Genomic DNA, 56878 nt, shown 5'->3' with positions numbered 1-56878 from the left:
ACTCGAGATGTTCCAAGTGGGAAGCACGTCTCTCACGAATGTGGCCATGCTGTACATGAAGAATATTGCAAATCCACGCGTCGTAGATGAAGTTCGTAAACGGGTAGAAAGCATCAATATAGACGCTATATTTGAGTCCGGCATGGTTGAGGAGATGATACAAGAAAATCATTTCACACCCTTCCCAACGATCTTTAACACGGAAAGACCCGATACCATCAGCAGCAATATTATGGAAGGCCGAGTGGCGCTCATTATAGACGGAACTCCGTTTGTACTGGTGATGCCTACGGTATTTGCCCAATTTTTTCAGAGTTCTTCAGATTATGAAGAACGTTACGATATGGCGACTGTTGTTCGGCTCATTAGATATATCAGCTTCATTATTCTTATTTTGGGGCCTTCTCTCTACATTGCGTTAACAACATACCATTATGAAATGATACCGACTCCCCTGCTGATCAGTATATTGGCCCAGCGGGAATCCGTCCCTTTTCCGGCATTTCTAGAGGCGTTTATTTTGGAAATTACCTTTGAGATTTTGCGAGAGGCGGGTATTCGAATGCCGCGTGCGGGGGGGCAAACGGTATCCGTTATAGGTGCGCTTGTGTTGGGTCAAGCGGCCGTGGAAGCCGGGATTGTCACTCCGCTGCTCACGATTGTAGTAGCCCTGACAGGTATAGCCAGCTTCGCAATTCCGGCCTATAACATGGCAGTGGCCGGGAGATTGTGCCGGTTTATTTTCATGATACTGTCTGCGTTCATGGGACTATACGGCATTACATTGGGATTGATTGCGCTGATCGCTCATATGAACAGTCTGAGCTCCTTCGGGGTGCCCTACATGGCGCCTTTCAGTCCTTTTGTGCTAGAGAGTCAAAAGGATACCGTATTGCGACTCCCGTTCTGGATGATGAAGAAACGCCCTGAAAGCATTACGTCTAAGAACCAGAAACGAATGAAGGATGGAAGCGGGGACTCCTCTTCTGATAAAACCACACCGATGCAGGAGGGGGGCAATCAGGGTGTATCAGGGGATGAGGAATGAACAAAGTGCAGTAACCTTGAGGGGGAGAATAGGGAGATTGTGCATGGTCCTGCTACTGTTTGTTCCATTATTATCCGGTTGCTGGGATTCTGTGGAGTTAAATCAGAGAGCAGTAGTAGCGGGGATAGGAATTGATATGGTTGGGGAGTCGGAATATGAGGTTTCCCTGCAGGTGATCGTAGCCGATGAAATCGCCGGGGCCAAAGCGAGAGGAGATACCCCTGTCGTTTTGTATCAGGAAAGGGGGAAAAGTCTGTTTCAAGCAATCCGCAAGGCTTCGCAAAAGGTTCCACGGATTATTTCCTTGGCGCATGCCAGATTGGTCGTCATCGGAGAAAAGCTGGCACGGCATGGAATTGGCGATACGCTGGATTTTCTGGAAAGGTATACAGAGACCCGTCTGACGATAAAAATGCTAATAGCGCGCGGTGAGACAGGAAAGGATGTACTAACAACCATGACTGCGATCGGCCGTATTCCTGCTAATGATATTTCAGGGAAGCTGGAAATATCTCAAAATTTGTACGCTGGGGATTACGCGGTGAGTGTCGACGATGTCATTCGCAGCATGTCCAATAAAGGGGGCGGTCCTGTCCTTACGGGTGTAGAAGTGAATGGGAATTTGGAACAGGCCTCACGGAAGAGCAATGTGGACAATGTTTTACCGGAAGCGGTTGTTCGCATTAACGGGATGGGAGTGTTCCAAAAAGACCGTCTTGTTCGCTGGTTGGACGATGACCAAGCAGTTGGTCTATCTTTGATCAACAACAAGGTGAAAAGTGCTGAAACAACATTAAATTGTAATAAGAAAGGGGAAACCATTAGTATAGAAACCTTATTCTCTAAAACCACTATAGACAGTAGGATGGAGCAAGGGGAGCCTGTTTTTGTAATTAATTTGAAGCAAACCGGGGCGGTTCAGGAAGCCGAATGTTCCATTGATTTGAAAAGTTCAGAGGTTATCAAACAATTGCAGATGCAATGGGCAGAGGAAACGAAAAGAATCGTTTTATCAACGGTCAAAGAGGTTCAGCGTACTGGAAGTGACGTGTTGGGGTTAGGTCTTGCGCTGGAGAGGAAGTACCCCAAACAGTGGGGAAAACTCTCTTCCGAATGGAGCCGTTACTTTGCAGAAAGCACTGTTCGTGTTCAGGTGACCTCGGTACTGAAGCATACACAGTCGCGAACCAACCCGTACTCAAGGGGAGAAGCCAATTAGTGAAATCAGGAAGGGGGGAAGGCGATGAAAAAGATACAGATAGGTATAAAAGAAATGATCTCTCTCATGGTGCTGTTTGAACTAGGCACATCCATGATGTCTATTCCCGGAAGAGATGCGGGTAAGGACGCATGGATCGCCATCCTCATTTCCACGATTTTCGGGGCATTGCTTTTTGTGTGCTATGGCAGCCTTCACCGACGCTTTCCCGATTTGCTCATGACACAATACTGCAGAGCCCTTTTGGGCAAGAAAGCAGGGGGATTTCTTGCCTTCTTATATATTGTATTTTTTCTTTATGGCGGAGCACGGGATCTCCGGGACACAGGGATCCTGATTGCTGACCGAACGCTTCAGCATACGCCGTTGACAGTCATTTGTGCCTTAATGATTGGACTGGTGATGTATGTAGTGCATCTGGGAATCGAGGTTGCGGGCCGGACGGCCATTATTATGTTGATTTTGCTGCTGCTGCTTGGTTTGGCCACGAATATATTGATTTTGTTCGCAGGCATTGTGGATATAGGTAATATATTGCCCATAGCCGAGCACGGCTGGCAGTCGATATGGCAAGTTGTTTATTCGCAAGCCGTAATGCTGCCGTACGGTGAGATGGTTACGTTTGCGATGATCCTTCCCACCCTAAAAAAAGGCTATCGTGCCAACGGGGTTGGGGTCTCTGCTATTTTGTTGGGGGGGCTACTCCTATCTTTTGTTACGCTGTCCAATGTGCTTGTTCTAGGAGAGGACGTGTTCAAACGGGCTACTTACCCCCTGCTCTCTATGATCAGCAAGGTCGAAATATCTGATTTTATCGACAGAGTCGATGTCATCGGCGTTATGAGCGTTATTATCTTTGATTTTTTCAAAATCTTCATTTTTTATTATGCCGCGGTTAAAGCCGCAGAGGATGTACTAAGAATGTCCTACCACAAATTGGTCTTGCCATTTGGGCTGATCATGTTGGTCTCTTGCGTATTGATGGCACTGGGCTATCAAGATCATCTCGAAACAGGCGAGTTTGTGCTGAAATGGCTGTTTCCGATATTCGCCGTAATTTTTCCTTTTTTGCTGCTTATCTTGTCATGGTTGAAAAGCGCATGGAATAAAAAGGGAGAGGGGAATGCGTCATGAGTCATCGTCTTGCCGATAAAACATACATCAGTACCGGACAAATGCTTATTCTCATGTTCCATTTCCTTCTAGGCAATGCGGTCATTATTAATATGGATAATGAATATGATCGGAATACATGGATTGTCCAGATCATCGCTATGGCTGTCGGGATGGTATTGTTCCGTATGTACACCTACACGGCAGAAACGTTTCCCGGTCAGACATTGACCTCGTATGCACGCCAATTGATCGGGAAGACAGGCGGAACAGCTATAGGAATACTCTATATTGTGTTTTTTTTGTATTTGACCAGCAGAAATTTACGTGATGAGACTGAACTGGTCCGTGTTTCTATTTTGGAGAAAACCCCAAGTTTGGTTGTCGCCTTTTTGATGGTTATATGTACAGTCTATGTCCTTTGGCTTGGTTTTGAAGTGTTGGCTCGTACAGGACAGGTATTTCTTGCAGTGGTCATACTCGTTATGGTTCTAGGGAATACGTTATTAGTCTTATCAGGCAGTGTTCATCTGGAAGAGCTGATGCCCATAATGAGCCAAGGGGTTAAGCCTGTTCTCATGTCAGTCATAAGGGATCGTTTGGCTTTTCCTTACGGTGAAATGATCTGCTTCATGATGTTTGTCCCTTGTGTAAAAAGACCTTCACAGCTCGTCAAGGCTGGATATGTGAGTATTCTGGCCGGAGGTATCGTGTTAGTTGAAGTTGCAATATTAAATACAACCGTGCTGGGTACAAATATAACGGAACGCTCCATCTTTCCATTATTAAGCACATTTGCGAATGTGCAGCTTTCGGAATATGTGCAGCGTCCAGATGTTATTGTATTGATGTCCATTATCATCGGAGATTTTTTTAAAGTGGCCTTGTTTTCTTATGCCGCAGTGGTAGGGATATCGGATGTATTTGGTTTGCCGTACCGAAAAGCGCTGATACCTTGCGGTATTATTGTTTTGCTATGGTCACAGATAGGGGCAATAAACCTGAGTGAGCACTTTGAATTTGGACGGTTGTCTCTCATCTATATTCATCCATTATTTGTTTACGTTTTCCCTTGCTTGTTCTTTCTGCTGGCCTTCTTGCGGAGAAGCAGAAGAGGAAGTAGAAACTTTGAGGAACCGTGACCACTGCGAGAAAAGGAATCGAAATGCGTTTCCTATTGGCTTTTTACCCACATTTATAAAGAACACTATAAGCATTCCTACCAGGACGATATATTCTGATGGCCGCATAGTGCGAAAAGCCAATGAAATAGGCTCCCAAGGATGATGAACACCAAAAATCCATTTTATTGACATACTTGTTCCGAGCATTAGCAGCATAAAAAGCATGAATACCCAAATTGTTTTCATCAAGCATCCCTCCGATATTTAGATAAGCCAAGCATGTACTCCATGTATACATTGTGTTGCAAAGAGGCTCAATTTATCCGATGCCATTGACTTGAAATGAATTAAGATTTATACTTATTCTAAATTAATTTTTAATATAACTATAAGTTTAGAATAAATATAATCTGTACTGATTAAGGGAGATGCGATATGAGAACTTTAAATTTAACCTCGCAGCGCCAAGCAGTGTATGATGTGGTCCGTGAAGCCCATGATCATCCTACTGCTGCCGATGTTATGAATCGGTTGATGGAGCGAGGATATAATCTGGCCTATGGAACGGTCTATAATTCATTGCGTTATTTAACGGATAAGGAATTAATCCGTGAGCTGAAACTAGGGGAAGCAGCTAGTCGTTATGACGGTCGTATGGACGATCACCAGCATATTATTTGTCAGGTATGCGGCCGAGTAGATGAAGTGATGAGTGAAGTCCCACACGATTGGATTGATACGGTTGCGCATGAAACGGGATATACGATTGCCCATGCCCATGTCGTATTCGGAGGAGTGTGTAAGGAATGTCAAAGCAAGCGAATCAAGTAACGAATCGTATTAAAGTGGCTGACATGCCTAGACGGGTGAAGGGCAGTTGGACATCAATGTTGTCTAACCCGTCTACACCTGCGGTGCAGACCGTTCCTTCTAATGAACCTTTGTATTGTCCGACCACACGTCGCATCATTCTGATCAGTTCTGTACCGGGTGTAGTCCACGGTGTGGTGCGTACGTTGTCAGATGCGTGTTTTGACGTAATGGTCTTCCATCGCTGGGAACCTGAAGTGCAACGTCATCTCGGGAGCGATCTTTTGATTTACGATTTGACCGCCACCGATCCACGCCGTGAACTGCTGAATATTCGCAATGACCTTGAGCATGAATATATGAAGGACACACCAGTCATGTATGTAGTTCAGGATCAGATGTCTGTACGTGCGCATGAACTGCTTCCATCGGAAGAGGTACTGGTATGGCCGCTTGCTTCCAATCAAATGGTGCATGATATCGAACGAATGATTGTACGCCATCCGGTGGTTTCCCGTCAGGTAGCGCAAGCCAGCCATCGTACAGTGTTCAAGGACATTTGGATTGACCGTGATAAAATGCTGGTATATAAAGAAGAAAACCCACTGAATCTGACCAAAACAGAATACGATTTGCTGTTGAAGCTGATAGATGCTCAAGGAAAAGTGATCTCTCGCGAGCAAATGATGCATGATATTTGGGAAACTGATTTTGTCGGTGGCAGCAATGTTGTAGATGTGCATGTCAAAAGTTTGCGCAAGAAGCTGGACGATCGACCTGCGGAGCCTGAGTATATAGCAACTGTAAGAGGTGTAGGGTACAGATTGGCAGATTAAGCGGAAGGTTATAATTATTGATGACAAACCGCCGGATGGAAATCATTCGGCGATTTGTGTATAGTTCCTTTAATCTAACACCAGGTGTGACAGTTGACTTTAACAGGATACATACACTACAATCGGTAGTGTGAGGTGCTTCTTATGAAACGACTGAATTTTAAAGCTGGCGAAACCGGGCTTAACCGATTTTTCGGACCGCTGGAAGCCAAAATTATGGATATTTTATGGTCCACTTCGGATCGAAGTATCAAAGAAGTGCAGACCGCATTGGAGGGGGATCGAGACTTTAACTTCAATACGGTAATGACCGTGATGAACCGTTTGGTGGAAAAGGGAATACTGAGTAAAAGTATACGCGGGAGAACGTCCTTATACCGTCCTGTTTTAAGCAGAGAAGAGTTTATGGAGGAGCAATCCAAAGAGCTGAGTCACGAGTTGGTGGATGAATTTGGTCCGCTTGCTGTCAATCATATGATTGATGCTTTGGAGGTAGCTGATCCGGTTTTGATTGAACGTTTGGAACAAAAAATTAAACAATGGAAAAAGGATATGTAGACGATGTGGAAAACACGTTCTAAATTACTGTTTACAGCAGGCGCCTTGATTTCGGGTTTTGCCCTTATACAGATGGGAATGTATGCCGGGCAGCATGTTTTCGGCTGGAAATTGAATTTTAACGTGTTTCAAATTTGCAGAAGTTTGTTGCAGCACTACGGAATCGGCTATATGGTGGATGCGCTCAGCGGACTGGTTTTCGTAACCTTCGGTATTGCCGGAGGAGAAGCAGTCAGACAGTGCATGGCTACCAGAGCGGCCTTCCGCAGACTGCACGGAATGCGTGACCTGCCGTTGACCGAAGCACTGGGTGAGCGATATCGTGAGCTCGGGACCGATCGGATTTGGGTCATTGATTATGCCAAGCCTGCTGCCTTCACCATGGGGTTATGGAAGCCGCGCATTGTATTGTCCTCTGCACTGTTGTCAGTACTGGACAAGCATGAGGAAGAAGCGGTTATATACCATGAAGCATATCATATGAAACATTATGATCCATTGAAGACCTGGTTGCTGCAAATGTGCGCTACACAGCTGTTTTACTTGCCGGTGCTACGTCATATTACCAACCATTACAAGACAGCCCGTGAAATCTTGGCGGATAACGAAGCGATTCATCGAACTGGTTCACCGGTAGGGATTGGGAGCGCATTGCTCAAGCTTCTGAGTATGACACCTGCTAATGCCCGTCTGGTAAACTCCGCCGCTTGTTCCTCTTTTGCTGAAACGTCCATTAACTATCGTATCTCACGCATTCTTGACCCTCAGAAAGAACCGATCATTCGGATGCCTTGGCGTTCGATTATGTTTTCAGGCTATGTGCTAATTATGTTGACGCTAATGTTTACACTGGCGTTAATCTAGTATGGCAAGATAGATCGGAAAGGTGGCGCCTTTTGTGCGCTACCAATTTTTGATGTACATAGCACTACGATGTGTAGTGTTATTATTTAATCCGTATACAACTTAAAGGAGATGAGCTTATGAATCAAATGCTTGCGAATATTGGATTATTATTGGTACGCATCTTTACAGGAGTTGTTTTTATCGTTCACGGTACACAAAAGTTTCAGGGACTAGCCGGGACCTCAGGTTTCTTCCAAAGTCTCGGACTCCCAGGCTGGATGGCTCCTGTGGTCGCTACGGTTGAGCTGGTTGGAGGAATAGCACTGGTTCTGGGTATTGGGACAAGACTGGCTGGAGCAGCATTGACCATTGTAATGATCGGTGTATTGCTCACTGCTAAAAAGGGACAGCCCTTTGGCTCGATTGAATTTGATCTGTTGATTCTGTTCACCAGTCTTCAACAAGCCCTTGTCGGTGGGCGTTTTCTGGCGGTGGATCAGTTGTTTGGCCGTAAAAAGGCTGAAAATAGTAACATGCAGGTCTAAATGTTCATATAACCGCGTCCTTAGTATCATAGGGCGCGGTTTTTGTTTTGCTCCTTTGTGAAAATTCCTTGTAAATGATTTGCTACTTTCTGCCGATATAACTTCCATGGAATGTAATGAAATAATATCGCTTTTTGAGCAAAGGGGAAGAAAGATACATGGCAATAACGCGAAAGAGAAAGACCATATGGACACTCAGGAACAAGTTAATTTTAGGTTTTTTACTTGTTTTGCTGATTCCGAGTTTAAGCATTTCCATTGCAACTTATAGATCATCGTATAATGCTATGGAGAAACAGCTGCACAGCAGTGCAAATCAGGGGGTAACGACAGCTAACTCTGTTATTGAATATGCAATCTCCAGTAAAATTAAAGATGTGCGATATCTGGCGGAACGTCTCGACGGTTCGATGATTGATGGGCCAAACAGTCCCTTAATTCAGCCCAAGCTGATCCAATACATAGGCTTACACGAAGACGCGAAGGATATTTTCGTGGGAACACCGAAGGGGCTGATGATTCGTGGCGTGCCTAAAAAGGATGAAGGGACATTTGACCCTCGCACACGACCATGGTACATCGAAGCGATGAAGCAACCGGGCAAGGTAGCGATCACCCCAGTTATCATCAATTCATCAGGTATTCCTGTAGTCATCGTATCCCAGACGCTTTCCGACCAGTCTGGCGTGATCGGGATCTCTCTGAATCTGGAAAGTGTACGTAAACTGGCCTCCATTAAAGTGGGTCAGGAGGGATATATCCTCATTCTGGATCACACGAAGAAATTCGTGGTCCATCCTACGGTTAAACCAGGCTCATCTCCTCAGGACAATTCACTTGATAGGCTGTATACTGCGCCGAGCGGAAACTTTAACTATATGCATGAAGGCCGCGAGAAATATTTGACCTATGTAACGAATAAGGATACCGGCTGGAAAATTGCAGGTACCTTCTATCAATCCGAGATCAGCGATGCCACCGCTGCCATGCGTTATGTAACCCTTTTTGTGCTGGCTGGCTCGTTGGTGATTGCGCTTATCGCGATTTTCCTGATTACCCGTTCTGTGCTGGTACCGATTCGTAAGCTGCAAAAATCAGCAGAACGAATCAGTGAAGGAGATTTGACGGGCAATTTGGAAACAGGAAAAACGGATGAGGTAGGCGAACTATCTGCTCACTTTCAAACCATGGTGGATAGTTTGCGCACGATGATCCGAAGCGTACGTGAAACGACAGATCGAGTAAGCTCTTCAGCAGAGGAACTGGCTGCGGGTGCAGATCAGACGACCCAAGCGATTGAGCATGTCACTATTGCTATTCAGGAAGTAGCTGTAGGCAGCGAACGTCAACTGCAAAGCGTCAAGCATGGCTCTGTAAGTATGGAGGGACTGGCACAGCAAGCAGCGGATGTATCTGAGCGCATGGTGGGGGTATCTGAACATGTGAAGATGAATGCCGAGTCGGCCCAGGAGGGCAGCAAGGCGGCTACACAGGCTGTACAGAAGATGCATGACATTGACGAGACGGTTCATGATCTCGGACAGGCTATGGACTCTCTAAATGAGCGCTCCGGTGAAATCGTGAATATTATCAGTGTTATATCCGGTATTGCCAAGCAGACCAATCTGTTGGCACTGAATGCATCCATTGAGGCTGCACGAGCCGGGGACCATGGTAAGGGTTTTGCCGTAGTTGCTACAGAGGTGCGCAAGCTGGCTGAGGAATCTGCCCAATCGGCTACCTCGATCTCGGAGCGCATTGAAGCGATGCAGCTGGATATGAACCACGCTTTGGGCGCGATGCAACAAGCGCGGGCACGGGTGACGGAAGGTATTGATTCGGTAACCACATCCGAGCATTCCTTTGCAGAAATCAGTCAGGCCGTAGAACGAGCGATGGGGCATATCCATGACATCACCGGAGTGACTCAGGAAATGGCACAGGGCACTGTAGGTGTCGTGGATATTATGAGCGACATTTCCCACATCTCAGACGAGGCAGCGAGCAACACCGAGTCGATCTCAGCGGCGGCTGAGCAACAGCTTGCTTCTATCGAGGAAATTGCTTCATCCACAGCAGATCTGAGCCAAATGGCAGAGGAACTGCGCGAACTGGTTGGACGTTTTCAGATTGAAGAAAAATCTTAGAAAGATATAAAGCGCCTGGATGCCGGAGTTATCTCCCGTATCCAGGCGCTTTTTTTGATGTCTATCTTAATTTTGGTTCGCAGGATTAGAAATCACTGTTGAACGACTTGCGGCGATTCAGACGGATACGGGTACCCCGTGAGCTGGTGGACGGACGCAGAGAGCTTCTCTGAAACATATTGTTCAGAACCAGTGCAAAAATGACCAGTACCGTCCCGTACAGTTCATAACGGCTAATAGCATAGCCTTGGAAATACATAAGTACCAGCGTGGTAATTGGTACAAAATTAATAAATAGAATTCCGTTCAATGGAGACAACTTGCGGATTCCGGCATTCCAGCTCAGCAAGGCCGCTAGCCCAGGAAGCAGGATCATAAAGCTCATTTCGTATTTAACTGACCATACGTGCTGCCAGTCCGGCACCGTAATCCAGTTGAAAGCAGAGGCAAAGGTCACGACTACAAAAGAGACCAGGGTGCCAAGCAGGCAGGTCAAGGTTGAATATCGAAGAGTGGACCACCCTGCAAAGTGACTGCCCCCCATGGAATATACGACCCATCCGACGACGCCTGCGAAGATAAGCAGCAGCGCCAATAAATGCTGTCCGGCCAACGTGAAAAAGGTCCATTTGCCGTTCGTGATTACCAGTAATGCCCCAGCCAGCGCAATCAACATGCTGATTAATGTGTATTTTGGAGGCATTTTGCGGGTCATGATCCACACCATCGCAATGGAGATCATCGGCATTAGCACTTCCATAATGGCAGCTACAAGGGTGCCTGCGGCCCCCATCGCGTGCTGTCCCTGGAAAACAGCCATATTATAAATGGTAAATCCCATAGTCCCGAAGAACAACAACGCCATGCCCTTGCCCTCAAAGCGAAATGCAGTCCGTCCCTCTTTGAGCCACAACAGCACGATTAGTATGAGTGTAACTGAGAAATAGCGTAAAAATGAAAAGAACAGTGGGTTGATCTGCTGTAATGCAATGTGCGAAACCGGAAACATGGCCCCCCAGGACATACTGGCGATTAGGCATAGTAAAGATCCGGTCATGATCTGTTTGTTCATGGTGTACTAAAGCTCCTCCTTGTCGGTCTCAACGGACATATCTTATGGACACATCATAAAGGATAGGAAGCTGTTGGTAAAATGATTGAAAATAAACATTATGATCATTTAAAATGATGATAAGTGACAAGGCGCGTCAATTATATAGCCCTTGCCCTTCACAATAAGGAGGAGCAGTAGTGGATCTGAACGATTTAAACATTTTTCAGACGGTAGCTGCTCATGGCAGTGTCAGCAAGGCGGCAGCCGAGCTTAGCTATGTACAGTCTAATGTAACGGCCAGAATCAAGTTGCTGGAAAAGGAACTGCAGACGCCTCTATTTTATAGACATAAGCGGGGCATGATCCTCAATGCCGAGGGCAAGCGACTGCTGCAATATACGAAAAGCATTTTATCGCAATTTGAGGAAATGAAGCATGCGTTTCAGAGCACCTCTGCACCTTCAGGAGTGCTGGAGATTGGGATCGTGGAGACCGTGATTGCCCTTCCAGCCATTTTACATGCATACTACAGCAAGTATCCGGATGTTGAATTATCCCTCAAGGCTGGGGTTACGGAGTCACTGGTGCAGGAGGTTGCAGAAATGCGGCTGGATGGAGCCTTTGTGACCGGACCGGTAAAACATCCGCTTATTGAGCAGTTTGATGTATTTCAGGAAAAGCTGGTCCTCGTATCTCAAGGAAACGACTTTTCGGTTGATGATTTTACAACTCGTCCGCTCCTGGTATATAAAAAAGGCTGCGGGTATCGGGGAAGACTGGAAACCTGGCTCAAGATGGAGGGGATTATCCCCAAGCGGATTATGGAGTTTGGGACATTTGAGACGATTATCGGCAGTGTAGCGGCAGGCATTGGAATGACCGTTTTTCCCGAATCCTCGATCAGTGGGCTGGTGGCTCAAGGTTTGGTGTGCGGTCATGCCATCCCAGAGCCTTATAATGAAGTGACAACGGTGTTTATCCGCCGTAAGGAGGCCTTCGTTACCAGTACTTTGCAGTCTTTTATAGATGAGATTACCACTCAGACAGAAGCGTAGCTTTATCGCTTGGGCTCGGGTACAATGAGAGGGATTGATCCCATTGTTCATCCTGAAGGAGGGCTATTATGTTTACAATATTTCCGGCGTCTTCCCGATTCAGCTTCGATAAGGGATGGCTACGAGGGAGTCACAGCTTTTCATTCGCAGAGTATCAGGATGAGAACAATACAGCGTTTGGTCCTATGCGTGTCTGTAATGACGATGTCATCGCACCAGGTCGGGGCTTTGGAGCGCATCCGCACAGTGATATGGAGATTGTCTCCATTGTGCTGCATGGAGAGCTGCGTCATGAAGACAATCGTGGGCATGTGGCGGTAACCCGGTTTGGAGGCATTCAACGAATGTCAGCGGGCCATGGCATCATTCATACAGAGCACAACGCTTCACAAACCGAGGATGTCAGTTTACTGCAATTGTGGTTTAGTCCGAACACGAGAGGACTGGAGCCTTCCTATGAGGCTACAGCGTTCAATCCTGAGCGTCTGCACGGTCAGCTTCTGCCTGTCGTTGCTGGAAAGCGCGTACCAGGCACGGAGGGTGAAATAGCTGCAATCAACCAGGATTTAACGATTTATCTAAGTAAGCTTCAGCCTGGGGAGCAAGTCGAATTCACACAGGCCGAGGGTCGGCGCGTGTTCTTGTTCGTCATCGAGGGCTCATTGCGTGTGAATAGTGAACATATTCTGCATAAGCGCGATTCTGCTCGTATAGAGGCGGAGCCGCAGCTTTCGTTGAAAGCAGAGGATTCTGTTTTTTATATGCTGATTGATTTGCCTTAAAAGGAGGTGCGCACAATGGCGCAGCAGCAAACATGGCTGATCAAGCATGCCGTCACGGGGCGCAGCTTTGCTGACAGTCGCAAACAGAGTTTTGATTGTTGTTTGGAATTGACCGACGGCGTGTTTCGCTTCGCGCTTCAAGAGTTTTCCTCTGAGGCAGCGGAGGCAATTGTGCGATTCAGCGAGGAACTGAACGTATTTCGTTTTGTAACGCCGGCAGGCGGCGGACCCGTGGTTAAGCATTGGTATTACGTTATTCCGGAAAGTGTGCAATATCATGCCCAGATCGGTGAGCTTACGTTCGAAGCCGCTTCTGAGATTGAATATCATCCCGAGGATTATTGGGGAGACTAATGATTCTTTAATGTTTCATGTTGACCTAAAATGGATTTTCAAAGACTCTGCATCATTGCAGGGTCTTTTTGTTATGGGTTCAAGATGGTGAGTTTATTGGATACATAATCCTTTGCAGGCTGGTACATCCTATAGGTCATATTACTCGTTCGGCTCATTCGTAAAGGGGGAATAAGGATGAAGAAAGGGCGCTTTCCCAAGTTGCCGAAGTTACCGTGGAGCCGGAGAATGATGCCAGCCGCAGACCGCAGAACACGTAATTTCTCTGTACCTAAAGGGCTGCCTGAGTCTTCATGGCTGGAACAGCCGCTGCGTAGTAGTCTGAATGACAATTTGATCGCAATGCGTGATATTTTCAAGGAATGCTCTGATATCGTCTACCGAGAGCTCATGATTTCCCCTGAACGAAAAGGATTGTTAGCATATTTTGAAGGCACGGTAAAATCAGAGGATTTGCAGGATCATATTCTGCGGCCTGTCATCTTGGGCATGATGCTAAAGGACCCTGAAGTGAACGGTAAATTGGAGCCGCTGGATGAAACTCGCATCTCCATGTCCCAGACCAAAACGATGGACGAATGGAAGACGGTCTCAGCAGCAATCCTGGACGGAAATGCTGCCTTGTTCGTAGAGGGGACAGCACGTGCGTATATTTTCAGCGCCAAGGGGGGCGTCCGTCGTGGTGTGGAGGAACCGCAGACTGAATCGGTTATTCGGGGGCCTCGTGAAGGATTCACAGAGACGCTTCGCGTGAATACGGCACTGCTACGCTTCAAGCTGAAGACCTCCAAGCTCAAGATGCACAGCATGACGATCGGAACAGAAACACAAACGAGTGTCGTCCTTACTTATATTGAAGGGATTATAGACCAGAAGCTGGTAGAGGATGTTAAAAAACGGCTTAGCGATATTAAAATCGATGGTGTTCTGGAGACTGGGTATATTGAGGAATTGATTGAGGATCATCCGTTTTCGCCGTTTCCACAAATGGAATACACCGAACGCCCTGATACGGTCACCGCGCAATTACTGGAAGGGCGCTTTGCCATTTTTGTGGACGGGACGCCTTTTGCCCTGATTGGGCCAGTGACAATGTGGCAGATGCTTCAGGCCAGCGAGGATTATTACGAGCGTTTCTTCATTAGCAATATGGTGCGCTGGATTCGTTTTTTGTTTCTAGTATTGGCCCTCTTTCTGCCTGCATTATATGTAGCGGTAACGACCTATCATCAGGATATGCTGCCGACCACGCTCATTTTGAGTATTGCGGCAGCACGTGAATCTATTCCCTTCCCTGCTTTGGTGGAAGCATTGATGATGGAAATTTCCTTTGAGGCGCTGCGAGAAGCGGGGATTCGTCTCCCTAAAACGGTCGGCCAGGCTGTCAGTATTCTCGGCGCGCTCGTCATCGGTCAGGCTTCCGTACAGGCAGGGATTGTATCGGCCCCGATGGTTATTATTGTGTCGCTCACAGGTATTGCATCGTTTACCATACCGCGTTTTAACTTTGCCATCACGATTCGCCTGCTACGATTTCCAATCATGCTGATGGCGGGTTTATTTGGATTGTTTGGGATCATCATTGCGACCACGTTGGTTGCTACACATCTAACCAAGCTAACATCGTTCGGTGTCCCTTATATGAGTGGATATAGCCCGTACAACCATATGGACCAAAAGGATATTATCGTCCGTGCGCCTTGGTGGAAAATGATCAAGCGTCCTTCATGGATTGGTAGGGACAACAACAAACGAGCGAAGAAAGAGATGAATGGCTCACCTAAAACCGAGGAGGGATGGTGATGAAGTCCAAATCAAGTACACAACAAATGCGTAAAGTGGCTGTGCTCTGTTGTCTGCTGCTTTGTGCTGTTCTTTTAGGAGGATGTTGGGATCGCCGTGAGGTGAATGATGTGGCCTTTGTCATGGGTACCGGTTTGGATAAGGAAGGCGATCAATATCGAGTAACGATGCAAATTGCCTTGCCCGGACAGCTCGGATCTTCAGGCAGCACAGGCGGAGGAGGAGGTACTAGGGGGACGAAGAGCTACTATCTGGAGTCCAGAATAGGCCCAAGCTTTCGGGGAGCAAGCACCGAGGAACAGCGTGGAGTTTCACGAACACTCAATTACTCCCATCGGCGGGTGCTACTGTTCGGAGAGACGCTGGCAAGAGAAGGGATTAGCGAAATGATGGATGTACTGGCACGTATTCCACAAAATCGGCTGTCTTCTCTAGTGGTAATCACAAAGGGATCAGCGCTGGAGGTGCTTCAGGCAGACGCTCCGATTGAGCAATATCCAGCGGAAATGGTGCGTGAGCTTAACTATTCCTATATGAAGAAACCTCGTTCCGTGAAGTTGCTGATGAATTCCATCCTGCTGGATGGCATTGATCCGGTGGTGCCAGTGATGTCTTTGGTGAAGAATGGACCTACTAGTCTTAAAGACAAGAAGACGAATATTCAGGTCGATGGACTGGCTGTTTTTCGCCAAGACAGGCTGACAGGGATTATTGATAACCACCTCAGTCGTTTTCTGCTTTTAGGGATGGAGCAAGCCAAGGAGACAGAAATTTTTATTCCGCCTCCCAAGGGTAAAGGCTATTTATCTGTACATCTCATTGAAAATCAAGTTCATATCAAGCCCTTTATTCGGGGGGATGAAATTCGAGCAACTGTTCATATGAGCTGCAATGGGAATGTGAAGGAAAATGAGACGAACTTCGATATTTCCAGAAAGGAAAACTTGAAGTGGCTGGAGCAGCAGACAACCGAGGAGATCAAAAGGGAGCTGGGAGAGGCTGTCAGGGAGATCCAGCAAAAATATCATTCAGACGTGCTTGGCGTGGGCCGGGCCATTATTACGAGTCATCCAGAAGAATGGAAACGGATTAAACCTCAATGGGATCAGCTATATCCTAAGGTGGAGATCACCATAGATCCGGTCGTGCATATTGAGAATATCGGGGCGGTGACCAAGCCATTCGGGGTCAAAAAGGAGCAAATCCAGAATGAATAAAGTATTTCTATTCCCTTTATTGCTGGCTATGATCTTCATGTATCTGGTTGACCGTAAAGGTATCAACAATGCACCTGCCGTCAATCGCTGGGTTTCCCGTGTACTGTATGTCATTAGCATTGGTATCTGGATTTATGGAACATCGACGAAGAGCACTGTTTATGTGGCTACTTGGCTGACCCGCTTTATTGACATGTGGCTCCCCCCTACGTTGTAAATCGTGTAATGGATGCCTGCGGGCAAAAGGAGGATGTACCTGCATGAAACAGTTCACAACCAGACAGATTGCGCTGCTTGGTGTATTGATGGAGGTCGGTATTACCATTATACATACTCCGGCGCAGGCAGCAGATTACGCGAATCAGCATGCCTATTGGACCTGTATCATTGCGGCTATTGTGTTATGCTTGCCGATTTGGGCGATGTTAAGACTCAAGCGACGCTTTCCTGAACAGGATCTGATGCAGGGGATGGTGAGCACTCATCCTGTGCTAGGACGTCTGCTGCTTGCAGTTTATCTTATTTTATTCCTGATCATTTTTGCGCGGGATTTGAGAATTATTACGGATTTGGTGGAGATTCTGCTTTTGCCGCTGACTCCGATTGTTATCGTTTCTCTGATTTTGCTATTGACTCTGGCATTTATGGCTAAAGGTGGAATAAGTACTATTGTCAATATGTCGGAGATTTTTGTACCTTTGGGGATCGCGACGCTGCTGACCATGCCGCTTTTTTTCGGGCGCAATATGGATTTTTCGGTACTGAGACCCTATTTACATCCCGAAGTAGATGGAGTGATCAAAGGCAGCTGGCGCATGCTGGGATATATGGCTGATATCATGATGGTTCCCTTTGTGATTCCTGGGAAGAGCTATAATGGGCGCAGTGCGTGGTTTGGACATTTGAGCGGAACTGCTTTTTTGGTCCTGCTGGTGCTGATGTCGGAACTGGTGATCGGTGTCCCTATCTTGTCACGGCTGTTTTATCCATCGTTCGAGTTGGTACGTCAGCTGCAGCTAACGGACTTTTTGGATCGATTCGACTTGTTCGTGTCGGCACTGACCGTCCCCACCTTTCTTACGAAAATTGGGGTTGATCTGTACGTTACCAGTTTGGCGGTAAAGCGTATGTTTGCTCAAACCTGGGGAAGTCTGATGGTTTGGCCCGTTGGTTTGTTAGGTTATGTCTGTTCGTTTATGCTGTTCTCCAACATCGTACAAATTTATGATTTCAGCCGGGAATGGACTGCAGTGATGGTCATTTTTTTTGTACTCATGCCCTTGGTGCTATGGATGCTGCTTCGACCCAAATCCAAAGGGAGCGGTAACGATGGGAAGTCATCGTCTAGCGGGAAGAGGGATAGCAGTAATCAGCAAGAAACCCATCAAGGAAGCCAGCAAGGAAGCGGAACAGGACGCACCAGCTTATAAGATTACTGTATTTATCGGAAAAGTAATTCTTATTTGTCTTTTGCCCCTCTGGTTGTATACTTGGTAGAAAGTAATACGACTTCTACAAGGGAGGCAACAGCATGGCACAACGCATGGCAGGTAAGAGAGTCGCTCTTGCCGGTCCCCGTAAAGCAGAAGAAATGGCGCTGCTAGTTAAGAAGATGGGGGGCGAGCCAGTAGAGCGCCCGGCCCAAGGCACCGTTTTCCTGGATGATATCGAGCTGCGCAACGCTGTTGTATCATGGGTGAAGAACCCTCCGGACTGGTACATCTTCACGACAGGTATGGGACTGGATGCTTTGTTCGATATGGCGGAGGATATGGGCGTGGCCGAGCAGATTTTGGAGCTGCTGCAATCCTCCAACATCGCGGCACGGGGCTACAAGACGGTCAATGGACTCAAAAAGCGTGGCTTTACGCCAGCAGTACGGGACGAGGACGGAAGTTTGATCGGACTGACACGGGTCTTTGCCCCCTATGATCTGAAGGGGAAGGAAGTGCTGCTGCAACTGCATGGAGATCCGGCTCCCCGGTTGGTAGAGTGGCTGGATGAGCAGGGTGCAGTGATTCGCCAAGTACTTCCTTATAAGCATGTCCCGCCTGAAGAAGCAAAATTGCAGGCATTGCTGAACGATGTTATCCATCGTACGATTGACGCCGTTACGTTCACGAGTGGCCCGCAAATCCGATTTTTGGCCCAATATGCCAGAGAGCAAAATCAAATCGAGGATTTATTGGAAGCTTTTCGTGAAGATGTCATTGCTGTATCGGTAGGCAAAGTAACTGCACAATCGATTTTGGAAGAAGGGATTGAACGAATCGTATTTCCAACTGAAGAGCGCATGGGCGCAATGATGGTGGAGTTGGGTAAATATTTTGAGCATAGCGATTCGGCGCATGGTTATGGTCTGAAGATCATGAACAGTCATTAAAAATGAGATAGAAATGATGAATGCAGTAAGCTGAAATTGAACTTATATTTTCTAATACAGCGTAAAATAAAGATAGGGGCCTATGGGGTCTTTATCTTTTTTTGTTGGACATGCATCGATAAAGTTTTTTGTTATAGCGAAAATATTTATCTAATATAATGAACAAGTTTCGATGCATGATACTTAGGACAGGAGCTGAGACGTTAATGAATTCTATTTGTGTATTTGCCGGGTCCAGACCTGGACGTTCATCGGTATATGTTGAAGCGGCAGGCAAGCTGGGAGAAGCCATGGCTCGCCAGCATATCCGTCTAATTTATGGTGGCTCCAGTAGAGGGCTAATGGGTAAGGTGGCGGATGGACTGCTGGCGGGTGACGGTCAGGTCACTGGCATTATGCCCACCCTGTTATTCGATGCAGAGATCATTCATCGGGGAGTTACCGAGTTTATTGAGGTGGCAAGCATGCATGAACGTAAAGCGGCAATGAGCGAGATGGCCGATGCGTTTATAGCCCTTCCGGGTGGCTTGGGAACCTTTGAGGAGCTATTCGAGGTATTGTGCTGGGCGCAAATTGGCATACATCGCAAGCCCATTGGGCTGCTAAATGTGAATGGATATTTTGACCCGTTGGTAGAAATGGTACGTCATAGCGTGCAGGAAGGGTTTACCGGAGCTGAGCATCCAGCACTACTGAGTATCTCCGCGGACCCGGATGAATTGCTGCATATGCTGAAAAATAAGGCGAAGAACTTGGAATAAAGCATTTTTCGTGCTTGCACAACTGATTGAGGCAAGGTTATGATAAGACCCATAATCAAATAGCGGACAGACAAGGTGCCTTTGCGGTTAGCAAAGGGTAACAGGGAATCGGGTGCAAATCCCGAGCGGTCCCGCCACTGTAAGGAAGAGAATTCTTTTAAATGGTCACTCGCAATAAGCGGGGAAGACAAAAGAATCCGATGATGCCAAGCCAGGAGACCTACCTTGATCTGTATGCACCGTTAACCTTCGCGGAGAGGATGGGTGTACGAAATCAGGAAATCAGGCACACGTTGCTTTTTCCATGTTGGTTACAGGTTTGCGTGGATACGAACGTGCAGCAGCGTTTGAAGCGCAAACAAAACAGATGGAAAAGAACGGCAGGTTGGAGGAAGACAAGAACTGTCTTCTTACGCTGTTTCGTCTGATGAGAGAGATACGTACATAGGAGCCCCATCCGAGCAGGATGGGGCCTTTTCGAGTTATAGATGTTCACAAATTATTGAAATAGTTAGCATAGCTGCCCTGAAAAGGATGAATAGGAGGAGCACGATGAGCCCATTAGGAAAATTGCTGGTGATTGGATTTGGACCGGGAGATATGGAACATATCACAAAACGGGCGTTGGATGCGCTGGCCGAAAGTGAGGTCATTATCGGCTACAATACCTACGTTGATTTGATCCGTCCGTTGTTGAACGGGCAGGAGATTGTACGCACAGGGATGACAGAGGAAGTGAGCCGTGCGCAGGAGGCGGTTCGCCAAGCAGAGATGGGCAAGAAGGTAGCCGTCATTTCCAGTGGAGATGCCGGGGTCTATGGCATGGCAGGTCTGGTGTACGAAGTGCTGATGCAAAAAGGCTGGCGTCGCGAGGATGGAGTTGAGGTAGAAGTTGTGCCGGGGATCTCGGCTATTCAATCCTGTGCTTCGTTGTTGGGGGCACCGGTTATGCATGATGCTTGCACGATCAGTCTGAGTGATCATCTGACCCCGTGGGAAACGATCGTGAAGCGTGTAGAAGCTGCGGCTTCGGCTGATTTTGTGATTGCATTATACAACCCGCGTAGTGGTCGGCGTACCCGTCAGATTGTGGAGACGCAGTCCATTTTGCTTCGTTATCGTGATCCGCAAACTCCAGTTGGACTGGTGAAGAGTGCTTATCGTGAACGTCAGCAGGTTATTGTAACGACGCTGGAAGATATGCTGAACCATGATATCGGGATGCTGACGACTGTAATCATCGGCAATTCCTCGACGACAGTGTATGACGGCTTAATCGTGACTCCGCGCGGCTATCAGCGCAAATACACGCTGGACGCGACCGAGCAGGTGCTCAAGCCGCATCAGCGGCTTCGCACGGAAGCGGAGCCATGGTCGCTGGACGCGCAAGAGGATCGCGCGCTGGATACACCGCAGGGAGGCGGAGCACTGTCTTCGCCTACCGGGCCTTCCGCGAGCGGTGCTGCGGTTGCCACGCAGGTACGCCCGCAAGCGATGGCTGCCGTGCAGGCTGCGCCTGCGAAGCAGACTGAGGCATCACCAGCATCGCTGGCAGCAGAGGCGCTAAGTCGCCTTGCTGTCGGCGGCAAGCTGCCGGGCGAAGCCAACGCTCGCTGGAGCGGGCAAGCGCCTGCTGCCGTGAGCGCCGCTGAAACGGCGACAGTGGCTACGGCTGGGAAGGCGCCAGGCAGCTTTGGCAAGCCTGCGCTGTTTGAGGTGGGTGTTTCCCCTGGTGTGGGAAACAAGAAGTTCACTGCTCGGCAGATGGCACTGCTTGCCGAGGTAGCGGGTGATGAAGGCGAACTGGAATACACGCCAGATCATCAGATCGTGCTGCGTGTGCCGTGCCTAGACCCTGAGGAACTGGTCGGACGGCTGCGGGATGAACGATTCATTGTCATGCCGATCGGCGATGTGTTTAAAGTGAAGGCGTGCGATTTTTGCAATATGGAGAAGGATGACGCTGTGCCTGTAGCTGAGCATCTACAGGTTGTACTTGGCGGACTACAGGCACCGAAAGAAACGAGTATTGCTTTGAATGGATGTGGCATGGCCTGCTATGGAGCGGTGCTGGAGGATATCGGAGTCGTCTATCGCAAGGGAGGATACGATCTTTTCCTCGGTGGCAAAAAATTTGGCCGTAATGCTCATGCTGCTCAGCCCGTAGCGGAAGGGATACCGGGTGATCAGATTACGGATATCGTGGAGAACATTATCGCTGAATACAAGGAAAAAGGCCATCCGAATGAGCGTTTTCATAAATTTTTCAAACGTGTAGGCATCGTAGCGGGCTTCCGACATGAAGATGCACCAGCAACAGTAGAAGTGAATGCGGTTTGTGGTGATTAGTGGATTGGTAGGCTTGATGAACTGGATACAAGCATATATATAAAATAGGGCGTCATGTAGGCTATCCCTATAATGAGGAGGAAAACACAGCAGTGGATGCAATATTGTTGGTTGGACATGGAAGTCGTGACCCAGAGGGTAATCAGGAACTACTCGAATTTGCACAGGCGGTGGCAGATCGGGCGCCAGGTACGTGTGTAGAAACCTGTTTTCTGGAGTTGGCACGCCCAAGTATTGCCGAAGGAGTACAGGCGTGTGTGGACAAAGGGGCGACGCGCGTCGTTTTTATTCCGATTATTTTGTTCGCAGCAGTGCATGCCAAAATTGATATCCCGAAGGCAATCGACCGGGCAAAGGCAAAATATCCGCAAGTGGAATTTGTATACGGACGTCCAATTGGCGTCCACGAAAAAATCGTTAGCATATTGCTGGACCGCTTGAAGGAGGCTCGTCCAGTCGCAGTTCCAGCGGGAATGAATAGCGCTGTCGAGACATCTACCCAGGTATCTGACGAAGAAACAGCGGTACTTGTATTAGGACGCGGAAGCAGCGATCCAGACGCGAACAGTGACTTTTTCAAAATCACCCGTATGCTGTGGGAGAAGCTGTCCTATACGTGGGTAGAAAGTAGCTTTATCGGTGTGACGCAGCCTTCTTTTCCCGATGGTCTGGAGCGTTGCGTACGATTGGGAGCCAAGAAGATTATCGTGCTTCCGTATTTTCTGTTCACGGGTGTGCTGATTAAGCGCATCGAAGAAATGACTCAGGAATTTGCTGAGGCTCACCCCGCTTTACAAGTAGAAATGGGCGGATATTTTGGTTTCCATCCTCAATTGGTTGAGCTGGTGCTGGAGCGAGCTAACGAAGGCTTGTTCGGTAAGGTTGCGGCTAATTGTGACAACTGCCAGTTCCGTCTGGAAGCGCAGGAGCATCACCATCATCACCACGACCATGACCACGATCACCATCATGATCACGACCATGACCATCACCACCATCATGCACATGAGCATGATCATCACGAGCGCCATACACATCACCACGCTCATGATCATGAGCATGTTCATAATCACGGTCATGAAGACCATGAACACGATCATTCACATGCGCCTTCTGTAGTGAGTGTTGCCGGGCAGGTGAAAGGCTCATGATTTTCATGCTGTGTGGAACGAGTGATGCACGGGAATTGGCACTGCAAATTCGTGGCATTGGCTTCAACGTATTGACCTCAGTCGTAACTGAAAGCGCGGCGGCCAGCTTGTCCGAGGCAGGACTGGACGTACGTACAGGCAGAATGACAGCCGATGAAATGGGTGCAATGATCCGGGAAAAAGGGATACAGGCCGTTGTTGATGCCAGTCATCCTTTCGCAGAAGAAGCACATGCAAATGCGATGACAGCTGCTCGCGAGTCAGGGGTTCCTTATATTCGCTACGAGCGGACGGGACTGGTGTATGACAATCATCCATTGCTCCATATCGTTCCCTCCTATGAAGAGGCGGCATTAATTGCTAAGCAACTCAAAGGCTCTGTCATGCTTACAACGGGCAGTAAGACGCTCGGCACGTTCACCAAGCATTTACTCGGAGACTCGGACATTCGTCTGGTTGCACGTATGCTGCCGCGCCTTGACAATATGGAGAAATGTGGCGAACTGGGCATGGAGCAAAAAAATATTATTGCCATGCAGGGACCCTTTTCCCGTGAGATGAACGAAGCATTGTACAAGCACTTTGGTACGACCGTGATGGTCACCAAGGAAAGCGGACGTACAGGAGCAGTGGATGAGAAGGTTCAATCTGCTCTGGACCTGGGTATTCACGTCATTTTGATCTCCAGACCGGAAGTAGAGTTTGGTACGGTATTTGATCATTTCGATGGAGTAATTGATGCGTTGCGCACAGCTACAGGGAAGACTGCCATTTGAGTTGAGTCAAGTCCTTACGGGTTCAGTTAATCCGGAACAACTGCTGGCATGTATCTAAAATATAGTCATCTTAAAATGCGTGTTTTAATAGAAATATTCACTATTTCAATGCATGGGCAGTTATTTTTCTTATACTAATTTTTCATAAGGGAGTGGTCGATACCATGGACTTTAAAACAGACTTTAAGCCGTTAACAGTGCAGCCGCAGGAGATTGAGGGCAAAAGCTTTGAGATGATTACAGAAGAATTGGGAGAGCATCCATTTACAGCAGAGCAATATCCCGTCGTACAGCGTGTCATTCATGCATCTGCTGATTTTGAGCTGGGCCGCAGTATGGTATTTCATCCAAAAGCCATTGAAGCTGGAATTGCAGCTATTCGCGCTGGACAGCCGGTGGTGGCAGATGTACAGATGATTCAGGCGGGGCTGAGCAAGGATCGCATCCGTCAATTTGGCGGGGATGTTCATGTGTACATATCTGACCCGGACGTGATGGAGGAAGCCAAAAGGCTGAACACGACACGAGCCATTATTTCGATGCGCAAAGCGATCCAAGCCAGCGAAGGTGGGATCTATGCGATTGGCAATGCGCCGACAGCGTTGCTGGAGCTGATTCGTCTGGTGAAAGAAGGAGCGGCTAAGCCCGGACTGGTGATTGGTATGCCCGTAGGTTTTGTATCGGCGGCAGAATCCAAGGATGAGCTGCGCAAGCTGGATATTCCGTTCATTACCAATATTGGACGCAAGGGCGGCAGTACGATAGTCGTAGCAGCACTCAATGCGATCTCCTTAATGGCTGTCCGCTAGATGCGGTTGTCCGTTTGCTGTATCATGAAATGAATTAGAGCATGATCAGCAGAAGAGGTTAAGGAGGAATTGGCATGGAAAAGGAAGCGGCGTCCACCGACAGGCCCAAACGGATGAAAAGTGGGGAAGCACCGGCGCCGGACAAGCCGATGCGTTCAGGTTTTACGACGGGGGCTTGTGCGGCTGCAGTAGCCAAAGGAGCGGTGCAACTGCTCATTACGGGCATTCCGCCGAAGGAAGCGGTGATATCGCTGCCTGCGGGCTTCGATCATGCGTTTGAGCTGATCGAGCCTGTGTTGGACGCGGACGAAGCTTCCTGCACGACGATCAAGGACGGTGGCGATGACCCGGATGCCACGCATCAGGCGAGAATTAGCGCCTCTGTTAGCTGGCGCGAGGAGCCGGGTATTGAGCTGGACGGCGGCATCGGCGTCGGCCGGGTAACGAAGCCCGGTCTGCCTGTACCTGTCGGGCAAGCAGCGATCAATCCGGTGCCGCGCCGGATGATTACGGAGGCCGTATCTGGCGTGCTTGAGGAGCACGGATCGGCCAAGGGTGTCCGTGTCGTCATCAGTGTGCCGGACGGCGAGGAAATCGCCAAGAAAACGCTGAACGGACGGCTTGGCATTCTGGGTGGTATTTCCATACTGGGTACACGTGGTGTGGTTGTTCCGTTTTCCACGTCTGCTTATAAAGCCAGCGTGGTGCAGGCTATATCGGTTGCACAAGCGATGAACTGCGAGGAAATTGTCCTGACCACAGGCGGCAGCAGTGAAAAATATGCAATGCAAATGTATGATCAGCTGACGGAAGAAGCCTTTATTCAGATGGGCGATTTTGTCGGCTTTGCAGTCAAGCATGGCAAGCGATTGGGAATGAAAAAGATTATACTCGTCGGCATGCCTGGCAAGCTGTCGAAGGTGGCTCAGGGCGTCATGATGGTTCACTCCAAGAGCGCTCCAGTGGATTTTGGATTTTTGGCCCAGGTTGCGCGTGAGGCAGGTGTGGACGAGTCGCTTGCAACGGCAGTAGCTGAGGCGAATACAGCTACGCAGGTGGCGGATATGATGACCGAAGCAAATGCGCTGAGCTTTTTTGAAAAGTTATGTACCTATGGGTGTCAGCACTGCCTGGAGCATGCAGGTGGTGGAATCACCGTGGAAATGGTATTGGTAACGCTGAAAGGGAACGTGCTGGGGAGGGCGAGAGTCGGTGAGTAGAGTAATTCGTGTCATTGGTATCGGTGAAAATGGAGCGGCAGGTCTGTCGCAGGAGACGCTGGAACAAATTGAGCGTGCCGACCTGCTGGTGGGTGGTGAGCGCCAGCTAGCCTTTTTCGAGGCAGCCGCAGGAGAAAAACGAACATTAAAGAGCGGCTTATCCGCCGTGGTGGAAGAATTGGGACGGTTGCGTGAGCACAAGGATATTGTCGTGCTTGCGTCAGGCGATCCGCTTTTTTTTGGAATTGCAGGCTATTTGTCTGCCAAGCTGGGGGCTGAACATTTGGATATTTTACCCCATCTCAGCTCAGTTCAACTGGCGTTTGCACGTCTGGGTGAGAGCTGGCAGGATGCGGTGCTGGAAAGTGTACATGGTCGTCCAATGACCGGACTAGCGCAGCGGATCGACGGGCAGAACAAGATTGCGCTGCTGACGGATGACCGCAATCATCCCGCTGCGGTTGCCGCTTATCTGCTGCATTTTGGCATGACGGAATATGATGCCTTTGTCGGCGAACATTTGGGAGGACCGGATGAGGCGTATCGACATTATACGCTGGAAGAGATGGCGCAGGGAACCTTTCAACCCTTGAACGTGGTTGTTTTGCGTCGCCGTAAGGGGGAAGACGTGCCAGCGATTCGCCGGGGATTTGGCTTCGAGGATGCGGAATTTCACCAGCGCAAGCCGGAAAAAGGACTGATCACGAAGCGTGAAGTACGTGTATTCAGCTTGTCCGAGCTGCGACTGACCGAGCGAAGCATCGTATGGGACATCGGCGCAGGCTCCGGTTCTGTAGCTGTGGAATGTGCGCGGCTGGCCAAGTATGGGCAAGTGTTTGCCATTGAGAAGAATGAAGGCGATCTGGCCAATGTGGAAGCGAACAAGGTCAAATTCCGCACTGATTTTCCAGTGATCCATGCCAAGGCGCCTACCGGCTTGGACGAGCTACCGGACCCGGATGCCGTGTTTATCGGCGGGAGCGGAGGAGAGCTGGCAGAGCTGATCCGTCTGTGCGCTTCCCGTCTGCGTAAGGATGGGCGAATTGTAGTGAATGCTGCAACCATTGAGACGCTGCATGACGGTATGAAGGCAATGCAAGCCGCAGGACTCGAAACCTCGGTGACATTATTGCAAACAGCGCGTAGCAAGCCGATTTTGAATATGACTCGTTTTGACGGACTCAATCCGATATATGTCATTACAGGACAGCCGCCGGTAGACGTGGCTGACGGAGCAGCAGGGGAGTAAGCTGGTAAATCAAGAGGGGGAGAGACAGCATGAATATGGCGGCAACAGGAACACTTTACGGCGTGGGCGTGGGGCCGGGTGATCCCGAGTTGATCACGGTCAAGGCGTACCGAATGATTCAGGAATGCGCAGTTGTGGCTTATCCGAAGAAGCGTCGGGGAGGCAAATCGTATGCTCACGAGATTGTGGAATTGTACGTCAATCCGGAGGAAAAGGAGATGTTGGGACTCATTTTTCCAATGACCAAGGACCCAGTTGTATTGGAGCGGGAGTGGAACAAAACAGTGGTTGCTTGCTGGGAAGCTCTGAGTCAAGGAAAGGATGTAGCCTTTGTCACCGAGGGTGATCCTAATCTGTACAGTACCTTTATTCACTTGGCGCGTCTGATGAAGGATCTTCATCCCGAGGTGCCGATTGTATCTATTCCGGGCATATCTTCTGTATTGGGAGCAGCCGCAGCGCTGGAGTTGCCTTTGGCAGACGGAGATCAGCAGGTCGGCATTATTCCGGCTACGGAGGAACGGGAAGCAATGAAGCGGGCCATTGAGAATCACGATACAGTCGTATTTATCAAGGTTGCCAAGGTATTGGATTTGATTTTGGATGTGCTGGACGAGCTCAATCTTGGGGATCGTGCATCTGTCATTACCAAGGTCACTTCTCCTTATGAAATGGTATGGCGCAACGCACGTGAGCTGCGCGGGCAGGAACTTGAATATTTGAGTCTAATGGTGGTGAGCAAATGACGTTGGAGCCAAAGGTATATATCGTAGGAGCAGGTCCCGGCGACCCGGAGTTGATTACGGTCAAAGGCTCACGAATTCTGCGCACAGCAGATGTGGTGTTGTACACGGATTCACTGGTGAACGATGAGCTGATTGCTACAGCCAAGCCGGAGGCGCAAGTATTGCAAAGCTCAGGCATGGATCTGGAACGGCAGGTTGAGATTATGAGTGAGGCTGTGCAGGCTGGAAGCAGTGTAGCCCGTGTACATACAGGTGATCCGGCAGTATATGGTGCGATTTTGGAGCAAATGGTGTTGCTGAAGCAGCGTGGCGTAGCCTACGAAATCGTACCGGGCGTCAGCTCGGTCTTTGCTTCTGCGGCCGTGCTGGGTGCAGAGCTAACTGTGCCTGATTTGACGCAGACGGTCATTCTGACACGTGCCGAAGGTCGTACACCTGTACCGGATCGGGAAAAGCTGCGCGACCTGGCTTCCCATCACTGTACTGTGGCGCTGTTCCTCAGTGCAACGCTGGCGAAGAAGGTGGTCGTTGAGTTTCTGGCAGCTGGTTGGAGCGAGGATACACCGGTAGCCGTTGTGCAGCGCGCAACCTGGCCGGATCAAAAGATTGTCCGCACGACACTTGCCCAATTGCCAGCCGATCTGCGTGCAGCAGGCATTACAATGCATGCCATGATCCTGGCAGGCTGGGCGCTCGACCCGGGGCTGGTGGACAGGGACGCGCATCGTTCCAAGCTGTATGACAAGTCGTTCACCCATGGCTACCGAAAGGGAGTGAAGCCTGGTGAGTAATCCGTTTGCCGCTGTGGCGATCACGAAGCATGGAGTTGAGATGGTTCGCAATTTGGGAGCCAGCTTTCCGGGTACGGATGTGTATTACATGTCCAAGTTTGAACGTGGCGACGAGCAGGAGCGTGGCATTCAATTGTTCGAAGGCTCGGTCAAGCTGATTTTGCCGGATTTATTCAAACAATATAACGGTATTATTTTATTTATTTCCCTCGGTGCGGTGGTTCGTATGATTGCACCGATTTTGGTGGATAAAAAGGTAGACCCGGCCGTGGTCGTTATTGATGATCGCGGAGAGCATGTTATTAGCGTACTGTCTGGGCATTTGGGCGGCGCGAATGAGTTGACCCGTCATGTAGCCGCTGTACTGGGCGCACGTCCGGTAATCACTACCGCATCGGACGTGCAGGGCACGATTCCGGTGGATATGTTGGGCCGGGAATTGGGCTGGGTGGTCGATAGCTTCGACAAGGCCACGCCTGTGAGCGCCGCTGTTGTGAATGAGGAGCCCGTTGCATTCATACAAGAGACAGGTGAACGGAACTGGTGGCGTTATGACAAGCCTGTACCTGCGCATATCAAGGTATATGCCTCAATGTCGAAAGCGGCACAAGAACCGTTCAACGCCGCGTTGGTCGTGAGTGACCGTTTGTTGGAGCCTGAGGAAGAGGAGAGATTTCTTTCTAACGGTGTGCTGTACCGTCCCAAAAGCTTGGTGCTTGGCATTGGCTGCAATCGGGGAACTGCATTGGAGGAGCTGGAGGCTGGTGTGCTGAACACCTTGCTAGAGCTGCGTTTGTCTGTAAAAAGCGTACGGAATATTGCTACGATTGACCTGAAAAAGGATGAAGAGGGCTTGCTTGCCCTTTGTGCCAAATACGGCTGGGAGCTGGTGACGTACACTCCTTCAGAGCTGAATACGGTGCAGCTTCCCAATCCATCGGAAACTGTCTTCAAATACACTGGCGCCTACGGGGTCAGCGAACCATCAGCCCTATTGTCTTCAGGTGCAGACCATTGGCTGCTGGAGAAGAAAAAAAGCGGCAATATGACGTTGTCTGTAGCGCGGGTTCCCTATGACTGACGATATGAAGCAGGCTATACAGCCAGATTCGTCTGCCACGTCACGCAGAAGTCGTATCGTTGTTGCCGGTACGGGCAGTGGCGCGGGCAAAACGACTGTGACTCTCGGGCTAATGAAGGCGTTCGCCGACAGCGGCCTGCGAGTGCAGGGGTTTAAGTGCGGTCCGGATTATATTGATCCGACCTATCATACGGCCGCGACTGGAACGCCTTCCCGTAATCTCGATTCCTGGATGACCTCGCCGGATACGGTGCGTGAAACCTTTATCCGCGCATCCGAAGGCGCAGATCTCTCCGTGATTGAAGGCGTCATGGGGCTATATGACGGCAAGGACCCGCTCAGCAATACCGGGTCGACTGCCGAAATTGCCATGCTGACGGAAAGCCCGGTATTGCTGGTCGTCGACGTGCGTAGCATGGCACGCAGCGCGGCCGCAATCGTGCTCGGCTTTCAGCGCTTGGAGCCCAAGCTGTGCATTGTGGGCGTAATCGTAAATCGCTGCGGTAGCCAGGGGCATTACGGCATAGTCAAAAAGGCAATCGAGCAGGAATGCGGCATCCCTGTGCTCGGCTGGTTAAAGCGCGATGACGGGCTGGATATCCCCGAGCGCCATCTGGGCCTGGTGCCTGCTGTAGAACGCGGCGAGTTGGAGCCGCTCTTCCAACGGGCGGCAGAGCTGATCCGTGCAGGTACAGATCTGGATGCACTGCGGGCATTGGCGGATTCGGCTCCGCCGCTCACCCTGCCCGAGCACCCCTTATTTCCTCCAGATCAGCCTCCCACAGCAGGGCATGAAGCCGCGACGGGGGAACGTCCCATCATTGCTGTCGCCAGAGATGCGGCGTTCAATTTCTACTACCCGGAAAATATGGATTTGCTGCTTCATGCGGGAGCAGAGATCGTCTATTTTAGTCCGCTGGCGGGAGAACGCGTACCTGAGCACGCCAACAGCCTGTATTTGGGCGGCGGCTTTCCTGAGGAGTTTGCAGCAGATATCGCTGCCAATACAGGCTTTTTGGAAGATATCCGCACCGCAGTGAGCCGAGATATGCCTGTATTTGCCGAGTGCGGTGGTTATATGGTGCTGGCCCGGACACTTACGGATCGAGCGGGTCACGTCCACCACATGGCCGGTGTGATCCCTTCGGATGTTCGCATGCAGGAGAAGCGGGCTGCGTTGGGATACCGGGAAGCAACTGCATTGCAAGATTGCTTACTGCTGGAGGCTGGAGAGACGATTCGCGGACATGAATTTCATTATTCGGTCATGAGCTATGATGAATCTGCCGCCCCCTATCCTTTTGCCTATCAAACCAAGGGAATGCGTGGACTCCAGAGTGAAGGCTATGCTACAGGGAACCTTTTGGCAGCCTACACACACATTCATCTCGCTTCTCTACCCAAGGCAGCAGCACGTTGGGTTGAAAAATGCCGAGCTTACCACTGAAACACAAAAAAGCCGGGTCCCTACAAGGGTCCGGCTGTTCTAAGTATAGAGAATTAAACCTCACACATCATGGAAGCGCATACATTGTTTATTGGAAGATTCGCCTACATGAGCTTTTTCAGTTGGGAAATCCTTCCCTGACTCACACCAAGCATAGAAGCGAGTTGTTTTTGCGAGGATGCCGGATGTTGTTCCATAAGCTCTCTCATTTTCTCCAAAATCACATCCGTGCGCTGGTAAATCTTTTTCATATGCATATTTTGCTTCAATGGAGGTGACTGGGTTTCAGTCGCTGTGACCGGAAGTAAATCTTCCGTTTTCATTGAGGTGGCACATGCATCGCAGATAAACTGATCTTTAAAATAGGTGTTGGTATCAACTGAACCGCAGAAAATGCAATTGGTTGACTTGTACTTACGGAGCATGAGTGTTTGGTCTTCAATAAAAAACTCTAATGGATCGCCGATGTCAATCTCCATCGTCATGCGCAACTCTTTAGGAAGCACAATTCGTCCCAAGCTGTCCAAGGGCCGGGTCATTCCAGTCCTTTTCATTCATGCAACCTCCCCAGTGTTTTAAGATTTATAGAATGTATAAGCTTTGAGGCAATTCTTATCAATTCTATAACCGCGAGCATAGATTCCTTACGAAAAGCGGCCCTTCATTGCTAATCATGCATGGACGCACTTTTTTTCTTACGAGTATACCATAAACGGGCTGAATCGCCAGCGTTCATATTTATAAATTTATAATAAGTTTATTCCGAGCGAATATATATGCTATAATCTTCTGCTAAAGGATTTAATAGGCCGTCTGTAGAATTATTTATATATGCCGTAGCTTGGACGGTGATGGCGGTGTTATGGGAAATAGTTGAGGGCCAAACAGATTTTTCAGAGCGTTTTGCCTCCTAAACAAGAGATCGGGGCCGCCTTTAAAGTCCTTATATACAAGTCAGGCAAGGAGGATTTATGATGGAAAAAAGAAAAGCATTGCTGCTAGGAGATTATTCATATCCGGAGTTTCACCCGCTACAAGGGGTGGACGAAGAGATTAGCCATATTTTACAAGATTGGATGACGGTGCAATGCAGCGAGAATCGCAAAATGCTGCTGAAGGAAAATCTAGCCTCATTCGATCTATGCATCTCATATTGTGATAGCCGTAAAGAGGTTCTGTCTCCTCAACAAACAGCAGGGCTGTTGTCCTATGTCAGCGGCGGAGGTGGACTGCTTGTGCTGCATAACGGAATCACATTGCAAGGAAGGTATGAAATTGCACAGCTCATGGGAGCGCGTTTTCTGCGGCATCCGGCAGCGGAGATGCTTTCCTTCAAGGTAACAGAGCCGGATCATCCGGTTATGGAAGGAATCGAGCCGTTCGAGATTCAAGAGGAGCCGTATCGTTTTGATTTTGATCCATTCACTGAAAAAACACTATTAATGGAATATGAGTATGAAGGTCAGTGGTGGCCAGCTGCATGGTCATTGTCCTACGGTCTAGGCCGGGTCGTCTACCTGATGCCTGGACATAATCAGCCTAGTTTCCAGCACGAGGGATACCGTAAGCTGTTGCTGCAGGCTGCTAAATGGGCCGGACGCTTTCCGGGTTAAATATAATCATTCGATCCATTAAAGGAGGGGAGCTGCGAGCTTTATGCAGTTCCCCTTTTCAGGTTATACTATAGGTAATCACAGGTAGGGGAGGATATATTATGAGCGATTTGTTCAAAAAAGCCATCTCATTGGGGTGGGGCCTCACCATTGTCAGCAAAGAAAAGGTGGAGAAAGCCGTCGAGGATCTTGTAAACCGGGGAGAACTTGCACCCACGGAATCCAAAGCGCTGGTCGATCGTCTGATCGAACGAGGGGCAGAGGAGCAGGGACAGTTCAAAACCATGATCCGTGAGCAGGTTAGCCGCATTTTGCAGGAACTGGAAGTACCTACCGAAAATGATGTCACAAGTTTGGAGCAACGTGTGGCATTGTTGGAAAAACAGGTAGCGGAGCTGGAAAAAGAAAAGGCGGCGCTTACGGGTTCGAGTGACGCTGAAGAAGCGAACCGGTTGGATTAAAATGGCCGTTCGCATGAAGCACGCCGGTCGTTACCGGGAAATTGCCATGGCGCTGGCGCGTCATGGCTTTGGTTATATGGTGGAGGAAATGGGCCTGTTCCAGCTGCTATCCCTGCCCCGCAAGTGGCTGACGAGAGAAACCCCCGAGTCCAAAACCTTAGGTGAACGGATTCGGCTTGTGCTGGAGGACCTGGGGCCTGCATTCATCAAGCTTGGACAGTTGGCAAGCACACGTGCTGACCTGCTGCCAGAGCCTATTATTCGCGAACTGGTTAAGCTCCAGGATCAGGTGCCGCCTTTTTCGCCTGACACGGCACGTGGCATTTTGGAGCAGGAGCTGGATACGTCATTGGAAAACATACTGGTTCGTTTTGACGATGTTCCGCTGGCGGCTGCTTCGATCGGGCAAGTGCATTTGGGCAAGCTGCACAGCGGTGAAATGGTCGCCATTAAAATCCAGCGTCCAGGCGTTAATCGCATCATCCGGCGGGATTTGGACATTTTACGGGAATTGACCGCAATGGCAGCCAAACGCTGGGAATGGGTAGAGCGTTATCAGCTTCGCCAGATGGTGGAAGAGCTGGGGAGATCGCTTATCCAGGAGCTGGATTACAACCATGAAGCCCGTAACACAGAGAAGATTGCGCTCCAGTTTGAGCAGGACCCACATATCTATATTCCGAAAATATACTGGGACCATACCTCCTCGCGTATATTGACCATGGAGTTTCTGGACGGAACTCACTTGGGAAGTCGTGAAGAGTTATTGCGCCGTGGTTATAACTTGAAAGAACTGGCGCAGCGGCTGGTCAACAGCATGCTGCATCAAATTTTTATGGAAGGCTTTTTTCATGCCGATCCCCATCCGGGGAATTTGCTCGTCCTGAACAATGGAAGTCTCGCTTATCTGGACTTTGGCATGGCAGGAAGGCTAAGCGAAGAAATGAAGAATCACCTCGCTTCCCTCATCATCGCCTTGATGCGCAAAAATACCGATGCCATGGTGCGGGCCATCGAACGGCTAGGGCTGGTCGAACCGGACACCGATCTGAATGCGCTGCGAGCTGATCTGGACAAAATACGCGAAGATTACTCGGATGTTCCCTTCTCACAGGTCAGTATTGGCGATGCTTTGAATGACTTGTTTGGCGCAGCACAGCGGCATCGGATTGGTTTACCATCGGATATCCTGCTGCTTGGCAAGGCGTTGCTGACACTAGAAGGGGTTGTGGAGCACTTGGACCCTGACCTCAGTATTATTGCTTTGGCCGAGCCTTTTGGTAACAAGCTGCTGAAGGAACGCTTCAGTGGTCGTCGTATTCGGGGCAAGCTGTTGGGGGGTGTGACTGAACTGGTGGAGACGCTGATGGAACTGCCGAGACAGACGAGGCACCTGTCCTCAATAATCAGCAGGGGTAAGCTTAAACTGGAAGTTACCGTACCAGAGCTGGAGCAGCTTTTGCGCAAGCTGGATCAGATCAGCAATCGCTTGTCTTTCAGTATTGTGCTGTTAGCCTTCAGCATTATTATGGTCGGGCTGATTATCGGTTCATCGCTAAATCATCAGGTAACCATGCTATGGAACGTACCTGCGATTGAAATTGGTTTTGTTGTAGCTCTCTTAATGGTAGCTTTCTTACTGTATTCCATCTTTAAATCAGGAAGATTCTAGATACCGACTACAAAAGGAGGCGTCATGGGAACTCATAAGTTGAACATGGACTCAATAAATACTCTTGAAATTGCGGATATACCGTGGCACCGCCTGACTACCCCTTATGGCAGAGGTACGGAATTGCCGCATTTGGTATCCAATGGGGAGTACGAAGCCATCGCTGATCTGATAGAGCATCAAGGAACACTGTGGCAGGTTACCCCATGGGCGTTACTATTCTTATTGCGGAATATGCATGTTAAAAGACCGCAGGATATCACACTGAGCGAGTTGGGGTTGTACCATACGGTTGTTCAGGCATTGGACATGGAGAATCTACAAGCGGACGCACAGGAATCTGTGGAATCCTTGACCGTGCTGCTGGATGAGAAATATTTATGGCCGGCAGACAGCGACCCGGAAGAGGATGAACTGGAGTGGGAAGAGGAAGAAGCACGCGGCTACGATCCGGTGGCTTTTTGGAGCTATTATGACTATAGCTGTCGGTTACTAAAGCAAGCGCTGCCTGATTTTGAGAGCTTGCTCCAGTGCTATGCCGACTCTGAGATTGCTGAATCCCTATCAGAGCTTGTGCAGCAATTGCGAAAATTTTAAATATAAGAAAACGAATTAGTCAAGCTATGACTGGAAGCAAATCTTTTGCTAAGGAGTGATTTTAGTGGCAAAAAAATTAACGGATATACATCGAATACGTCTCCTAAGTCTCCTTCGTGATATTGGGTTTGAACCATCAAAAGTTACTATTGAGAACAAACAGGGGGAAACGGAGGTCATTGATTTAGAGTCCCCGTTACCAAAAGGGTTGCAAGCTGTTCTGAATTCCCGAGGCAGCCTGAGCAAGGAGCAGTTGCTTGAGATTGAAGAGAGTGTTAAGCAATCCAGGGAGGATTGGGACTAAATGGGGTATTTATTTGATACGAATGCAGCTATTGCCCTTCATAGACTTGATACATCCTTGGATAAAGTAATACAACAAGCAGAGAAAGATAAAGAGAATATTTTCTTTTCTGTCATAACTCAGTCCGAATTTATAGCTGGATTGTCCACTGAAACAGACTTAGGCTCGGTTCCTTTTCTTGGCGGGGAATTTATTGAAGTTAATTCAGAGATCGCAATTAAAGCGGGGCGTATCAGAAGAGAACAAAAGGATAAGTATGCAAGAAGGCTTAAGACCCCAGATGCTTTGATTCTTGCGACAGCTATTATAAACCAATTGGTACTGGTTACGGCGGATCAAGATTTACAGTTCGCAGAATCAGAATATGAAGTTAAGGTGATAAACTTTAGTAGGCTGGAAGCTTAGAATTGCAAAAAAAATTAAATATAAGAAAACGAATTAGATAAAGAAAACGGGCGCTATTTCAAGTAAATAGACGTTTTCATTCTGTAAACAGCCTTTCAACTCATTCGTCTCTACGAATCCCTTGCGTTATAATGATGGACTGAATGTAACGGAGCGGGTTCGTTTGAGAGAGACGAGCTGAATGATAGGAGAGCTATAGCGATTGACCGCTGGACGGATGCCCAAAGCAATTTCGGGTTGCGGGTCAAGATGCTGTTCTCTGTGAATATAGGAGGCTGGAACGAAACAGTATGAATCTTAGACAACAATGGTTCGGTAATATCCGGGCTGATATACTTGCGGGCATGACCGTGGCGCTGGCATTGATACCAGAGGCGATTGCCTTCTCCATCATTGCAGGTGTCAATCCTATGGTCGGACTGTATGCCTCCATCTCGATGGCAATTGTCATTTCTTTTGCAGGTGGACGTCCGGCGATGATCTCAGCAGCAACCGGGGCTGTAGCTGTAGTGGTCGTTGGTTTGGTCAAGGATTATGGCGTGGAGTATTTGTTTGCAGCTACCATTTTAGCTGGGATTATTCAGGTACTGCTGGGTGTTTTGAAAATAGGTCGCTTTATTAGCTTTATTTCACAGCCGGTCATGACCGGGTTTGTAAATGCACTGGCGATCCTCGTCTTTATGGCACAGCTAACCCACTTTCATGGAGCCAATTGGATCATGTACGCCATGGTAGCGGGGACATTGCTCATTGTGTATATTTTACCGAGATTTGTGAAAAGCATTCCCGCCCCGTTGACAGCAATCATCATCATGACGATCATTACGTATGTTTTTGGATTGAATGTCAAAACGGTAGGAGATATCGGTACGCTAACCAGCTCACTGCCTTCATTCCATTGGCCGCAAATTGAGTGGTCGTGGCACACGTTGCGGATTTTGCTGCCGTATTCCTTTACGATGGCGCTGGTTGGACTGTTGGAATCACTGCTGACAGCTAGTATTTTGGATGAAATGACCGAAACGAAAAGCAATAAAAACCAGGAAGCTCGTGGGCAAGGAATTGCCAACTTTGTAAATGGCTTTTTCGGCGGTATGGGTGGCTGTGCCATGATCGGACAATCCGTCATTAATGTGAGTTCAGGCGGACGAGGACGTCTGTCCACTTTTACGGCTGGGGTGTTCTTGGCCTTTCTGCTGCTCGTGCTTGGCGGGGTTGTAAAGGAAGTACCTATGGGCGCGTTGGTGGGAGTCATGTTCATGGTGTGTATCGGAACCGTGGATTGGAAATCGCTCCGAAACATCGCCAAAGTTCCCAAAGCAGATACGTTTATTATGATAGTCACGGTCATCATCGTGGTGGCTACGCATGATTTATCCAAGGGCGTGATCGTAGGTGTGCTGTTGAGTGCTCTACATTTTGGCTGGAAAATGGCTAAAATTCGTATCAGTGCGACTGAGGATCATGGAGCCAAGGTGTACCATGTCAGGGGGCCGATGTTTTTCGCCTCAACGACTCATTTTGTCGATCATTTTGAACCTTCGGATGATCCAGACCGTGTTATAGTGGACTTTAGTCATTCGCATGTGTGGGATCACTCAGCGGTTACTGCCATCGGCAAGGTGCTGCAAAAATACAGAAACTCAGGTAAATCTATTACCCTGCAAGGGTTAAATGAGGAAAGCCGTTTAATTGTGGAAAAGCTCGGTGGTCCTGTAGTTACAGAGCCCATTATGTGATGAATCGTATAGCATAAAGCAAAGCTTGAAATGGAATTCATCCATTTCAGGCTTTTTTTATTTATTTCTGAAATGAAATAAAGGTTTTCCTTCTAAATCATAGATAAATATGACAAATTTTCAGCAAAGTATTGACGTAATAAATGGGCAGGAATACAATCATTGTTATTAAGCATAGCAAATACATAGGAATAATTGAAAATTGAAAGGTATGTACATATGAACTTAGACTGGGAGTTTATTGTAGAAAGCTTGCCGCTATATGGAGAAGCCATGTGGCTGACGTTGAAGATTGCCATTTTTGCTATTCTGTTTTCACTAGTCGTCGGTTTGCTGTGTAGCATAGTGCTGTATTACAGGGTGAGAGGAATTAGTGGAATTATTGTAGCCTATATCGAGCTTTCCCGAAATACGCCGCTGCTTGTACAGTTATATTTTCTGTACTACGGGTTTACGAAGATAGGTCTGCATATGAGCGAAATGACGTGTGCTATTGTGGGCATGACCTTTTTGGGCGGGGGCTATATGGCTGAGGCATTCCGTGGTGGAATCGAAGCCGTGAGTAAAACCCAAACGGAATCCGGCTTGAGTCTCGGACTGTCCAAGTTACAACTGGCGAGATATGTTATTTTGCCGCAGGCATTTGCCATCAGTATTCCGTCTTTGGGAGCCAATGCAATCTTTCTGCTCAAGGAGACTTCCATTGTGGGTGCCATTGCTTTACTAGATCTGATGAATGTGGCAAAGGATCTGATCGGTATGTACTACAAAACGACAGAATCGTTGATTCTGCTGGTATTGGCATATCTCGTTCTGCTTTTGCCTTTGTCGATGCTATTGACTTGGGTGGAAAGGAAGGTGCGTTATGCTGAGTTCGGGGATTAATGTGCTTTTTGAAGGTTCGAATTTTGAGCGTCTATTAGGAGGATTGCTCGTTACGCTGGAGATTGCATTACTTTCCATTATTATCGGTACGCTGCTAGGCATTTTGATGGGTCTGCTGCGCACCTTACAATCAAAACCCATTCGATTCGTGTTGAGATTCTATCTGGAGACATTCCGCATTATTCCGATTTTGGTGTGGTTGTATGTCGTGTATTTTGGATTTACGCCCTTGCTGAATGTGAATATCAGCGGGGAACTAACGGCCGTTATCGTATTCAGTCTGTGGGGAGCGGCGGAAATTGGTGACATCGTACGTGGTGCGCTGGAATCACTGCCCAAACATCAGGTGGAATCCGGGCAGGCATTGGGACTGACCTATTGGCAATTATACCGTCATGTGCTCATTCCCCAAGCGGTGCGACGAATGCTTCCGGGTTCTATTAATCTGGCGACACGGATGATCAAAACCACTTCACTCGTGGTGCTGATCGGTGTAGTAGAAGTGGTCAAGGTTGGGCAGCAGATTATTGAGCTAGGTGTAATCAAAGCGCCTTCGGCATCCTTTTGGGTGTATGGTTTTATTTTTATATTGTATTTTCTTGTATGCTATCCGTTATCCAGACTTTCCAAAAGATTTGAACGCAGATGGCAAAATTAGCAGGAATGGGGTGGTGTCATGGGAGAAGCTGTGGAGGTTTTATTGGAAATTCGAGGGCTGGACAAAAGCTTCGGTGACCGAAAAGTGCTGCAGCAGATTAGTCTGGACGTAAGGAAAGGGGAAGTTGTGGTTATTCTTGGTCCTTCGGGATGCGGAAAAAGCACGCTTCTTCGATGTCTCAATGGTCTAGAGCCAGTCCAGGGCGGAGATATCCGTTATAGAGGACAGGATCTGACGGATTCAAAAGTGAATTGGCGTGAGGTGCGGCAGCATATCGGAATGGTGTTCCAAAACTATGAGCTGTTTCCACATATGACCGTCTTGGAAAATATATTGCTCGGCCCGCTTAAAGTTCAGCGGCGAAACAAGCAGGAGGCGCTTAAGCAAGCGGAGCAGCTATTGGAGCGAGTCGGTCTGCTGGACCGCAAGGATGCATATCCGCGACAATTATCAGGCGGGCAAAAGCAACGGATTGCAATTGTGCGCGCCCTGTGTATGAACCCTGAAATTATGCTTTTTGATGAGGTGACCGCATCTTTGGACCCGGAAATGGTCAGAGAGGTGCTGGATGTCATGCGGGAGCTGGCCCAACAGGGGATGACTATGATTATCGTGACCCATGAAATGGGATTTGCCAAGTCGGTAGGAGATCGTATCGTTTTTATGGATCAAGGACAGATATGTGAAATGACTACACCACAGCAATTTTTTACCCAACCGGAAACAGAGCGTGCCCAGCACTTTCTGGATATATTTCAGTACGAAACGTTATAAATAAGGGGATGAATACAGATGAGAAAAGGGATGAAGTTCACAACATTATTACTGGCTTTGAGTTTGCTGCTCGTCGGCTTGGCAGGATGCGCAGGGGCCGGCAATACCAACGGTAGTTCAGGTTCAGCTAAATTTGCTTCAATTGAGGACATTAAAAAGAATGGCAAGATTCGAATCGGTGTATTCGCGGATAAGCCGCCTTTTGGTTATGTAGATTCAGAAGGGAAAAATCAAGGCTTTGATGTGTATATTGCGAAACGGTTTGCCAAAGATCTCTTGGGCGACGAGTCGAAGGTGGAGTTCGTTCTGGTGGATGCCGCCAGCCGGGTTGCCTATTTGGAATCCAACAAGGTAGATATCATTATGGCTAACTTTACTGTGACTGATGAGCGTAAAGAAAAAGTCGATTTTGCTAACCCGTATATGAAATTATCCTTTGGCATTGTGTCACCCGACAGTGCTCCCATCACTACGATTGATCAATTGAAGGGTTCGGATCAAAAGCTGATTGTTGCCAAGGGAACGACGGCAGAGACCTATTTTACAAAAAATTATCCTGACATCAAGCTGCTCAAATTCGATCAATACACCGAAATCTTCTCGGCTCTCAAAGACAAACGCGGTGCCGCCATTGCCAATGATAATACAGAGCTGATCGCTTGGGCAAAGGCCAATCCTGGCTTCACTGTAAGCATTCCAGCCTTCGGTGGTCAAGATACGATTGCTCCCGCAGTAGCAAAAGGAAATAAGGAACTGCTGGACTGGGTCAACAACGAACTGGCTACGTTGGGCAAAGAGAATTTTGTCCATCAAGCCTATAAGGACACACTGACCTCTGTTTACGGAGAAGGCTTTACGGATCAGTTAGTTGTAGAGGGTGGAAAGGTGAATTAATCATCGTATAAGTTACTTGTTAAGCATAAAGAAGCGTGGGGCTTGCTGGTCCTAACGCTTCTTTAATATAGGGAAAAGAGAGGACGGGCAACTTCTTAATCGAGGCACATACTTCCAAAAGCTCTTGCATGCTTGTAGATTTCATTATATAATTTTAAATGATTATGATTCTCATTATCATTTAAGTCTTTAGGCGCAGACTCCCAATATGAGCCTAAGTGAATAGGATGGTGCTTTACACATGGCTAAAACGGATGTGGCTACTGCCAGAAGACAGCTCAGCAGTCCGAACAAGGTAACGCGCAGACGGGCTTTGAGAACGATCAAAGCTGCGAAGCGCGCGAAGTAACTAGCTTCAAGTTAACTGCAAATGGCAATACCAGTGTCAAATTTTTTAGTCTCCTCGTTTTGATTTTGCACCTGCCTTCCTGATGGTGGTACACAGGAAGGCAGGTGTCTTTTTTTATTTCTTTTGTGCAAACAGCCATTCGATCATATCTTGATTTTGCAAAGCCGGAACCCAGGAGAAGTGTCCTGTAGGTTTGATAATCCCTGCTTCGTATTCAGTGAAGTGAATGAGGTTTCCGTTCTGTGCTTTGATGGCAGCAACCATTTCTTCCGAGTTCTTAGGACTTACTGTCGTATCGTCCGCCGCATGGAAGGCCCAAATCGGAACGTTCTTTAATACTTCAACGTGTGTAGGGTCAACAGGGGCATACATGTTAACCGCTTTTTCATAGTTGGTCAGACCGGCAATGGGTACGCCAGCAGCGAACAGATCAAGATTTTTTTCTAACAATCTCCATGTCCCCATGGCACCTTGAGAAATACCTACGATATAGATACGGTTGGTGTCGATCGGATATTTCAGGGCCGTTTCACGTACTAAATCGGCAACAGCACTGTTGCGTGGTTCATCTGCCCAAATAAATTTATGCTCTAGGTCAATCGGGCTTTGAGGAGCGATAACGAAAGATGGGTGCTTGGCTTGCTGCTCAGGAGAAGCCCAAGTAACGGCCCCGGCATTCGCTAACAGGTTAACCCCGTTTCCGTCGCCACGTTCGCCGTTTCCGTGTAGGAATACAACCAACGGGTAGGTTTTGCCTGGCTCTACTTTAGGTTCAAATGTAAAGTAGTTCAGTTTGAAGCCGTCTTTATTTTCAAAAGTGTTTTTTTGAAATTCATCTACAATGGGTGTCACTTTATCGGTTGCTTTTACAACCTGTGTAGAGGCTGGAATGACTGTTTTCTTTGAAGTTGCAATATCTTTCTTTTGGCTAATGTAATAGCTCAACGGATTGATACGGTTGACTGCGCTTGTCGAATCGTAAGTAAGGGTGCTTGCATTTTTGTCCTGCGTATCCAGCTCGATTACGACATATTTGCCATGAGTGCTGCGGTTGGTGATGGCACCAGTATCGTTGGTATATACACCAGTCACAGTTCTGTCTGCGTATACATCATTGAGCACAGATTGAACTTGAAAGCTGGAAGTGGACAGGGATGCTCCGTCAATATTGGTGCTGTACTTCAGTACAACGGCAGAAACAACTTCACCCAGAGGCTGTACCTGGGTAAGCAGGGTAGCCTGTGGCGCTGGAACATCGGCTGCTGCCGCGGCAGAACTGGAGGATGGATAAAAGATCGTAAGCAGGAGCACGAAAGATAGTAGAACAAGGGCGAAACGTCTTTTTTGCATAAGATAATCTCCTTTGGTGTTTATTTTTAAAGCGCTTACTATATGCTCGGGATGCTTGACTGTATGCTGTGGAACTCATACAAATCAAAAAAGGCAAACTCCGGGTACACAAGTGTACTCGGGTTTTGCCTTTTCAGTAACAATCCCACTTGAAGAATAGCATCCTCCTTGGAATCTGACAAGTGAAAGCGCTACATTTTTGGATGTTTTTATAAAAAATTTTCCTTCTCAACCAGGATGAGTTGGTATATAATCTCCTTAATTTAACACTGTTAACTTATATAACGATGTTAACAAAAGGGGATGAAATTATGAACCAATATGATGTTATTGTCATTGGCGCCGGGCTGGGTGGTTTGTCCTGTGCAGCAAGACTTTCTGCGCTGGGTTACCGGACAGCTGTGTTTGAAAGTCATACTTTGGCTGGCGGCTTTGCTACTGAGTTCACAAGAAAAGGATATACCTTTGATGTCTCCTTACACGGTGTCGGCGGACTCGAAGAGGGGAGCTTCGGTCGGATGTTAAAGGACTGCGATGTGGACCAGCGAATCGTTCCTCTCCGCAAAAAGCATCCTTACTCCATTCGCTGGGAAGGGCAGATCATTGATATCCCGTCGGATGTGCAAGAGTATGTGCAGCTCCTCAAAGGCATGTTTCCTGCTGAGGTAGCTGCCATTGACAAGCTATTCGCGGGCATTCGCCGTTTTGAGACAGGCTTCACCGCTTTTTCTTCCCTTACTTCCTGGCGTAGGATGGCTGGCCTGCTCAAAGCAGGCACCTTCTTCCGCTGGACGCAAATGACCACCTGGGAGGCTGTAAGCCAGTTTGGCTTGTCTGACCGCTTCACGGAATTTTTCACCGCCCTATGGCCTTATTATGGTTTGCCCCCGAAACGGCTTGCGGCTTTGTATTTTTTCATTCCCTGGATTGGCTATCATTTGGAGGGGACGTATTATATTCAGGGAGGTGCACAGGCCTTATCCAATGCACTGGTCGATGCTATTCAATCAGCAGGAGGAGAAGTTCACCTGCGCAGTCAGGTGTCTGAAATTATACTTGAATGCGGTAAAGCAGCTGGTATACGACTGAAAAAAGGGGATGTATATAAAGCCAACTGGGTTGTATCTGGTATTAGTCCCCACCATACCTATGGTCATCTGCTGGAGAATCATAATGTTGCCCGTCGTGAGCTGGAGGCTGTAACCAGACTGGAAACTGGTACGTCTCTCACTCAGCTGTATCTAGGGCTATCATGCGAGCCTCGTGAGCTTGGGATCACCGAAGAAGACTTAATCCTGTGTAACGAGCCGGATTCGGAGACGGATTATGAAGTCATGATGAGCGGAGAGTATATGAAAGGCAACTGGATGCTCACAAATTATAACGCCATGGACCCCACACTCAATGAACCGGGAAAGGGTGTCATTGCAATTACATTTTTGGACAGATTGGAGAACTGGCCTAGCGTACGTCCTGAATATAAAGCCAAAAAGGAAGCAGTAAAACAGCAGATACTGGAATGCCTTGAACAGCTATATCCTGGTTTTAGCAGCAAAGTGGTGGTGACCGAATTGGGTACACCACGCACCATGCAGCGGTATACTGCTAATCCCGGCGGAGCCGTTTATGGCTACGCGCAAACGGTGCGGCAGTCCGGTATCAAAAGACTGAAGCACAAATCAGCGGTGAACCGTCTGTCATTGGTAGGGGCCTGGACACAGCCTGGGGGCGGGTTTCAAGGAGCTATGAACTCGGGTATAATGGAAGCTGATCGTATCGCCGCCAAATTGGGGAAGGCAGAAAGGGCAAGTACATCTACTCATGAAACATATCAAACGCCGAGAACGTGAAAGCAGTGAGATCCGCAGGAAAATCATTGAGGCTGCCAGATCGCTCTTCTTGAACCAAGGGTATGCTGAGGTCTCTATGCGTAAAATCGCGGATCAGATCGAATATTCACCAACGACTATTTATCATTATTTCTCCAATAAGGAAGCGGTTGTCCGTGAACTGCTGTTAGAGGGGAATGCTTTGTTCCTGAAGGCTCTTCAGCAGCGTGTGGACGAAGCACGGGCAGCGGGATTGAACGCTCTGGACACACTTAAAACAGTGTCCGATGCTTATGTCCGTTTTGGCATGGCTAATCCCGAATACTACAACATCCTGTTTATCAGCAACCTTGAATCTGTAAGCTCGGTTACCCTTATAGACAGTGGGAGTTTTAAAGGGTTTGAGTTGCTTGAGGGCGGACTCAAAGCCGCTATGGAGGAAGGCTGTATCATTCAAGGAGATGAGCGCCTGATGGCTAGATCCGTATGGAGTATGCTGCATGGATTGACTTCTTTGCTCCTGAATTTTGAACTTCCTATGGCAAAATCAAATGATGAATTGATTTCATTTACTATAGATACTTTTATTCGGGGAATAAGCCGCTGATGAAGCGGCTTATTTTTTTCCTTCTCCCCCTGTGTATGCAAGTCTGCATACGTCGATTCCAGTGTTAACGAAGTTCCAAATGTGAAAGCTGCTCAAGCACGGCCTCAATGCGACGTTTATCTTTTTTGAGCATCATAAGTTGTAAAGAAGCATGAAGCAGGTTTGAGATGCGAGCCCAGACGTCTGCTTCTAGACCGGGCAGAAGATCACGCTGAATTATGATATCCAGCGCCTCGGTAGCAATTTTCTGATGAAGCTCGCTACTGGATAGCCATTCAATCACCTGTTCAGCTGTAGGACGGGAGTAAGCGAAAAGGACTGCCCAGCCATCAACCGGATGATTGACCTTATCTCGCATCCAATCAATGACCTGTGGTGAATGAAAATGCTGTAATTGCCCGCTAACGGTGTATCCTTCTAATTTGCCATCCTGCGCCGTATGCTGCATTAGATCGTTGTAAACACTTGTCAGCCCTTCCTGCTCGGGCAGGCAGCGAGCGGATAGATAGGCACGTGTCGAGACAAATGCCCTCTTAGCATGTATGTTTTTTGAAGCGGATGAATTCCATGCTTGGGTAGTGGTATCCATGTCCGGCTTCCATAAGGAGCGGACCCAATCAGCCGCTCCAATCCCTGCGGTCTCCCCAATAAAAAATGCCCATGTAGCGAATTGGGCCGGGCTACGCTGAATGCGCTGTTCCCAGGCAAGAAAAATATCCTTTGGATCATAGGCTTGAAAAGCCTGCAATACAGCAGGATGATCCACCCCATGCATGGTGGTGTACTGGATCAGTGTCTCCAACGACTGGGCATCCTCCAGCTTCATCGTGCAGAACATGTTCAACCAGCGCTGCCACAACTGCAGCGGTGGACTGTTTGGCTGAATACCGTGCTCGTCTGACACGTTAGACCAATCCCACAGCCATAGCCCGTGCAAGGTAAGCATGGTTTCAATATAGGCAGGTAGATTTTCCGCAAGTAGCGTGAACCGGTCCAACTCGTGCTCGTAACAGAACACCGCTGGCTCTGTTGCGGATGTCCCTCTATCAAGCAGGATCGGGTCACCAGCGCCGTTATAGTTCAAAATGAGATATCGTTGCTTGTCCGCTGCTGAGTCGATGTTTTCTCCATAGGATGTAAAATAGCTTATTTCCTCATGATTCCAGCCGAATTCTCCTGTAATATCGTCAAGACTATTCGGTTCTTGTTCAAGATCAGGGCTGCCCTTATATGAACACTCTGTTTCATCGACTACAACGCATTGTTGAGGGAGGCACCATAGCAAATGTAAGCTACCACACCGCTTTAATAATTCAGATAGGGAGGCAGGCAAAGTAATCTGCAATCGTTCCTCCAGCTCCGTCCGTTCCTCTTCGGAAATCCCCTTCGTGCATTGGTATGCCACGTCAGGCATTCCACCTTGTCTCAGACGATCAGCGATCTCTCCCAGCTTTTCTAAGGTATGTGCAAAATATACTGTCATTCGTATTCGTCCTCCTCTTACTCTACAATTCGGCAATGCCCTCTTTGCAAGAATGATAGAATTTCATCACGAAGTGCTATCGCCTTGGGTTCATAGATGATCGCCACTTCGCGTCCATATGCATAGTTAAAACGCACGTATCCGCCAAGAAGCTGGAAAAAAGCCAGGCAGATATGCTCGTTTTCGATCCATAGGTTTGTGTCAAAATGCTGTTTAAACCGCTGAGCCAATACTTGTATAGATGCTGGAGTTATATCCAGGATTGGATCGTTCGGATGGGCTGGAGCGTAAGTTTCGGCCGTATCCGGGGGATTGAATAGCAGGATTGTCGCGGTTCTGTCCAGGCTGACAGGTTCAAAATAACGCGGAAACGGCTCCATTTTTCCGAATTCATCCCGTAGTATAAGCTCCAGCGTCTCTGTAAATGGGGTTTGAATATCTAATGACTTCATAGTAATGACCTCCGAATGTCGCGGCAGCCAAAGCAACCCCTCGATCTGAGGGTGCAACGCTAGAAAGTCACCATCAATGGAGCTGCCAACGACCACGCACTCGCTCAGCTGTTGCGCGGTGATCGGACAGTTATCATCATGCGTCCACAGTTCGTACTCCGCATAGGATTGCAGTAGCTGAGGATCAGGTCGTTCAATTACCAGCAGACCGCAATAGGTGCCTGGCCCGTATTGGGTGAGAAATGAAGTATAGGGAGTTGGTAAAGTTATGCCATGGGTATGTTCGAAATTTGTCATTTCATCGGCAGCCACTGGCGTGTGTTGTGTGGAAACCCAATACATGTAGAATACACCTGCTTTCCAGCACTCTATCTATAGGGATAGAGTCCAAATATAAATGAGAGATATGCTATAATCAGGAAATAAAATAGTTAAATATTAGTCTATCTCAATTATGTAAGAACTACAATTTGTGGGGGTACGAAAGGGGAACACATCGTATGACATCGGGGGTACAGGCCTACATAGATCCAATTTTTAAGGAGATTGACCAGAGGTACGCTTCTGAGCAAAAGCGCATCTCCGAATTCAAGACGAAAAGCGTCCTTCACGAGGGGATTCATGATTTCTTAAAAGTTACCTGTAAGAGAGACGGATTATGGGTGGATACCTACGAGCCGTTTGATTGGGATCATCGTAGAGCGGATGTGGAAATTTCCGGTTTTGCAGAGGAGGTAACACTCCAGCAGGTGCAGGATGAATGGATGCCTGTGTTTAAAGAACGGATAGCGGCTCTGTTTAATTCGGAAGCATTTAGTCCCATATTTTTTCGTTATCGGCTGGAATTTCATCTGGAGGTGGTCTTAGAGAATAAGACCAATCATTTTACATTCTCGCTCCTGAACGAAGATAAGCGGCAGCACCTGTTAGCTTCTATTGAACAGTTTGTGGAGCAGAAGCTAGGCCCTACTAGTAAAGCTATACCAAAGGAAGAGGACGATTTCTTCTTCATAAGGCACTTGCTTGATCCTCATTTGTACCCTATAGACGCCCAGCGGGTGAATGAGCTGCTGAATCGAATGGATGCAAAAGTGCAGGTCAGCCGCAAGCGAGAAGAAGCATGGAGGCACCAACTGAGCAGAGGTTTAATGCACTGGGCTGAAGATGAATTTTTGGCTAAGTATACAGATCAAGAAAAAAATTACGGGCTTGATTATACGGTGAGACCCGATATTCTTCCTTCAGATATTCCCGCCCCCGCCATGGAGATGTTCCTGTTGACCGCGATGCGCGTGGGTCTGACCGATGCCGATGCACGGCAAAAGTATTTGGAGATTGCTGCACAGCTGGGCTCGGAGCAGGCTGTTCAGTGGCTTAAGAGTGGTTCGGGCAGCATTCCGGCAGCATATACAAGCGAGCGAGTCGCCTGCCAAGCGAATGATATTTTGCAGACACTGGAGGTTCAGATTCGTTCTGAGGAAGAAGAAAGCTACAGAGAAGCACTCGTATATCTATGTGATATATTACGGAAGGGCTTTACTAAGGAATATGGGATGAAGTTCAAAAGCAAATTGAAAAACTATCTCCCCATACCCAAGTTGGCTAAATCCGCATTACATCGTTTCTTCGCCAATGCACTTGAATACCCCTCATTGCATCCGTTGCTTGCTGAATATGCCGATATTGTGATGGAAGAATTCAAGTGGTACAACGATGTAGAGCCAGGGGAAAAGTCGGCGATGCCGGGAACCTATGCGGTGATGGGATTAGGGCTTAAGGGAACAGCGTATTTTTCGTTAGTGGATCGTTATATGAGGCTGGTGGATAGTGAGCATCAGTCTGTACAGGACGGTTACGCTGCTGTATTTGCTGACGCGCACGGACTGACGCCGGACACAATCCCTGTTTGGACGAGGATTCTTCTGGCAGGCAATGAGTCTGCCAAACCACTAAAATCGGCGGGCATTGAAAGTGCAGAGCAGGCACAGGCGTTAGTGGATGTGCTTCTACAGCTGAAGGATTACGAACAAGAGACGATCGTTTATCGTATATGGGGTGGCGGGAAGAAACTAAAAAACAGCCTGAAGCAGGCTGCTCCTGAGGTAAAAGAGATACTGGAGACGCTTATTCCATAAAAGCATTGTATTCATGATCATATCGCAGTCCCTGCGCAATGCGTTGAACATCCGGCTCGCTTCCACTGCGGCGTAGCACTTCAATAACATCCTGTACAGTCGCTATCTCCAGCTATGATTGTACGTGATGGTCTGGGAAACGGCCTGGGCCAGTGCTTCTAGGCTGTCAAAAGTTTGTATACTCATGTTTGGAATACTCTCCCTTAGACGTTTGTTTATGCTGTAGCTTTTGTAATATTTTTAAGATGGCTTGGCGATGTTTAGCATCTTTAATGTACTTGGGGATGGAATGGGAAGCTGTACGCATCATACCGGATGTGGGTTTTTCTCGCAGCTCCGCAGAGATATAGGAGAGCAGATAATTCAGGTGTACTCGGTTAAGAGCCCAGACTGGTTTACCCCGATAGTAATCAAGGAAGTACAGTTGGAGCTGGAAGATAGGATCTTTTCCATTTTGGATCACGTCCGTATGCCATTCACGTGACTGCATACGGTGCACCGGAACCTGATTGCGTGTCTCACAGTGCGGACAGTGTATATTCGTATGTTTATGAGTAACCGTTCGGTCATCATGAATTTCAATATTAAAATACCGCTCACAGTGGCTGCATACGCCGCGTGCATAATATTTATACGATTCTGGCTGCTGAAATGTGTAGTAACAATGAGAGCAGCGAATAACGTAATAACAGTCTTCTTTGGATTTGGAGATAAAAGCTTGGCCCTGACAGCAAGGGCAGTGGACAGCTACCTGTTCTTCCCTCCAGATCACGGCGGCAAAGTCATACTTATATCCATATTCATCTTTGAAGCGTTTTTGCTCCATGTTCGTTCCTCCTTTTCGAAAAGAACGTAAAAACGTACTTTTTATATATCATATGTTATAATATTCCTTAACAACAGAATGGCTTAGATGGGCGGTCGGCTAGTCTCCTGTGAAGGAGGTAAGGGCCCTGATTCTTTCCTTCCATAAAAAGAAATAGACCGCCCTCGACAAAGGCAAACGGTCTATTTCAATGATCATCCTTTGACACGGCTACCGCCCTTAAAAGCGGCTGTTGCCAAGAGTGAGGATGTTGACGCATCTTCACTCTTTTTTAGAATATACATCTTATTCCCATTTTAACACTTGAAAAAGGCCTTTTCAATGTGCCGAAGGATGAAAAGGTGAATAGAGATGCGCGAAAGGAGGGGGCGAGCATGAGCATTTTTACAGGACTGCAGCGTCCGCAATTTCAGGCCTACTATGATGAGGAATTTCTTATAAAGCATCGTTTTGAAAATGACAGGGGCTTTCCGCCTTCCTATATAGATTACGTCAAAACTCTTGGCTACGGACGATTATGCGGCTTATGGAACATTCATATTCCTCTCGGTGATCACCCGGATTCATGGCTTCGTCGTTACCATGACTGGCGAGCCTGGTTTGATGATGTACTGGAATCGGAAGAGGTTTTACAAGAAGCAGCGCTGGAGCCAGACGGTTTCCCGGAATTATTGGAGCATGCTGTTCCCTTCGCTTCCAGTGGAGAGGATGACCTGCTGATCTGGGATGTTCAATCGCCTGATGAACGGGGGGAATTCCCGATTTATGCTTTAAATCTGCGCACGTGGGGCAACTTTCGGTATGCAACCCCGGATTTGTATAGATTCGTCGAAACACTGCTGGATGCAGAACGCGTAAAGTCGATTTTGGGAGCGCATCGTACACGATTCCCTTATACATTTGAACCCTTTTGAATCGTTAAAAAGCCACCCTAGTTTTCGAACTTTAAGGTGGCTCTTTGCGTTGCTATTCTTCTTGTTCTTTATGCTTGTGCTAAATATTGCTGTACCAGCTCATATCCAGCCACGCCCATTATAGTATATTGATTGTATTCTTTCAGTTCTAGGTTGCGTATATATTCATCCCCGCAATACAGATGACCCGCGCAATTAAAATATTTTAGCTGCTGTTGTTCCTCGGTTAGAGGGCGATGATCGATAATGGGCCATACTCCCTTCGCGAGATTTTGGGTGGCGGTGAAAATAACTTCGAATCGGCCACGCTGATTGGTGAACGGAAGATATGTGGTTTCACCCTCGTACGCTTGATTCTGACCTATGGATAAAACACCAAAGGAGAATGCTTTTTTGAATCGACCATACAGCGCGCAGATCACCTGACATACCGCAAATCGGCCGTCATGCATAGGGATAACAAAAATGTCGCCTTCCTGATGTTTGATTCTTTTCAATACCATCGTCAGGCCAGCTCTTCCTGAATGATCTCTGTTTTTAAGCCTTTAGCGCTGGTAATCGTAATGCTGATCGCATCAAATCCGTTTCGCTTTGCCTCTTCAAAATCGCACCGTTCGCCGCTGATCAGCTCCAGCTGCCCGTTCTCATCCACATCATCTGCAAACTCGTCATCCCAATCAACATTATAAAAAGCAGTCACGGTCACCTTAAAGGTATCTTCACCATCATCGTCCAGATAAGGTAGCAGGGGAGTGCGATTGTTCTGCTGTTCTTCCGTATACACTTCACACAGCAGTGCGTCGTAACCATGGCGGGTTCCATCAAAAATTACAATCTGCTCACCTGTGATCGCATCTTCTGCAATAATGAGCTGAGGTGCAAATTCTGACACAGCAATCAACTCATCCATCCACTCTCCATAATAGAAAATGTGGAATTTCGTATTTCCAGTCTGTGAACGGAGCTTACCTGTCCATTCCTGCTCGATCCATGCCTCCGGGTTTTCGGGTACAACCCAACCATCCAAATAAGCGGGTCCTAATTTAGCATGATGTGTTTCTGTCATCTGTAGCACCTTCCTTTCTATTCGTTCATTATGACATGGACAGGGTCACGATTTTGTTGTCCTCATCAACATCTATCTTCACATGGACTCCCAGCTTGTCCTCAAACAGCTTGCTGATATTGATATAGTTATCCTTTACCGGACGGCTTGAATTGCCAGTGGTGCGAGTCATCCCAGCGGTTATGATAGAACGAACGTAGGTTTTGTCGAGTCTGGCTTCAGGATTATAAGTATAAATAACCTGCTCCTGTTGATTGTAATAATGAGTTAACTCCGTATAGTCGTTGGCATTCTTATACTGTTTTTCCTCACGTACATACTCAGGATGGTCCATGGTGTAACGGATTCCTCCGTCCAGAAAGGGATTTTCTTTGGAGGGCTTGAGTTCATATTGTCCATAGGCTAGTTGAAACAGATACTCTATACCTGAGCCCTCTGCCTGATAGTAGAGCTGACGCTGGTCCCCCTTTTTATCGATCGCAGTATAGCTGCTGATTAAAGGCCAGGCATCATACTTTTTACCTTTTACCTCAACGGCAACCTTGTAATGGACGAGCACCTTTTCATTTTGGAATAACCCAAAGCTGCTCATAATGAAATAGGCAGGCACACATATAATTCCGATAATCAATATGAATATAAATATTCGTACACGCATGAGTAGAGTAATTCTCCTTTGGTGGTCGATTATGTGGACAGCTCACGTTGGGCAGATGCGCCGAATTCCTCATGTTCCAATAATTGTTTCAGCGCATGTTGTGCGAAAGGGTTGGCTTTATGTGCGCGGAGCAGTGCAAAAGCGGCCCCTTTGACTAAGATATATGTATCACCGCGGATTAAGTCCAAAGCTAATCGTAGCTCTGCTTCTGAACAAGGCATCCATGCCAAAGTTTGTAAAGCTGCGTTTCGCACATCATCATCTTCATCAGGCTTGGATACCAGCTCGCGAATTCCTTGCATGATCATCGGCTGCTGGCTCTGATCTGCATATAGTCCGATGACCTTCAGCGCTTCTATACGAAGCAGATCATCCTCGGATGATTGCTGCGCAAGCTGCAAAAGTAATGCGATCGTGTCCTCCACAGGCTGGGGGATTGCTGTTAATTCGCGTAGTGATACCAATTGATCTTCATAGGATAGTGTAGGGAAAATAGATAAAAATGTCTTTCCGTCATCATCGGTTTGAATGGACATATACCCTCCTTACTTCTTAGCCATTAATTTTTGGCATTGTGTATTACCTACTCTTATGTTTGTAGTTTGATAAAGCTTCTTCCGTCCCGCCACCCTCCAGCAGCACCATAACCGCATAGGAGATCGTATCAATCCAATCGTCAAGGGTACTAATCTGCTCTACGGTCAGCAGGTGATTTCGTTGCAGCATACTATCAGGATACAATGCCCATGCCCGTGTATACTGACAAATCCCCCACAGAGCGGAGATAAGCTCCCGTTCTACGGACGGTTTCTCCAACTCATCTGCCAGAACCTCAATGATGGTCATCAGCTCATGGAAATTATCCTCGATCAGTTCGCCTTGGAAGGGGCGAAGCATCCCTAGAAATCCGCTTTGCATTTTGGGATGCTCCAAATCATCGTGAATAAAAGAATGACAGCGCAACAGCTCACGGGCTTCTTGTTTATTCATGAAGTTCCGTAATCTCTGCACGGATACCTCTGCACAGAAAGCTACCTGACAGTCCCGACAAGGCATCGATATCAACGACCATGTCTGCTTCTTCATAGCGGAAATCAAGCTGCAAGATGATATTTTCTGTTTCTACAGGGGTTAATACATGCTCTTTGGTTTCCAAAAATGTAAACGTCACTGCATAGCGTGGAATATCTTTGGCTGGAGCTTCAGGGATCACAGGTGCCTCAGCCGAAGGCTCCAGAGCCGGTGATTTAGGGACTAATACACTAGCATAGGATAGCTCAATCGTCAGCGTAATCTGATCATTCGTCATATTGGCAGCCGTGATTCGGTCATAGTGAAAAGGTGGGAAATAGCCGAGCTTTTCGACAATCCTGTCAGCACCTTGAATAGAAACGGTTGGAGAGAATGCCAGTTCCAGTCCGATGGACCCTGTCAGTTGGTCTTCATATTCGGGATTGATACGGATAAGGGCCTGTTCCGGCTCTACCTTCAAAATCGTACCTATAAAATACTGTTTGCTATGGATCAGGATAACATCATGCGGAACGAACGGCAGCGCTCCCCCAGCTTGATAATGAATGAGATATTCGTTTTCTTTTTTTTCAACCTTACGAACTTGAATTTGCATAAATTGCAGCCTCCTAGGATTAATGGTAAGACGGATAGTTTAAGTGTGACATAAAGGGTACGGAGTCCACGATTGAAAAACATACTTCATATCCGGGGTATCCTTTTCGAGCATAAATGGAAGAATATCCATAATGGCGCGTGCCTTGCTGCCAGCATAAAAGTTACGTGAGCTATGTAACAGTTTGTTTGCTTTTATTAACTGGCTGAGCTGCAGCATAACATCTTCGACGCTTGTTTGGTCAATACGTTCATAAACGTCCTGACGGATCGAAACAAGCATCCCGCAATTGTTGAGAGATTGACCCATAGGGTCATTGGACAAAAGAATGTAAACTTCCGGCGTTGTCCCTTTGTTATAGGACGATTTGATACTGGGAGCCTCAATAACCAGCATCAATGGAGTCAATTCATTATCGGTTACAATGCGGAGCAGTTCCTGCTTGTCCCAGCGAATCTTGCCGTGTTTGACTTTCTTCGCCCCAGATTGATAGACAGACACACGGGTATTGCGGATTCCTGATATGTTCAGGAGCGTTTCAAAACAATCAAACAGGTGAGTAAAGCACTCTTCGGAAAATAAAGTGTGCTTCTCCGACAAGGAACCTGTCATTATGAAATTATAATGTAGGTTATTAACCACAAGCATCCATCCTTTATTTTATGAATTACCAATTCTTCTACCATAATATATGACATGATGATTGAATTCACCTTTTGCGTTAATCGTTAAAATCGTTTGGAAACCAGTTCAACTTCGCGTATACTAGGAAAGTCATATATGGAACGGCCTGAGCCGCCTTGCGGCCGTATGTTGAGTTACATGAACAGATTCAACGATAACGGATATGCTCCCTTCCTGAAAAGGGGAGAATGAGAACCGATACAAAAATGGGAATTCTGAACTATGGAACGATAGATGTCATATGGCACATGAACCTATTTTACGTGACACATTTTGAATACAGATAAGGGAAGTGAATACAACTTGAAGAATTTTACAGCATTAGGCGTGGAGCAACATTGGGTAGAAGCCTTGAAAGAGCAGGGCATCTCAGCGCCAACACCTGTACAGCAGGAGTCCATTCCACTGTTGATGGAAGGTCAGGATGTGATTGCCGAGGCACATACGGGAACGGGGAAGACGCTTGCGTTTTTACTGCCGATTTTACAAAAGCTGAATTTGGACAAGCGGTATCCGCAGGCGCTCGTGATTGCACCTACACGTGAATTGGCGCTCCAGATTACAGAGGAAGCAAAATGTTTGGCTGCTGCGGAGCCAAGTTTATCCCTGCTAGCTGTGTACGGAGGACAGGACGTAGAGCGTCAGCTTCGCAAACTAAAAGGCGGCGCCCAACTGATTATTGGTACACCTGGGCGACTGCTGGATCACCTGAGACGTGGCACGCTTGATCTAGGCGGCATTAAAATGCTGGTCCTGGATGAGGCTGATCAAATGTTGCACATGGGCTTCTTGAACGATGTGGAGACGATTCTTCAGGAGGTTCCTTATCGAAGACAAACCATGCTGTTTTCCGCTACGATGCCAGCAGGTATTCGCAAACTGGCTCGTGTCTATATGAACGAACCCGTTGATGTCAAAGTGAAATCAGCTTCTTCCGTTCCAGTGAGCCAAATCCGTCAGGTTGTTGTGCAAACAACAGACCGTGGTAAGCAACAGGCATTGGTAGATATGCTGAATACAGATCGTCCGTATTTGGCTGTTATTTTCTGCCGTACCAAGCGTCGCGCTTCCAAACTGAATGAGGAACTCCAGGAGATGGGGTTTGAGAGCGGTGAGCTGCACGGGGACTTGTCCCAAAACAAACGGGAGCAAGTGATGAAGGCGTTCCGTGAAGCGAAACTTCAACTGCTCGTAGCGACAGATGTAGCTGCGCGCGGCCTCGATGTAGAAGGCGTCACGCATGTCTTCAACTATGACATGCCGCAGGATGCCGAAAGCTACATCCATCGCATCGGACGCACCGGTCGTGCCGGAGGCAAAGGCGTTGCGGTGACGCTTGCCACGCCAAGGGATATTCCTGAGCTTCGGAACATCCAACGAGTTGCTGGTGTCACATTCACCAGCAGTGAGGGCGGCGGACAGCGTAGATCTGCTCCCGATACGGCTGAGCGGCAGGGCAGAAATGATCGCTCAGGTAGAAACGACCGCCGTTCCTTTGGTGGCAACGATGCTGGTGGCGGACGTCGCGGTGGCCGCGAACAGGCGGGTCGTCGTGACAGTGCAAGCGGCGAGCGTCGCTCCAACCGCAGTAGCAGTGAACGTGGATATGATCGGGATCGCAG

At 48.0% G+C, this 56878-nt stretch carries 61 protein-coding genes and 1 riboswitch (1 of these 62 cut by a window edge); of the genes, 47 read left to right on the top strand and 14 right to left on the bottom strand.

Annotated features, from left to right (window positions below; all coding sequences use genetic code 11):
• The 4 genes in view from ABEW32_RS01510 to ABEW32_RS01495 are tightly spaced (at most 24 nt apart) and all read left to right on the top strand, a layout consistent with a single transcriptional unit that may run on beyond the window.
• A protein-coding gene (locus ABEW32_RS01510; RefSeq protein WP_430184047.1) for a spore germination protein crosses the window boundary here: on the top strand, nucleotides 1-1048 show its 3' portion. It extends 587 nt beyond the left edge of the window; the window shows 1048 of its 1635 coding nt (coding positions 588-1635); its start codon lies off the left edge, out of view; it ends in the stop codon at nucleotides 1046-1048.
• Nucleotides 1038-2267, top strand: a complete 1230-nt coding sequence (locus ABEW32_RS01505) for a Ger(x)C family spore germination protein (RefSeq protein ID WP_430184045.1) — start codon at nucleotides 1038-1040, stop codon at nucleotides 2265-2267. The genes ABEW32_RS01510 and ABEW32_RS01505 overlap by 11 nt, the downstream gene beginning before the upstream one ends.
• 24 nt (nucleotides 2268-2291) lie before the next feature.
• Nucleotides 2292-3401 carry a GerAB/ArcD/ProY family transporter gene (locus ABEW32_RS01500; protein ID WP_430184043.1) on the top strand — a complete coding sequence of 370 codons (1110 nt, stop codon included), beginning with the start codon at nucleotides 2292-2294 and terminating at the stop codon, nucleotides 3399-3401.
• Nucleotides 3398-4522, top strand: coding sequence for a GerAB/ArcD/ProY family transporter (locus tag ABEW32_RS01495; protein ID WP_430184041.1), 1125 nt, complete (start codon nucleotides 3398-3400; stop codon nucleotides 4520-4522). Before ABEW32_RS01500 ends, ABEW32_RS01495 begins: the two co-directional genes overlap by 4 nt.
• Here the strand turns inward: ABEW32_RS01495 and ABEW32_RS26465 are convergent.
• The gene (locus ABEW32_RS26465) at nucleotides 4433-4750 is read right to left on the bottom strand and encodes a YczF family membrane protein (protein ID WP_488168814.1); all 318 of its coding nucleotides are present in this window, start codon (nucleotides 4748-4750) and stop codon (nucleotides 4433-4435) included. The two genes, ABEW32_RS01495 and ABEW32_RS26465, sit on opposite strands and share 90 nt — an antisense overlap.
• Before the next feature lie 189 nt (nucleotides 4751-4939).
• Between ABEW32_RS26465 and ABEW32_RS01490 the strand changes: the two genes are divergently transcribed.
• The 6 genes from ABEW32_RS01490 to ABEW32_RS01465 all read left to right on the top strand — a co-directional run bounded on the left by ABEW32_RS01490 (nucleotide 4940) and on the right by ABEW32_RS01465 (nucleotide 10246).
• Nucleotides 4940-5335, top strand: coding sequence for a Fur family transcriptional regulator (locus ABEW32_RS01490; RefSeq protein ID WP_013373543.1), 396 nt, complete (start codon nucleotides 4940-4942; stop codon nucleotides 5333-5335).
• Nucleotides 5311-6150 (top strand): winged helix-turn-helix domain-containing protein, encoded by an 840-nt coding sequence (locus ABEW32_RS01485; RefSeq protein WP_430184039.1) that lies wholly within the window; start codon nucleotides 5311-5313, stop codon nucleotides 6148-6150. Before ABEW32_RS01490 ends, ABEW32_RS01485 begins: the two co-directional genes overlap by 25 nt.
• A gap of 144 nt (nucleotides 6151-6294) precedes the next feature.
• Nucleotides 6295-6708 (top strand): BlaI/MecI/CopY family transcriptional regulator, encoded by a 414-nt coding sequence (locus ABEW32_RS01480; RefSeq protein WP_430184037.1) that lies wholly within the window; start codon nucleotides 6295-6297, stop codon nucleotides 6706-6708.
• A 3-nt stretch (nucleotides 6709-6711) separates the two neighbouring features.
• Entirely contained in the window at nucleotides 6712-7572 is an 861-nt protein-coding gene (locus tag ABEW32_RS01475) for a M56 family metallopeptidase (protein ID WP_430184035.1), read from the top strand.
• A 119-nt stretch (nucleotides 7573-7691) separates the two neighbouring features.
• Complete coding sequence (locus ABEW32_RS01470) at nucleotides 7692-8099, top strand: DoxX family protein (RefSeq protein ID WP_430184033.1); 408 nt, start codon at nucleotides 7692-7694, stop codon at nucleotides 8097-8099.
• A gap of 158 nt (nucleotides 8100-8257) precedes the next feature.
• A complete protein-coding gene (locus tag ABEW32_RS01465; RefSeq protein WP_430184031.1) occupies nucleotides 8258-10246 on the top strand; it encodes a methyl-accepting chemotaxis protein in 1989 nt (662 codons plus the stop codon).
• An 85-nt stretch (nucleotides 10247-10331) separates the two neighbouring features.
• Here ABEW32_RS01465 and ABEW32_RS01460 read toward each other — a convergent pair whose 3' ends face one another.
• Complete coding sequence (locus ABEW32_RS01460; protein WP_430184029.1) at nucleotides 10332-11318, bottom strand: DMT family transporter; 987 nt, start codon at nucleotides 11316-11318, stop codon at nucleotides 10332-10334.
• A gap of 179 nt (nucleotides 11319-11497) precedes the next feature.
• Here ABEW32_RS01460 and ABEW32_RS01455 point away from each other — a divergent pair, with 179 nt between their 5' ends.
• From ABEW32_RS01455 to ABEW32_RS01360, 20 genes are all read left to right on the top strand, one after another.
• The gene (locus ABEW32_RS01455) at nucleotides 11498-12355 is read left to right on the top strand and encodes a LysR family transcriptional regulator (protein ID WP_430184027.1); all 858 of its coding nucleotides are present in this window, start codon (nucleotides 11498-11500) and stop codon (nucleotides 12353-12355) included.
• A 68-nt stretch (nucleotides 12356-12423) separates the two neighbouring features.
• Complete coding sequence (locus ABEW32_RS01450) at nucleotides 12424-13137, top strand: pirin family protein (protein ID WP_430184025.1); 714 nt, start codon at nucleotides 12424-12426, stop codon at nucleotides 13135-13137.
• 15 nt (nucleotides 13138-13152) lie between these two features.
• Nucleotides 13153-13491, top strand: coding sequence for a hypothetical protein (locus tag ABEW32_RS01445; protein ID WP_430184023.1), 339 nt, complete (start codon nucleotides 13153-13155; stop codon nucleotides 13489-13491).
• Between the two features lie 177 nt (nucleotides 13492-13668).
• Entirely contained in the window at nucleotides 13669-15294 is a 1626-nt protein-coding gene (locus ABEW32_RS01440) for a spore germination protein (RefSeq protein ID WP_430184021.1), read from the top strand.
• The gene (locus ABEW32_RS01435) at nucleotides 15294-16511 is read left to right on the top strand and encodes a Ger(x)C family spore germination protein (RefSeq protein ID WP_430184019.1); all 1218 of its coding nucleotides are present in this window, start codon (nucleotides 15294-15296) and stop codon (nucleotides 16509-16511) included. Before ABEW32_RS01440 ends, ABEW32_RS01435 begins: the two co-directional genes overlap by 1 nt.
• Nucleotides 16504-16728, top strand: coding sequence for a hypothetical protein (locus ABEW32_RS01430; protein ID WP_430184017.1), 225 nt, complete (start codon nucleotides 16504-16506; stop codon nucleotides 16726-16728). The genes ABEW32_RS01435 and ABEW32_RS01430 overlap by 8 nt, the downstream gene beginning before the upstream one ends.
• Nucleotides 16729-16771: 43 nt before the next feature.
• Nucleotides 16772-17941 carry a GerAB/ArcD/ProY family transporter gene (locus tag ABEW32_RS01425; RefSeq protein WP_430184015.1) on the top strand — a complete coding sequence of 390 codons (1170 nt, stop codon included), beginning with the start codon at nucleotides 16772-16774 and terminating at the stop codon, nucleotides 17939-17941.
• 101 nt (nucleotides 17942-18042) lie between these two features.
• Entirely contained in the window at nucleotides 18043-18894 is an 852-nt protein-coding gene (locus ABEW32_RS01420) for a uroporphyrinogen-III synthase (RefSeq protein WP_430184013.1), read from the top strand.
• A 206-nt stretch (nucleotides 18895-19100) separates the two neighbouring features.
• Nucleotides 19101-19655, top strand: a complete 555-nt coding sequence (locus ABEW32_RS01415; protein WP_430184011.1) for an LOG family protein — start codon at nucleotides 19101-19103, stop codon at nucleotides 19653-19655.
• 57 nt (nucleotides 19656-19712) lie between these two features.
• Nucleotides 19713-19897: riboswitch (cobalamin riboswitch) on the top strand.
• A gap of 62 nt (nucleotides 19898-19959) precedes the next feature.
• Nucleotides 19960-20103: a hypothetical protein gene (locus ABEW32_RS01410; RefSeq protein WP_430184009.1), complete on the top strand. Its 144-nt coding sequence runs from the start codon at nucleotides 19960-19962 to the stop codon at nucleotides 20101-20103.
• A gap of 104 nt (nucleotides 20104-20207) precedes the next feature.
• Nucleotides 20208-22004, top strand: coding sequence for a precorrin-3B C(17)-methyltransferase (gene cobJ, locus ABEW32_RS01405; protein WP_430184007.1), 1797 nt, complete (start codon nucleotides 20208-20210; stop codon nucleotides 22002-22004).
• A 92-nt stretch (nucleotides 22005-22096) separates the two neighbouring features.
• Nucleotides 22097-23155: a sirohydrochlorin chelatase gene (locus ABEW32_RS01400; RefSeq protein ID WP_430184005.1), complete on the top strand. Its 1059-nt coding sequence runs from the start codon at nucleotides 22097-22099 to the stop codon at nucleotides 23153-23155.
• Nucleotides 23152-23931 (top strand): precorrin-6A reductase, encoded by a 780-nt coding sequence (cobK, locus tag ABEW32_RS01395; protein WP_430184003.1) that lies wholly within the window; start codon nucleotides 23152-23154, stop codon nucleotides 23929-23931. The genes ABEW32_RS01400 and cobK overlap by 4 nt, the downstream gene beginning before the upstream one ends.
• Nucleotides 23932-24095: 164 nt before the next feature.
• Nucleotides 24096-24740 (top strand): precorrin-8X methylmutase, encoded by a 645-nt coding sequence (locus ABEW32_RS01390; RefSeq protein WP_063213787.1) that lies wholly within the window; start codon nucleotides 24096-24098, stop codon nucleotides 24738-24740.
• A gap of 74 nt (nucleotides 24741-24814) precedes the next feature.
• On the top strand, nucleotides 24815-25960 hold the full coding sequence (locus tag ABEW32_RS01385) for a cobalt-precorrin-5B (C(1))-methyltransferase (RefSeq protein WP_430184001.1): 1146 nt from the start codon (nucleotides 24815-24817) through the stop codon (nucleotides 25958-25960).
• Nucleotides 25953-27209, top strand: a complete 1257-nt coding sequence (cbiE, locus tag ABEW32_RS01380; RefSeq protein WP_430183999.1) for a precorrin-6y C5,15-methyltransferase (decarboxylating) subunit CbiE — start codon at nucleotides 25953-25955, stop codon at nucleotides 27207-27209. The genes ABEW32_RS01385 and cbiE overlap by 8 nt, the downstream gene beginning before the upstream one ends.
• Before the next feature lie 29 nt (nucleotides 27210-27238).
• Complete coding sequence (gene cobI / locus ABEW32_RS01375; protein ID WP_430183997.1) at nucleotides 27239-27955, top strand: precorrin-2 C(20)-methyltransferase; 717 nt, start codon at nucleotides 27239-27241, stop codon at nucleotides 27953-27955.
• Complete coding sequence (gene cobM / locus ABEW32_RS01370; RefSeq protein ID WP_430183995.1) at nucleotides 27952-28746, top strand: precorrin-4 C(11)-methyltransferase; 795 nt, start codon at nucleotides 27952-27954, stop codon at nucleotides 28744-28746. Before cobI ends, cobM begins: the two co-directional genes overlap by 4 nt.
• A complete protein-coding gene (locus ABEW32_RS01365; RefSeq protein WP_430183993.1) occupies nucleotides 28739-29827 on the top strand; it encodes a cobalt-precorrin 5A hydrolase in 1089 nt (362 codons plus the stop codon). Before cobM ends, ABEW32_RS01365 begins: the two co-directional genes overlap by 8 nt.
• Complete coding sequence (locus ABEW32_RS01360; RefSeq protein WP_430183991.1) at nucleotides 29820-31274, top strand: cobyrinic acid a,c-diamide synthase CobB; 1455 nt, start codon at nucleotides 29820-29822, stop codon at nucleotides 31272-31274. Before ABEW32_RS01365 ends, ABEW32_RS01360 begins: the two co-directional genes overlap by 8 nt.
• Nucleotides 31275-31378: 104 nt before the next feature.
• Here ABEW32_RS01360 and ABEW32_RS01355 read toward each other — a convergent pair whose 3' ends face one another.
• The gene (locus tag ABEW32_RS01355; protein WP_430183989.1) at nucleotides 31379-31828 is read right to left on the bottom strand and encodes an AbrB/MazE/SpoVT family DNA-binding domain-containing protein; all 450 of its coding nucleotides are present in this window, start codon (nucleotides 31826-31828) and stop codon (nucleotides 31379-31381) included.
• A gap of 420 nt (nucleotides 31829-32248) precedes the next feature.
• Between ABEW32_RS01355 and ABEW32_RS01350 the strand changes: the two genes are divergently transcribed.
• The 12 genes from ABEW32_RS01350 to ABEW32_RS01295 all read left to right on the top strand — a co-directional run bounded on the left by ABEW32_RS01350 (nucleotide 32249) and on the right by ABEW32_RS01295 (nucleotide 41625).
• Nucleotides 32249-32887, top strand: coding sequence for a ThuA domain-containing protein (locus ABEW32_RS01350; RefSeq protein ID WP_430183987.1), 639 nt, complete (start codon nucleotides 32249-32251; stop codon nucleotides 32885-32887).
• Nucleotides 32888-32988: 101 nt separating this feature from the next.
• On the top strand, nucleotides 32989-33348 hold the full coding sequence (locus ABEW32_RS01345; RefSeq protein ID WP_430183985.1) for a phasin family protein: 360 nt from the start codon (nucleotides 32989-32991) through the stop codon (nucleotides 33346-33348).
• Between the two features lies 1 nt (nucleotide 33349).
• Complete coding sequence (locus tag ABEW32_RS01340) at nucleotides 33350-35020, top strand: ABC1 kinase family protein (RefSeq protein ID WP_430184658.1); 1671 nt, start codon at nucleotides 33350-33352, stop codon at nucleotides 35018-35020.
• Nucleotides 35021-35044: 24 nt separating this feature from the next.
• On the top strand, nucleotides 35045-35617 hold the full coding sequence (locus ABEW32_RS01335) for a hypothetical protein (protein WP_102997491.1): 573 nt from the start codon (nucleotides 35045-35047) through the stop codon (nucleotides 35615-35617).
• A gap of 64 nt (nucleotides 35618-35681) precedes the next feature.
• On the top strand, nucleotides 35682-35921 hold the full coding sequence (locus tag ABEW32_RS01330; RefSeq protein ID WP_016822811.1) for a hypothetical protein: 240 nt from the start codon (nucleotides 35682-35684) through the stop codon (nucleotides 35919-35921).
• Complete coding sequence (locus ABEW32_RS01325; RefSeq protein WP_430183983.1) at nucleotides 35922-36326, top strand: PIN domain-containing protein; 405 nt, start codon at nucleotides 35922-35924, stop codon at nucleotides 36324-36326. It abuts the gene before it with no gap.
• 290 nt (nucleotides 36327-36616) lie between these two features.
• Entirely contained in the window at nucleotides 36617-38065 is a 1449-nt protein-coding gene (locus tag ABEW32_RS01320; RefSeq protein ID WP_430183981.1) for a SulP family inorganic anion transporter, read from the top strand.
• A 219-nt stretch (nucleotides 38066-38284) separates the two neighbouring features.
• Nucleotides 38285-38950 carry an amino acid ABC transporter permease gene (locus ABEW32_RS01315; RefSeq protein WP_430183979.1) on the top strand — a complete coding sequence of 222 codons (666 nt, stop codon included), beginning with the start codon at nucleotides 38285-38287 and terminating at the stop codon, nucleotides 38948-38950.
• Nucleotides 38931-39608 (top strand): amino acid ABC transporter permease, encoded by a 678-nt coding sequence (locus tag ABEW32_RS01310; protein WP_025677530.1) that lies wholly within the window; start codon nucleotides 38931-38933, stop codon nucleotides 39606-39608. Before ABEW32_RS01315 ends, ABEW32_RS01310 begins: the two co-directional genes overlap by 20 nt.
• 18 nt (nucleotides 39609-39626) lie before the next feature.
• Nucleotides 39627-40382: an amino acid ABC transporter ATP-binding protein gene (locus tag ABEW32_RS01305; protein WP_430183978.1), complete on the top strand. Its 756-nt coding sequence runs from the start codon at nucleotides 39627-39629 to the stop codon at nucleotides 40380-40382.
• An 18-nt stretch (nucleotides 40383-40400) separates the two neighbouring features.
• On the top strand, nucleotides 40401-41276 hold the full coding sequence (locus ABEW32_RS01300; protein WP_430183976.1) for a cysteine ABC transporter substrate-binding protein: 876 nt from the start codon (nucleotides 40401-40403) through the stop codon (nucleotides 41274-41276).
• Nucleotides 41277-41517: 241 nt separating this feature from the next.
• Nucleotides 41518-41625, top strand: coding sequence for a putative metal homeostasis protein (locus ABEW32_RS01295; RefSeq protein WP_016822819.1), 108 nt, complete (start codon nucleotides 41518-41520; stop codon nucleotides 41623-41625).
• A gap of 114 nt (nucleotides 41626-41739) precedes the next feature.
• Here ABEW32_RS01295 and ABEW32_RS01290 read toward each other — a convergent pair whose 3' ends face one another.
• On the bottom strand, nucleotides 41740-42975 hold the full coding sequence (locus ABEW32_RS01290) for a peptidase (protein WP_430183974.1): 1236 nt from the start codon (nucleotides 42973-42975) through the stop codon (nucleotides 41740-41742).
• Nucleotides 42976-43286: 311 nt separating this feature from the next.
• Between ABEW32_RS01290 and ABEW32_RS01285 the strand changes: the two genes are divergently transcribed.
• Together ABEW32_RS01285 and ABEW32_RS01280 are read left to right on the top strand one after the other, a co-directional pair.
• Entirely contained in the window at nucleotides 43287-44825 is a 1539-nt protein-coding gene (locus tag ABEW32_RS01285) for a phytoene desaturase family protein (RefSeq protein ID WP_430183972.1), read from the top strand.
• The gene (locus tag ABEW32_RS01280; protein ID WP_430183970.1) at nucleotides 44797-45411 is read left to right on the top strand and encodes a TetR/AcrR family transcriptional regulator; all 615 of its coding nucleotides are present in this window, start codon (nucleotides 44797-44799) and stop codon (nucleotides 45409-45411) included. Before ABEW32_RS01285 ends, ABEW32_RS01280 begins: the two co-directional genes overlap by 29 nt.
• Before the next feature lie 64 nt (nucleotides 45412-45475).
• Here the strand turns inward: ABEW32_RS01280 and ABEW32_RS01275 are convergent, their stop codons facing one another.
• Complete coding sequence (locus ABEW32_RS01275; protein WP_430183968.1) at nucleotides 45476-46894, bottom strand: SMI1/KNR4 family protein; 1419 nt, start codon at nucleotides 46892-46894, stop codon at nucleotides 45476-45478.
• 17 nt (nucleotides 46895-46911) lie between these two features.
• Nucleotides 46912-47688 (bottom strand): SMI1/KNR4 family protein, encoded by a 777-nt coding sequence (locus ABEW32_RS01270; RefSeq protein ID WP_430183966.1) that lies wholly within the window; start codon nucleotides 47686-47688, stop codon nucleotides 46912-46914.
• A 158-nt stretch (nucleotides 47689-47846) separates the two neighbouring features.
• On the opposite strand from ABEW32_RS01270, the gene ABEW32_RS01265 reads away from it, so the two are divergent.
• Nucleotides 47847-49481: a DUF6138 family protein gene (locus ABEW32_RS01265; RefSeq protein ID WP_430183964.1), complete on the top strand. Its 1635-nt coding sequence runs from the start codon at nucleotides 47847-47849 to the stop codon at nucleotides 49479-49481.
• 166 nt (nucleotides 49482-49647) lie between these two features.
• Here ABEW32_RS01265 and ABEW32_RS01260 read toward each other — a convergent pair whose 3' ends face one another.
• Nucleotides 49648-50307, bottom strand: a complete 660-nt coding sequence (locus tag ABEW32_RS01260; RefSeq protein WP_430183962.1) for a hypothetical protein — start codon at nucleotides 50305-50307, stop codon at nucleotides 49648-49650.
• Nucleotides 50308-50681: 374 nt separating this feature from the next.
• Here ABEW32_RS01260 and ABEW32_RS01255 point away from each other — a divergent pair, with 374 nt between their 5' ends.
• A complete protein-coding gene (locus tag ABEW32_RS01255) occupies nucleotides 50682-51221 on the top strand; it encodes an SMI1/KNR4 family protein (RefSeq protein ID WP_430183961.1) in 540 nt (179 codons plus the stop codon).
• 68 nt (nucleotides 51222-51289) lie between these two features.
• On the opposite strand, the gene ABEW32_RS01250 is transcribed toward ABEW32_RS01255, so the two are convergent.
• The 7 genes from ABEW32_RS01250 to ABEW32_RS01220 are packed head-to-tail and all read right to left on the bottom strand — an operon-like array spanning nucleotide 51290 to nucleotide 55220.
• A complete protein-coding gene (locus ABEW32_RS01250) occupies nucleotides 51290-51724 on the bottom strand; it encodes an immunity 26/phosphotriesterase HocA family protein (protein WP_430183959.1) in 435 nt (144 codons plus the stop codon).
• Between the two features lie 2 nt (nucleotides 51725-51726).
• On the bottom strand, nucleotides 51727-52287 hold the full coding sequence (locus ABEW32_RS01245) for a hypothetical protein (RefSeq protein ID WP_430183957.1): 561 nt from the start codon (nucleotides 52285-52287) through the stop codon (nucleotides 51727-51729).
• A gap of 28 nt (nucleotides 52288-52315) precedes the next feature.
• Nucleotides 52316-52945, bottom strand: coding sequence for a hypothetical protein (locus tag ABEW32_RS01240; protein WP_430183955.1), 630 nt, complete (start codon nucleotides 52943-52945; stop codon nucleotides 52316-52318).
• Nucleotides 52946-52974: 29 nt separating this feature from the next.
• Nucleotides 52975-53481 (bottom strand): HEAT repeat domain-containing protein, encoded by a 507-nt coding sequence (locus ABEW32_RS01235; protein ID WP_430183953.1) that lies wholly within the window; start codon nucleotides 53479-53481, stop codon nucleotides 52975-52977.
• Between the two features lie 43 nt (nucleotides 53482-53524).
• Entirely contained in the window at nucleotides 53525-53935 is a 411-nt protein-coding gene (locus ABEW32_RS01230; RefSeq protein WP_430183951.1) for a hypothetical protein, read from the bottom strand.
• On the bottom strand, nucleotides 53928-54572 hold the full coding sequence (locus tag ABEW32_RS01225; protein ID WP_430183949.1) for an immunity 50 family protein: 645 nt from the start codon (nucleotides 54570-54572) through the stop codon (nucleotides 53928-53930). Before ABEW32_RS01225 ends, ABEW32_RS01230 begins: the two co-directional genes overlap by 8 nt.
• Before the next feature lie 39 nt (nucleotides 54573-54611).
• Nucleotides 54612-55220 carry a hypothetical protein gene (locus tag ABEW32_RS01220; protein WP_430183948.1) on the bottom strand — a complete coding sequence of 203 codons (609 nt, stop codon included), beginning with the start codon at nucleotides 55218-55220 and terminating at the stop codon, nucleotides 54612-54614.
• A 339-nt stretch (nucleotides 55221-55559) separates the two neighbouring features.
• On the opposite strand from ABEW32_RS01220, the gene ABEW32_RS01215 reads away from it, so the two are divergent.
• The coding region (locus tag ABEW32_RS01215; protein WP_430183946.1) for a DEAD/DEAH box helicase at nucleotides 55560-56878 on the top strand (1319 nt) is incomplete at its 3' end.

It is taken from the genome of Paenibacillus jamilae, assembly GCF_050482105.1.
In the GTDB taxonomy this organism is placed as follows: Bacteria; Bacillota; Bacilli; order Paenibacillales; family Paenibacillaceae; genus Paenibacillus; species Paenibacillus jamilae_B.
This window is presented reverse-complemented; position numbering and strand designations above follow the sequence as displayed.

Coding starts and splice junctions, on each gene's coding strand:
- ABEW32_RS01415 (WP_430184011.1), top strand. CDS start 19,101: ATGAATTCTATTTGTGTATTTGCCGGGTCCAGACCTGGACGTTCATCG.
- ABEW32_RS01320 (WP_430183981.1), top strand. CDS start 36,617: ATGAATCTTAGACAACAATGGTTCGGTAATATCCGGGCTGATATACTT.
- ABEW32_RS01495 (WP_430184041.1), top strand. CDS start 3,398: ATGAGTCATCGTCTTGCCGATAAAACATACATCAGTACCGGACAAATG.
- ABEW32_RS01270 (WP_430183966.1), bottom strand. CDS start 47,688: ATGTATTGGGTTTCCACACAACACACGCCAGTGGCTGCCGATGAAATG.
- ABEW32_RS01465 (WP_430184031.1), top strand. CDS start 8,258: ATGGCAATAACGCGAAAGAGAAAGACCATATGGACACTCAGGAACAAG.
- ABEW32_RS01475 (WP_430184035.1), top strand. CDS start 6,712: ATGTGGAAAACACGTTCTAAATTACTGTTTACAGCAGGCGCCTTGATT.
- ABEW32_RS01355 (WP_430183989.1), bottom strand. CDS start 31,828: ATGAAAAGGACTGGAATGACCCGGCCCTTGGACAGCTTGGGACGAATT.
- ABEW32_RS01260 (WP_430183962.1), bottom strand. CDS start 50,307: ATGGAGCAAAAACGCTTCAAAGATGAATATGGATATAAGTATGACTTT.
- ABEW32_RS01225 (WP_430183949.1), bottom strand. CDS start 54,572: ATGCAAATTCAAGTTCGTAAGGTTGAAAAAAAAGAAAACGAATATCTC.
- cobJ (WP_430184007.1), top strand. CDS start 20,208: ATGAGCCCATTAGGAAAATTGCTGGTGATTGGATTTGGACCGGGAGAT.
- ABEW32_RS01235 (WP_430183953.1), bottom strand. CDS start 53,481: ATGTCCATTCAAACCGATGATGACGGAAAGACATTTTTATCTATTTTC.
- ABEW32_RS01325 (WP_430183983.1), top strand. CDS start 35,922: ATGGGGTATTTATTTGATACGAATGCAGCTATTGCCCTTCATAGACTT.
- ABEW32_RS01250 (WP_430183959.1), bottom strand. CDS start 51,724: ATGGTATTGAAAAGAATCAAACATCAGGAAGGCGACATTTTTGTTATC.
- ABEW32_RS26465 (WP_488168814.1), bottom strand. CDS start 4,750: ATGAAAACAATTTGGGTATTCATGCTTTTTATGCTGCTAATGCTCGGA.
- ABEW32_RS01460 (WP_430184029.1), bottom strand. CDS start 11,318: ATGAACAAACAGATCATGACCGGATCTTTACTATGCCTAATCGCCAGT.
- ABEW32_RS01440 (WP_430184021.1), top strand. CDS start 13,669: ATGAAGAAAGGGCGCTTTCCCAAGTTGCCGAAGTTACCGTGGAGCCGG.
- ABEW32_RS01505 (WP_430184045.1), top strand. CDS start 1,038: ATGAGGAATGAACAAAGTGCAGTAACCTTGAGGGGGAGAATAGGGAGA.
- ABEW32_RS01345 (WP_430183985.1), top strand. CDS start 32,989: ATGAGCGATTTGTTCAAAAAAGCCATCTCATTGGGGTGGGGCCTCACC.
- ABEW32_RS01410 (WP_430184009.1), top strand. CDS start 19,960: ATGTTGGTTACAGGTTTGCGTGGATACGAACGTGCAGCAGCGTTTGAA.
- ABEW32_RS01280 (WP_430183970.1), top strand. CDS start 44,797: ATGAAACATATCAAACGCCGAGAACGTGAAAGCAGTGAGATCCGCAGG.
- ABEW32_RS01445 (WP_430184023.1), top strand. CDS start 13,153: ATGGCGCAGCAGCAAACATGGCTGATCAAGCATGCCGTCACGGGGCGC.
- ABEW32_RS01425 (WP_430184015.1), top strand. CDS start 16,772: ATGAAACAGTTCACAACCAGACAGATTGCGCTGCTTGGTGTATTGATG.
- cobK (WP_430184003.1), top strand. CDS start 23,152: ATGATTTTCATGCTGTGTGGAACGAGTGATGCACGGGAATTGGCACTG.
- ABEW32_RS01485 (WP_430184039.1), top strand. CDS start 5,311: ATGTCAAAGCAAGCGAATCAAGTAACGAATCGTATTAAAGTGGCTGAC.
- ABEW32_RS01435 (WP_430184019.1), top strand. CDS start 15,294: ATGAAGTCCAAATCAAGTACACAACAAATGCGTAAAGTGGCTGTGCTC.
- ABEW32_RS01420 (WP_430184013.1), top strand. CDS start 18,043: ATGGCACAACGCATGGCAGGTAAGAGAGTCGCTCTTGCCGGTCCCCGT.
- ABEW32_RS01285 (WP_430183972.1), top strand. CDS start 43,287: ATGAACCAATATGATGTTATTGTCATTGGCGCCGGGCTGGGTGGTTTG.
- ABEW32_RS01315 (WP_430183979.1), top strand. CDS start 38,285: ATGAACTTAGACTGGGAGTTTATTGTAGAAAGCTTGCCGCTATATGGA.
- ABEW32_RS01470 (WP_430184033.1), top strand. CDS start 7,692: ATGAATCAAATGCTTGCGAATATTGGATTATTATTGGTACGCATCTTT.
- ABEW32_RS01360 (WP_430183991.1), top strand. CDS start 29,820: ATGACTGACGATATGAAGCAGGCTATACAGCCAGATTCGTCTGCCACG.
- cobM (WP_430183995.1), top strand. CDS start 27,952: ATGACGTTGGAGCCAAAGGTATATATCGTAGGAGCAGGTCCCGGCGAC.
- ABEW32_RS01490 (WP_013373543.1), top strand. CDS start 4,940: ATGAGAACTTTAAATTTAACCTCGCAGCGCCAAGCAGTGTATGATGTG.
- ABEW32_RS01480 (WP_430184037.1), top strand. CDS start 6,295: ATGAAACGACTGAATTTTAAAGCTGGCGAAACCGGGCTTAACCGATTT.
- ABEW32_RS01300 (WP_430183976.1), top strand. CDS start 40,401: ATGAGAAAAGGGATGAAGTTCACAACATTATTACTGGCTTTGAGTTTG.
- ABEW32_RS01230 (WP_430183951.1), bottom strand. CDS start 53,935: ATGAATAAACAAGAAGCCCGTGAGCTGTTGCGCTGTCATTCTTTTATT.
- ABEW32_RS01450 (WP_430184025.1), top strand. CDS start 12,424: ATGTTTACAATATTTCCGGCGTCTTCCCGATTCAGCTTCGATAAGGGA.
- ABEW32_RS01245 (WP_430183957.1), bottom strand. CDS start 52,287: ATGACAGAAACACATCATGCTAAATTAGGACCCGCTTATTTGGATGGT.
- ABEW32_RS01310 (WP_025677530.1), top strand. CDS start 38,931: ATGCTGAGTTCGGGGATTAATGTGCTTTTTGAAGGTTCGAATTTTGAG.
- ABEW32_RS01500 (WP_430184043.1), top strand. CDS start 2,292: ATGAAAAAGATACAGATAGGTATAAAAGAAATGATCTCTCTCATGGTG.
- ABEW32_RS01305 (WP_430183978.1), top strand. CDS start 39,627: ATGGGAGAAGCTGTGGAGGTTTTATTGGAAATTCGAGGGCTGGACAAA.
- ABEW32_RS01255 (WP_430183961.1), top strand. CDS start 50,682: ATGAGCATTTTTACAGGACTGCAGCGTCCGCAATTTCAGGCCTACTAT.
- ABEW32_RS01220 (WP_430183948.1), bottom strand. CDS start 55,220: ATGCTTGTGGTTAATAACCTACATTATAATTTCATAATGACAGGTTCC.
- ABEW32_RS01385 (WP_430184001.1), top strand. CDS start 24,815: ATGGAAAAGGAAGCGGCGTCCACCGACAGGCCCAAACGGATGAAAAGT.
- cobI (WP_430183997.1), top strand. CDS start 27,239: ATGAATATGGCGGCAACAGGAACACTTTACGGCGTGGGCGTGGGGCCG.
- ABEW32_RS01240 (WP_430183955.1), bottom strand. CDS start 52,945: ATGCGTGTACGAATATTTATATTCATATTGATTATCGGAATTATATGT.
- ABEW32_RS01350 (WP_430183987.1), top strand. CDS start 32,249: ATGGAAAAAAGAAAAGCATTGCTGCTAGGAGATTATTCATATCCGGAG.
- ABEW32_RS01390 (WP_063213787.1), top strand. CDS start 24,096: ATGGACTTTAAAACAGACTTTAAGCCGTTAACAGTGCAGCCGCAGGAG.
- ABEW32_RS01265 (WP_430183964.1), top strand. CDS start 47,847: ATGACATCGGGGGTACAGGCCTACATAGATCCAATTTTTAAGGAGATT.
- ABEW32_RS01430 (WP_430184017.1), top strand. CDS start 16,504: ATGAATAAAGTATTTCTATTCCCTTTATTGCTGGCTATGATCTTCATG.
- ABEW32_RS01335 (WP_102997491.1), top strand. CDS start 35,045: ATGGGAACTCATAAGTTGAACATGGACTCAATAAATACTCTTGAAATT.
- ABEW32_RS01275 (WP_430183968.1), bottom strand. CDS start 46,894: ATGACAGTATATTTTGCACATACCTTAGAAAAGCTGGGAGAGATCGCT.
- ABEW32_RS01295 (WP_016822819.1), top strand. CDS start 41,518: ATGGCTAAAACGGATGTGGCTACTGCCAGAAGACAGCTCAGCAGTCCG.
- ABEW32_RS01340 (WP_430184658.1), top strand. CDS start 33,350: ATGGCCGTTCGCATGAAGCACGCCGGTCGTTACCGGGAAATTGCCATG.
- ABEW32_RS01290 (WP_430183974.1), bottom strand. CDS start 42,975: ATGCAAAAAAGACGTTTCGCCCTTGTTCTACTATCTTTCGTGCTCCTG.